The organism is Halopseudomonas sabulinigri, from assembly GCF_900105255.1.
GTDB classification, from domain to species: Bacteria; Pseudomonadota; Gammaproteobacteria; order Pseudomonadales; family Pseudomonadaceae; genus Halopseudomonas; species Halopseudomonas sabulinigri.
Window position 1 is genome coordinate 3,240,343 of sequence record NZ_LT629763.1, and the last position, 57,671, is coordinate 3,298,013.

Annotated in this window: 49 protein-coding genes (1 of these 49 running past the window's edge); 27 read left to right on the forward strand and 22 right to left on the reverse strand. The window is 54.6% G+C overall.

All coding sequences use genetic code 11. The features are described from left to right. A protein-coding gene (locus tag BLU26_RS14665) for an FdhF/YdeP family oxidoreductase (RefSeq protein WP_092287614.1) crosses the window boundary here: on the forward strand, nt 1–1,200 show its 3' portion. 1,137 nt of this gene lie to the left of the window's left edge; only the last 1,200 of its 2,337 coding nucleotides appear in the window; its start codon lies off the left edge, out of view; its stop codon occupies nt 1,198–1,200. Between the two features lie 12 nt (nt 1,201–1,212). On the opposite strand, the gene BLU26_RS14670 is transcribed toward BLU26_RS14665, so the two are convergent. From BLU26_RS14670 to BLU26_RS14710, 9 genes are all read right to left on the reverse strand, one after another. Then, the gene (locus BLU26_RS14670) at nt 1,213–2,394 is read right to left on the reverse strand and encodes an acetyl-CoA C-acetyltransferase (protein ID WP_092287615.1); all 1,182 of its coding nucleotides are present in this window, start codon (nt 2,392–2,394) and stop codon (nt 1,213–1,215) included. A gap of 124 nt (nt 2,395–2,518) precedes the next feature. After that, nucleotides 2,519–3,169 (reverse strand): CoA transferase subunit B, encoded by a 651-nt coding sequence (locus BLU26_RS14675; protein WP_092287616.1) that lies wholly within the window; start codon nt 3,167–3,169, stop codon nt 2,519–2,521. Nucleotides 3,170–3,171: 2 nt separating this feature from the next. After that, the gene (locus tag BLU26_RS14680) at nt 3,172–3,870 is read right to left on the reverse strand and encodes a CoA transferase subunit A (protein ID WP_092287617.1); all 699 of its coding nucleotides are present in this window, start codon (nt 3,868–3,870) and stop codon (nt 3,172–3,174) included. A gap of 41 nt (nt 3,871–3,911) precedes the next feature. Then, nucleotides 3,912–4,817 (reverse strand): hydroxymethylglutaryl-CoA lyase, encoded by a 906-nt coding sequence (locus tag BLU26_RS14685; protein ID WP_092287618.1) that lies wholly within the window; start codon nt 4,815–4,817, stop codon nt 3,912–3,914. Next, nucleotides 4,814–6,760: an acetyl/propionyl/methylcrotonyl-CoA carboxylase subunit alpha gene (locus tag BLU26_RS14690; RefSeq protein ID WP_092287619.1), complete on the reverse strand. Its 1,947-nt coding sequence runs from the start codon at nt 6,758–6,760 to the stop codon at nt 4,814–4,816. The genes BLU26_RS14685 and BLU26_RS14690 overlap by 4 nt, the downstream gene beginning before the upstream one ends. A 46-nt stretch (nt 6,761–6,806) precedes the next feature. Beyond that, nucleotides 6,807–7,601 carry a gamma-carboxygeranoyl-CoA hydratase gene (locus BLU26_RS14695; RefSeq protein ID WP_092287620.1) on the reverse strand — a complete coding sequence of 265 codons (795 nt, stop codon included), beginning with the start codon at nt 7,599–7,601 and terminating at the stop codon, nt 6,807–6,809. 32 nt (nt 7,602–7,633) lie between these two features. Beyond that, nucleotides 7,634–9,241, reverse strand: a complete 1,608-nt coding sequence (locus tag BLU26_RS14700; protein WP_092287621.1) for a carboxyl transferase domain-containing protein — start codon at nt 9,239–9,241, stop codon at nt 7,634–7,636. 54 nt (nt 9,242–9,295) lie between these two features. Further along, nucleotides 9,296–10,477, reverse strand: a complete 1,182-nt coding sequence (locus BLU26_RS14705) for an isovaleryl-CoA dehydrogenase (RefSeq protein WP_092287622.1) — start codon at nt 10,475–10,477, stop codon at nt 9,296–9,298. 26 nt (nt 10,478–10,503) lie between these two features. Further along, complete coding sequence (locus BLU26_RS14710; RefSeq protein WP_092287623.1) at nt 10,504–14,070, reverse strand: indolepyruvate ferredoxin oxidoreductase family protein; 3,567 nt, start codon at nt 14,068–14,070, stop codon at nt 10,504–10,506. A 149-nt stretch (nt 14,071–14,219) separates the two neighbouring features. On the opposite strand from BLU26_RS14710, the gene BLU26_RS14715 reads away from it, so the two are divergent. After that, a complete protein-coding gene (locus tag BLU26_RS14715) occupies nt 14,220–15,107 on the forward strand; it encodes a LysR family transcriptional regulator (protein ID WP_092287624.1) in 888 nt (295 codons plus the stop codon). A 50-nt stretch (nt 15,108–15,157) separates the two neighbouring features. Here BLU26_RS14715 and BLU26_RS14720 read toward each other — a convergent pair whose 3' ends face one another. Continuing rightward, on the reverse strand, nt 15,158–16,009 hold the full coding sequence (locus tag BLU26_RS14720) for an SDR family oxidoreductase (RefSeq protein ID WP_092287625.1): 852 nt from the start codon (nt 16,007–16,009) through the stop codon (nt 15,158–15,160). A gap of 433 nt (nt 16,010–16,442) precedes the next feature. On the opposite strand from BLU26_RS14720, the gene BLU26_RS14725 reads away from it, so the two are divergent. The 7 genes from BLU26_RS14725 to BLU26_RS14755 all read left to right on the forward strand — a co-directional run bounded on the left by BLU26_RS14725 (nt 16,443) and on the right by BLU26_RS14755 (nt 26,165). Beyond that, nucleotides 16,443–18,107: a DUF1302 domain-containing protein gene (locus tag BLU26_RS14725; RefSeq protein WP_092287626.1), complete on the forward strand. Its 1,665-nt coding sequence runs from the start codon at nt 16,443–16,445 to the stop codon at nt 18,105–18,107. 48 nt (nt 18,108–18,155) lie between these two features. Beyond that, nucleotides 18,156–19,520: a DUF1329 domain-containing protein gene (locus BLU26_RS14730; protein WP_092287627.1), complete on the forward strand. Its 1,365-nt coding sequence runs from the start codon at nt 18,156–18,158 to the stop codon at nt 19,518–19,520. Between the two features lie 112 nt (nt 19,521–19,632). Further along, entirely contained in the window at nt 19,633–20,793 is a 1,161-nt protein-coding gene (locus tag BLU26_RS14735; protein WP_231701957.1) for a WD40/YVTN/BNR-like repeat-containing protein, read from the forward strand. A gap of 121 nt (nt 20,794–20,914) precedes the next feature. Continuing rightward, complete coding sequence (locus BLU26_RS14740) at nt 20,915–23,434, forward strand: efflux RND transporter permease subunit (protein WP_092287628.1); 2,520 nt, start codon at nt 20,915–20,917, stop codon at nt 23,432–23,434. 89 nt (nt 23,435–23,523) lie between these two features. Then, on the forward strand, nt 23,524–24,489 hold the full coding sequence (locus tag BLU26_RS14745) for a VOC family protein (RefSeq protein WP_092287629.1): 966 nt from the start codon (nt 23,524–23,526) through the stop codon (nt 24,487–24,489). 1 nt (nt 24,490) lies between these two features. After that, nucleotides 24,491–25,306: an enoyl-CoA hydratase/isomerase family protein gene (locus BLU26_RS14750; RefSeq protein ID WP_092287630.1), complete on the forward strand. Its 816-nt coding sequence runs from the start codon at nt 24,491–24,493 to the stop codon at nt 25,304–25,306. Nucleotides 25,307–25,334: 28 nt separating this feature from the next. Then, nucleotides 25,335–26,165, forward strand: coding sequence for an SDR family NAD(P)-dependent oxidoreductase (locus BLU26_RS14755; RefSeq protein WP_092287631.1), 831 nt, complete (start codon nt 25,335–25,337; stop codon nt 26,163–26,165). Between the two features lie 19 nt (nt 26,166–26,184). On the opposite strand, the gene BLU26_RS14760 is transcribed toward BLU26_RS14755, so the two are convergent. Continuing rightward, nucleotides 26,185–26,844: a TetR/AcrR family transcriptional regulator gene (locus BLU26_RS14760; RefSeq protein WP_092287632.1), complete on the reverse strand. Its 660-nt coding sequence runs from the start codon at nt 26,842–26,844 to the stop codon at nt 26,185–26,187. A gap of 114 nt (nt 26,845–26,958) precedes the next feature. Between BLU26_RS14760 and BLU26_RS14765 the strand changes: the two genes are divergently transcribed. Further along, nucleotides 26,959–27,738: an SDR family oxidoreductase gene (locus BLU26_RS14765; RefSeq protein WP_092287633.1), complete on the forward strand. Its 780-nt coding sequence runs from the start codon at nt 26,959–26,961 to the stop codon at nt 27,736–27,738. 4 nt (nt 27,739–27,742) lie between these two features. Here the strand turns inward: BLU26_RS14765 and BLU26_RS14770 are convergent, their stop codons facing one another. The 3 genes from BLU26_RS14770 to BLU26_RS14780 are packed head-to-tail and all read right to left on the reverse strand — an operon-like array spanning nt 27,743 to nt 30,577. Beyond that, nucleotides 27,743–28,135: a VOC family protein gene (locus tag BLU26_RS14770; protein WP_231701958.1), complete on the reverse strand. Its 393-nt coding sequence runs from the start codon at nt 28,133–28,135 to the stop codon at nt 27,743–27,745. A 58-nt stretch (nt 28,136–28,193) separates the two neighbouring features. Further along, nucleotides 28,194–29,159 carry an alpha/beta hydrolase gene (locus BLU26_RS14775; RefSeq protein WP_092287635.1) on the reverse strand — a complete coding sequence of 322 codons (966 nt, stop codon included), beginning with the start codon at nt 29,157–29,159 and terminating at the stop codon, nt 28,194–28,196. Nucleotides 29,160–29,218: 59 nt separating this feature from the next. Next, nucleotides 29,219–30,577, reverse strand: a complete 1,359-nt coding sequence (locus BLU26_RS14780; RefSeq protein ID WP_092287636.1) for a DUF1329 domain-containing protein — start codon at nt 30,575–30,577, stop codon at nt 29,219–29,221. A 636-nt stretch (nt 30,578–31,213) separates the two neighbouring features. Here BLU26_RS14780 and BLU26_RS14785 point away from each other — a divergent pair. The 4 genes from BLU26_RS14785 (at nt 31,214) to BLU26_RS14800 (ending at nt 35,617) form a co-directional block, all read left to right on the forward strand. Then, nucleotides 31,214–32,803, forward strand: coding sequence for a phytoene desaturase family protein (locus tag BLU26_RS14785; protein ID WP_092287637.1), 1,590 nt, complete (start codon nt 31,214–31,216; stop codon nt 32,801–32,803). Between the two features lie 75 nt (nt 32,804–32,878). Then, nucleotides 32,879–34,156, forward strand: a complete 1,278-nt coding sequence (locus BLU26_RS14790) for a cytochrome P450 (RefSeq protein WP_092287638.1) — start codon at nt 32,879–32,881, stop codon at nt 34,154–34,156. A 26-nt stretch (nt 34,157–34,182) separates the two neighbouring features. Then, the gene (locus BLU26_RS14795; protein ID WP_092287639.1) at nt 34,183–35,214 is read left to right on the forward strand and encodes a hypothetical protein; all 1,032 of its coding nucleotides are present in this window, start codon (nt 34,183–34,185) and stop codon (nt 35,212–35,214) included. Between the two features lie 49 nt (nt 35,215–35,263). Continuing rightward, entirely contained in the window at nt 35,264–35,617 is a 354-nt protein-coding gene (locus BLU26_RS14800; protein ID WP_092287640.1) for a hypothetical protein, read from the forward strand. 79 nt (nt 35,618–35,696) lie between these two features. On the opposite strand, the gene BLU26_RS14805 is transcribed toward BLU26_RS14800, so the two are convergent. The 4 genes from BLU26_RS14805 to BLU26_RS14820 all read right to left on the reverse strand — a co-directional run bounded on the left by BLU26_RS14805 (nt 35,697) and on the right by BLU26_RS14820 (nt 39,959). Further along, nucleotides 35,697–36,926, reverse strand: coding sequence for a multidrug effflux MFS transporter (locus BLU26_RS14805; protein ID WP_092287641.1), 1,230 nt, complete (start codon nt 36,924–36,926; stop codon nt 35,697–35,699). Nucleotides 36,927–37,088: 162 nt separating this feature from the next. Further along, nucleotides 37,089–38,324 (reverse strand): NAD(P)/FAD-dependent oxidoreductase, encoded by a 1,236-nt coding sequence (locus tag BLU26_RS14810; RefSeq protein WP_092287642.1) that lies wholly within the window; start codon nt 38,322–38,324, stop codon nt 37,089–37,091. 15 nt (nt 38,325–38,339) lie between these two features. Beyond that, nucleotides 38,340–38,660: a 2Fe-2S iron-sulfur cluster-binding protein gene (locus tag BLU26_RS14815; RefSeq protein WP_092287643.1), complete on the reverse strand. Its 321-nt coding sequence runs from the start codon at nt 38,658–38,660 to the stop codon at nt 38,340–38,342. A gap of 27 nt (nt 38,661–38,687) precedes the next feature. Then, nucleotides 38,688–39,959, reverse strand: a complete 1,272-nt coding sequence (locus BLU26_RS14820; RefSeq protein WP_092287644.1) for an MFS transporter — start codon at nt 39,957–39,959, stop codon at nt 38,688–38,690. A 170-nt stretch (nt 39,960–40,129) separates the two neighbouring features. Between BLU26_RS14820 and BLU26_RS14825 the strand changes: the two genes are divergently transcribed. From BLU26_RS14825 to BLU26_RS14855, 7 genes are all read left to right on the forward strand, one after another. Further along, complete coding sequence (locus BLU26_RS14825; protein ID WP_092287645.1) at nt 40,130–41,779, forward strand: methyl-accepting chemotaxis protein; 1,650 nt, start codon at nt 40,130–40,132, stop codon at nt 41,777–41,779. Nucleotides 41,780–42,025: 246 nt separating this feature from the next. Continuing rightward, nucleotides 42,026–42,247 (forward strand): ferredoxin, encoded by a 222-nt coding sequence (locus BLU26_RS14830; RefSeq protein WP_092287646.1) that lies wholly within the window; start codon nt 42,026–42,028, stop codon nt 42,245–42,247. 35 nt (nt 42,248–42,282) lie between these two features. Next, nucleotides 42,283–43,041, forward strand: coding sequence for an SDR family NAD(P)-dependent oxidoreductase (locus BLU26_RS14835; RefSeq protein WP_092287647.1), 759 nt, complete (start codon nt 42,283–42,285; stop codon nt 43,039–43,041). Nucleotides 43,042–43,106: 65 nt separating this feature from the next. Next, nucleotides 43,107–44,048, forward strand: a complete 942-nt coding sequence (locus BLU26_RS14840) for a VOC family protein (RefSeq protein WP_092287648.1) — start codon at nt 43,107–43,109, stop codon at nt 44,046–44,048. A 5-nt stretch (nt 44,049–44,053) separates the two neighbouring features. Then, nucleotides 44,054–44,944 (forward strand): fumarylacetoacetate hydrolase family protein, encoded by an 891-nt coding sequence (locus tag BLU26_RS14845; protein ID WP_092287649.1) that lies wholly within the window; start codon nt 44,054–44,056, stop codon nt 44,942–44,944. A gap of 48 nt (nt 44,945–44,992) precedes the next feature. Next, nucleotides 44,993–46,588 (forward strand): MFS transporter, encoded by a 1,596-nt coding sequence (locus BLU26_RS14850; RefSeq protein ID WP_231701959.1) that lies wholly within the window; start codon nt 44,993–44,995, stop codon nt 46,586–46,588. Nucleotides 46,589–46,717: 129 nt separating this feature from the next. Then, complete coding sequence (locus BLU26_RS14855; protein WP_092287650.1) at nt 46,718–47,491, forward strand: IclR family transcriptional regulator; 774 nt, start codon at nt 46,718–46,720, stop codon at nt 47,489–47,491. An 11-nt stretch (nt 47,492–47,502) separates the two neighbouring features. On the opposite strand, the gene BLU26_RS14860 is transcribed toward BLU26_RS14855, so the two are convergent. Further along, complete coding sequence (locus BLU26_RS14860; protein ID WP_092287651.1) at nt 47,503–48,693, reverse strand: thiolase family protein; 1,191 nt, start codon at nt 48,691–48,693, stop codon at nt 47,503–47,505. Nucleotides 48,694–48,695: 2 nt separating this feature from the next. Next, nucleotides 48,696–49,208 carry a Zn-ribbon domain-containing OB-fold protein gene (locus BLU26_RS14865; protein WP_231701960.1) on the reverse strand — a complete coding sequence of 171 codons (513 nt, stop codon included), beginning with the start codon at nt 49,206–49,208 and terminating at the stop codon, nt 48,696–48,698. A 15-nt stretch (nt 49,209–49,223) separates the two neighbouring features. Here BLU26_RS14865 and BLU26_RS14870 point away from each other — a divergent pair, with 15 nt between their 5' ends. The 4 genes from BLU26_RS14870 to BLU26_RS14885 all read left to right on the forward strand — a co-directional run bounded on the left by BLU26_RS14870 (nt 49,224) and on the right by BLU26_RS14885 (nt 53,069). Then, entirely contained in the window at nt 49,224–49,925 is a 702-nt protein-coding gene (locus BLU26_RS14870) for an SDR family NAD(P)-dependent oxidoreductase (RefSeq protein ID WP_092287653.1), read from the forward strand. A 30-nt stretch (nt 49,926–49,955) separates the two neighbouring features. Continuing rightward, the gene (locus tag BLU26_RS14875) at nt 49,956–50,942 is read left to right on the forward strand and encodes a fumarylacetoacetate hydrolase family protein (RefSeq protein WP_092287654.1); all 987 of its coding nucleotides are present in this window, start codon (nt 49,956–49,958) and stop codon (nt 50,940–50,942) included. A 135-nt stretch (nt 50,943–51,077) separates the two neighbouring features. Beyond that, entirely contained in the window at nt 51,078–52,475 is a 1,398-nt protein-coding gene (locus BLU26_RS14880) for an aromatic ring-hydroxylating dioxygenase subunit alpha (protein WP_092287655.1), read from the forward strand. 33 nt (nt 52,476–52,508) lie between these two features. Then, a complete protein-coding gene (locus tag BLU26_RS14885) occupies nt 52,509–53,069 on the forward strand; it encodes an aromatic-ring-hydroxylating dioxygenase subunit beta (RefSeq protein WP_092287656.1) in 561 nt (186 codons plus the stop codon). Nucleotides 53,070–53,248: 179 nt separating this feature from the next. On the opposite strand, the gene BLU26_RS14890 is transcribed toward BLU26_RS14885, so the two are convergent. Continuing rightward, entirely contained in the window at nt 53,249–53,983 is a 735-nt protein-coding gene (locus BLU26_RS14890) for a DUF2889 domain-containing protein (protein WP_092287657.1), read from the reverse strand. Between the two features lie 105 nt (nt 53,984–54,088). Between BLU26_RS14890 and BLU26_RS14895 the strand changes: the two genes are divergently transcribed. Next, nucleotides 54,089–54,889 (forward strand): SDR family NAD(P)-dependent oxidoreductase, encoded by an 801-nt coding sequence (locus tag BLU26_RS14895; RefSeq protein WP_092287658.1) that lies wholly within the window; start codon nt 54,089–54,091, stop codon nt 54,887–54,889. Nucleotides 54,890–54,951: 62 nt separating this feature from the next. Here the strand turns inward: BLU26_RS14895 and BLU26_RS14900 are convergent, their stop codons facing one another. Continuing rightward, nucleotides 54,952–56,583: an ATP-dependent acyl-CoA ligase gene (locus BLU26_RS14900; protein WP_092287659.1), complete on the reverse strand. Its 1,632-nt coding sequence runs from the start codon at nt 56,581–56,583 to the stop codon at nt 54,952–54,954. Between the two features lie 250 nt (nt 56,584–56,833). Between BLU26_RS14900 and BLU26_RS14905 the strand changes: the two genes are divergently transcribed. After that, complete coding sequence (locus BLU26_RS14905; protein ID WP_228247557.1) at nt 56,834–57,466, forward strand: TetR/AcrR family transcriptional regulator; 633 nt, start codon at nt 56,834–56,836, stop codon at nt 57,464–57,466. Nucleotides 57,467–57,671 lie beyond the last annotated feature (205 nt).

Below are 57,671 nucleotides of genomic sequence, written 5' to 3' on the forward strand. Positions count from 1 at the left end.
CACGGTGTAGCGACAATTCAGGAAATTGTGAACCTGCAGCTGTTGCGAGGAAACATTGGCCGCGCTGGTTCCGGCGTGTGTCCGGTTCGGGGCCACAGTAACGTGCAAGGCGATAGAACAATGGGCATCGATGAGCGACCTAGCCCTGCGTTTCTGGATCGCTTGCAGGAATACTTTGGTTTCAGCCCTCCGCGCAAGCCAGGCCATAACACAGTAGAAGCAATCAAGGCATTGCTGGAGGGGAGGGCAAAAGTCTTCATCGGGTTGGGTGGGAATTTTGCCCAGGCAACACCGGACAGCAAGGTGACTCATGCCGCTTTGTCCCGCTGCGCGCTAAATGTGCAGATCAGTACCAAGCTGAACCGCAGCCATTTAATGGTGAGCAATGATGCGCTGATCTTGCCGTGCCTGGGCCGAACGGATATTGACCGTCAAGCCTCCGGCCACCAATGCGTTACCGTGGAAGACTCGTTCAGCATGGTGCATGCATCTTTCGGCCAGCTAGAGCCGCTCTCTGAGGAAATGAGGTCTGAGCCCTGGATTATTGCTGGAATGGCGAGAGCGACAGTAGGTGATCACATTGTTGATTGGCAAGCAATGCGGGACGACTATCGGACTATCCGTGCCGCGATTAGCGCCTGTGTTCCAGGCTTCGAGCATTTTGAGCAGCGACTGCAAAACCCGGGTGGGTTCCACCTTGCTAATACGGCGGCTACACGTTGTTGGCGCACGGATAGCGGTATGGCGAGGTTCATTGCCAGTGACTTGCCAGCAGATTTGCTACCGGAAGCGGTAAGGTCGTCCGGTGAGAAGCATGACCTGGTCCTGCAGAGCCTGCGCTCGCACGACCAATACAACACCACCATTTATGGGCTGGATGATCGCTACCGCGGCGTGACGGGACAGCGAGAGATTGTTTTCATCAACCAACACGACATCGATAGACTAGGTTTGATTGCTGGTGCCAAAGTCGACATGGTGTCGATCTGGAATGATGGCGTCGAAAGACGCGTGCGAGGTTTTCGAGTACTGCCCTACGATATTCCTCCAGGACAGGCAGCGGCCTACTACCCGGAAGTGAACCCCTTGGTGCCGTTGGATAGTTGCGGTGTTGGGAGCAGTACTCCGGTTTCGAAGTACATCCCCATCAGGGTGGAGCCGTCCCAAGGTGATGCTCCGCTGGCCTCCAGCGGAGCATAGCGCGACTTTTATCTAGTCGCGCTCTACGGCTAGTGCCACTCCCTGGCCACCACCTATGCACAAGGTGGCCAGTCCTTTCTTGGCATCCCTTAGCGCCATTTCATGCAGCAGTGTTACTAGCACTCGACAGCCCGATGCGCCGATCGGGTGCCCCAAGGCGATAGCGCCTCCGTTCACATTGACCTTGTCGATATCCCACTGCAGCTCCTTGCCTACCGAGAGGCACTGGGCGGCGAAAGCCTCGTTGGCTTCAATCAGGTCCAGTTGGTCAAGGGTCCAGCCGGCTTTCGCCAAACAACGTTTGCTGGCCGGTACCGGCCCAATGCCCATGATCGCCGGATCCACGCCGGCACTCGCATAGCCCTTGATTCGGGCCAGAACAGGCAGGCCCAATGCTTCTGCGCGCTTGGCCGACATCAGTAGCACAGCTGCCGCACCGTCATTGAGGGTCGAGGCATTGCCCGCCGTTACGCTGCCGTCTTTTTTGAAGGCAGGACGCAACCCGGCAAGGCTATCCGCGGTGGTTGCTGAGCGGGGCTGCTCATCGATTTCAAAGAGAACAGGGTCGCCTTTGCGTTGAGGGATTGGTACGGGGGCAATTTCACTCTTGAAGCGCCCCGCCTTGATAGCCGCAGCAGCGCGCTGCTGGGATATCAGTGCGTAGGCATCCTGGTCCGCGCGGCTCAGTTGGTACTGGTCAGCTAGATTTTCCGCAGTGATGCCCATGTGGTAGTCATTAAAGGCATCAATCAAACCGTCTTTGAGTAGGCTGTCTTGTAGTTCGGCATGGCCCATCCGCAAGCCGGTGCGGGCCTTGGGTAGCACATAGGGCGCCAGGCTCATGCTTTCCATGCCGCCTGCAATGACGGCTTCTGCATCGCCGCAGCGAATCGCTTGCACCGCCATATGCACCGCTTTCAAGCCGGAGCCGCATAGTTTATTCAGCGTCATTGCTGGCGTTGAAAACGGCAGCCCTGCGTTAATGGCCGACTGACGAGCGGGATTCTGTCCGCATCCGGCACTGAGCACTTGTCCCATGATGACCTCGTCAATATCGGCAGCATCAACGCCACTTGTGCTGAGCAAGGCGCGAATGACAGTGCTGCCCAGTTCCACTGCGGAGATATTCGCCAGTGATCCTTGAAAGCTGCCAATAGCGGTACGTTTGGCAGCAACGATTACAACCTCATGCATATTGATTCTCCAAAAAAAACGTGGCCTCCCGAAGGTTGAGCCACGTAAATGTTCCAACGGGCAGCATTTGCCTCGCAGCAAGGGGGCAGCAGCAAGGCAAATCCGGGTTACCTGTCAGTGCAGGTCAGTATTTGCTTTGGAAACGGTCTACCTGAAGAGCGCAGCCGGTAACGTTTTGTAGATGCTCTATTGATATATCCGGCGCAAGCTCTACAAGCTCCACTCCCGTCTCTGTGATGTCCAAGACAGCAAGGTCGGTAATAATCCGATTGACTACGCCTAACCCGGTAAGGGGAAGGTCACAGTTCTCGAGGATCTTAGGGCTCCCGTCTTTTGCGCAATGTTCCATGAGCACCACAACACGTTTGACGCCAGCGACCAGGTCCATGGCGCCGCCCATGCCCTTGACCATCTTGCCGGGAATCATCCAGTTGGCGAGATCGCCTTGCTGCGATACCTGCATCGCGCCAAGGATGGCTAGGTTGATGTGCCCGCCCCGAATCATTGCAAAGGATTCTGCGTTGTCGAAAAAGCTGCTGCCCGGCAAGCTGGTGACCGTTTGCTTGCCAGCGTTGATCAGGTCCGGATCTACCTCGTTTTCCAGAGGGAAGGGGCCAATGCCGAGTAGACCATTTTCACTTTGTAGCCAAACGTCCATACCTGTGGGAATGTAGTTGGCGACCAGCGTTGGCAAGCCAATACCCAGGTTGACATAGAAGCCATCTGACAGTTCTTGCGCAGCGCGCTGTGCCATTTGTTCACGTGTCCAAGCCATGATCAGGCGCTCCGTGTAGTGCGTTTTTCGATGCGTTTTTCGGGTGAGGTATTCAGTACCATGCGCTGGACATAGATGCCTGGCAGGTGAATTTGGTCGGCGTCCAGTTCGCCAATTTCAACAATTTCTTCTACCTCAACGATGCACACTTTGCCGGCAGTCGCGGCAAGTGGGTTGAAATTGCGAGCGGTTTTTCTAAATACAAGGTTGCCCGACTTATCGGCTTTCCAGGCCTTGATCAGTGCAACGTCTGCGGTCAGTGAGGTCTCCATGACATACCACTCGCCGTTGAACTGACGAGTTTCCTTACCTTCAGCGATGAGCGTGCCGTAGCCAGTCTTTGTGTAAAAGGCTGGTATGCCAGCACCTCCGGCGCGCAACTTTTCAGCCAAGGTACCTTGTGGTGTGAACTCAAGCTCAAGTTCCTTAGAAAGGTACTGGCGCTCAAACTCCTTGTTCTCGCCAACGTAGGACGAAACCATTTTGCGAATCTGGCGCGTTTCAAGTAGCAGGCCTAAACCAAAGCCGTCTACACCAGCGTTGTTACTAATGACGGTAAGGTCTTTCTTGCCAGAATCGCGCAAGGCTTCAATGAGTGCCTCCGGTATGCCGCAGAGGCCAAACCCGCCAACTGCCAAGGTCATTCCATCGTCTATCAGCCCCTCTAGGGCGTGATGGGCATTGGGATAAATTTTGTTCATTGTTGTCGCTACTCCTCGTGCCGTTGAAACTTGAAATTGCGCTATGCGTGTTGCTTGTTTTTCGCCCTGGCAACCCTTGATCCATTGGGGCGTTCCAGAGTCTCGCTAATCCGATTGCCAGCTTCTATCAAGGAGCCGAGATCAACACCTGTTTCAATCCCAAGGCCATTCAAGAGGTACAAGACGTCTTCACTGGCAACATTTCCGGTCGCACCCTTGGCATAGGGGCAACCGCCTAGGCCCGCTACCGAACTGTCGAATACCTGCACACCCTCAAGCAGGCTGGCGTAGATATTCGCCAGAGCTTGGCCGTAGGTGTCGTGGAAATGCCCAGCGAGCGCCGAATTGGGCACCGCCTTGGATACGCTGGCAATCAGCTTGCGGGTAGCGCCAGGGGTGCCGGTGCCAATGGTGTCGCCCAGGGAAACTTCATAGCAGCCCATGGTATAAAGCTCACGCGCCACTGCTGCCACTTGTGAAGCTGGCACGTCTCCGTCGTAAGGACAGCCGAGCACACAGGAAACATATCCACGCACGCGAATGCCGGCTTGCGCTGCTGCGGCAAGAACAGGCTCGAATCGTTGGAGACTTTCGCTGATTGAGCAGTTGATGTTTTTCTGTGAGAAGCCCTCGGATGCAGCAGCAAACACTGCTACCTCTTGAGCGCCAGCAGCCAGCGCCTGTTCGAAGCCTTTCATATTGGGTGTTAACGCGGTGTAGGTACTGCCTGCATAACGGTTGATTCCGGCGAAAACCTGCTCTGATCCCGCCATCTGGGGTACCCACTTTGGCGATACAAAACTGCCGACTTCGATCACGGGTAGGCCGGCAGCACCAAGGTCGTTGATCAGCCGGATGCGGTCAGCGCTGCTGACCGGGTGAGACTCATTCTGCAGACCATCGCGGGGGCCTACCTCCACCAGCTTGACCTTAGCAGGTAGGCTCATTCCGACTCCTCCATCTCCACCAGCATGGTGCCTTCCGAGATCAGATCGCCCTCACCGCAAAACACAGCTTTTACCCGCCCGTTAGTTGGGGCACGGATACTGTGCTCCATCTTCATTGCTTCAAGAACTAGCAACGGCGCGCCTGCTTCCACTTGCTGCCCCACTGTCGCCATTACTCGAACCACGCTGCCGTTCATAGGCGCTTGCAGGCCGCCCGCACTTTGCTGAGCGTGACCGGCTTCTTCGATCGGGTCATAGGTGTTGATCTGTTGCCAAGCGCCGTGCCAGTTGAGGTAAAGGTCTGCACCTTTGCGCACCGCACGGTAGCGAACCTTCTGCGCTCCTTCATCAATCGTCAGCAGCTCACTGTTGGGGCAATAGCTGGCGTTGTTGAGGCTAATGCTAGAGAAAACCTGATCTAACTCGGCGCAGCGCAAATGTAGCCGACTTTGCGTTGGCAAGCCTGCGCGCCAGCCAGGCAGTTGTTGCCAAAGGGCGGGAGGTGTCGGGCAGTCGTCACCCGCTGGGCGGGTAAGCAACCAAGCTTTGGCTGCTAGGTTCCAGAAGCTACTGTCCAACTCTGCAGGCTTGGGCAGTAGCTGCGCAGTGTGTTTTGCAATGAATCCGGTATCCAGCTCCTGCGCGGCGAAGGCCGGATGGGCTAAGATTTTTTCCAGAAAGCGCAGGTTGGTTTTTACCCCGGCTACTGAGGTATTGCGCAACATATCCAGCAACTCGAGACGCGCCTGCTCACGGGTCTCGCCCCAAGCAACCAACTTCGCGAGCATTGGGTCATAAAAAGGAGAGATGCTATCGCCTTCACTGACGCCGCTATCGACTCTGCGGCCCCGGCCGGTACTCGGTTCACGATAAAGGGTGAGGGTGCCGCTGGCAGGTAGAAAATCCTGATCAGGGTCTTCGGCGTACAGCCGAACTTCAATGGCGTGGCCGTGTAGTGGAATTTGCTCTTGAGTCATTGGCAGTGGCTCGCCTTGAGCGACGCGCAGTTGCCAAGCTACAAGATCCTGACCGGTAATGGCTTCGGTAACCGGGTGCTCTACCTGCAGGCGGGTGTTCATCTCCATAAAGAAAAACTCGCCACGTGCATCCAGCAAAAACTCCACGGTACCAGCGCCGACGTAGCCGATAGCCTGTGCGGCCTTGACTGCTGCTTCGCCCATCGCTTTACGCAGTTGTTCCGACAGGCCTGGTGCGGGCGCCTCTTCAACCACCTTCTGATGCCGTCTTTGAATGGAACAATCGCGTTCATGCAGGTAAACGGCATTACCGTGCTGGTCTGCGAAAACCTGAATTTCGACGTGGCGGGGTTGCAGTACATACTTTTCCACCAGCATGCGGGCGTCGCCGAAGGAAGACTGGGCTTCGCGCTGAGCGGACGCCAGCGCATCTGCCAGCTCTCGTTCGCTTTCAACGACCTTCATACCTTTGCCACCCCCGCCGGCGGTGGCTTTCAGTAGTACCGGGTAGCCAATTTCCTGAGATGCAGCCCGGAAAGTATCGAGTTGCTGATCGTCGCCATGGTAACCGGGTACCAGTGGTACTCCGGCTTTTTCCATCAAGGCCTTGGCGGCGGACTTGCTGCCCATAGCATCAATCGCCGAGGCGGGTGGGCCGACAAAAATCAGGCCGCTAGCTTCAATAGAGCGAGCGAAGTCAGCGTTCTCAGAAAGAAAACCGTAGCCTGGGTGGATTGCTTGCGCGCCACTGGCCTTGGCGGCCTGAATGATGCGGTCGGCACGCAGATAGCTGTCTGCGGGTTTGGTTCCGCCCAGGTTGACTGCGATGTCGGCGAGCTTGGCGTGTGATGCGTGCTGGTCGATGTCGCTGTGTACGGCAACCGTTTTGATGCCCAGCCGCTGAGCTGTCCGCATGATGCGACAAGCGATTTCTCCTCGGTTGGCGATTAGCAGAGTATTGATCATTGTTCTTCTATCCACATGATTGCTTGGTTTGCCTCAGGCAGCGCTGTCAGGTCCGCAGCCACTGTGGCTTGCGTTTGTCGAGGAAGGCGGAAAGTCCCTCCTGACCCTCTTTGCTGACGCGAATACTGGCTATTGCCGACTCGGTGTAGTTGCGCAGATCGGGCGTTAGATCGCCGTGCTTTACCTGCTGCATTAGCGCCTTGGTGGCGCGCATCGCTTGCGGGCTGTTGAGTAGCAGGTTGGCCACCCACCCATGCAACTCGCTTTCCAGATCAGCTGCGGGATAGGTCTCTGCCAACAAGCCCAGCTGCTGAGCGCGCTTGCCGTCAAAGCGCTCAGCCGTAAGGGCGTAACGCCTGGCGGCGCGTGGCCCAATGGCTTGGGCAACATAGGGGCTTATGACGGCCGGTAATAAACCTATGCGCACTTCAGACAAACTGAACAGGCTGTCTTCGGTGCCAATGGCGATATCGCAACAACTGATCAGGCCCAGCGCGCCCCCGAAGGCTGCACCCTGCACCACGGCCAAGGTTGGAACTTTAAGCTGGGCCAGACTGGCCATCAGTTGGCCCAGCTCGCGGGCGTCATTGAGGTTAGCGTCGTAGTCCAATTGCGCGCAGGCCTGCATCCATGAAAGGTCTGCACCTGCAGAGAAATGTTTGCCACGTCCGCGCAAAATCAAGAAGCGCAGTTCGTCATTCATCTGAATCTCGCTGAGTGCCATCAGAAGCTCGGCGATCATTTCAGCGTTGAACGCGTTGTTCTTTTCGGGGCGGTTTAGCCACAAGGTAGCTATGCCGCCTGCGTTGATCTCAAGTTCTAGGGTGTTAAATGCACTCACGCTTATTGGCTCCTCCGTTGGCATGGCTGGTCTCACATCCGGAACACGCCGAAGCGTGTCTGGTTGATTGGCGCATTCAATGCTGCGGAAATTGCCAAGCCGAGAATGTCGCGCGTTTGCGCTGGGTCGATGACTCCGTCATCCCATAGGCGGGCACTTGAGTAGTAGGGGTGGCCCTGCTCTTCGTACTGCTCGAGGATGGGTTTGCGCAGGTGATTGGCTTGCTCGGCGCTGAACGTTTCGCCGCTGCGCTCCGCCTGCTCTTGCTTGACTTGGACCAGAACGCCTGCAGCTTGCTCGCCGCCCATGACCGAAATACGCGCGTTTGGCCACATCCAAAGGAAGCGGGGGTCGTACGCACGGCCGCACATGCCGTAGTTGCCGGCGCCGAAGCTTCCACCGATGATCACCGTGAACTTTGGAACCTGCGCACAGGCCACAGCGGTAACCAGTTTGGCGCCGTGCTTGGCAATGCCTCCAGCTTCATATTTTTGGCCTACCATGAAGCCAGTTATATTCTGCAGAAACAGCAGAGGAATACCTCGCTGACAGGCAAGTTCAATGAAGTGCGCGCCTTTTTGCGCAGACTCGGCAAACAGGATGCCGTTGTTGGCCAGAACCGCGACAGGATGCCCATGCAAGTGGGCGAAGCCGCACACCAGGGTTGTTCCGTAGAGGGCTTTGAATTCATCGAAAGCGCTGTCGTCAACTAGTCGCGCGATGATTTCGCGCACATCAAACGGCTGCTTCGGGTCGGCAGGAATGATGCCGTACAGGTCACTCGGGGCATAACGTGGCGCCACCGGTTCGCGGAGGTTTAGTTGGCCCTGTTTGCGCCAGTTAAGGTTGGCGATACTGCGCCGGGCCAGTGCTAGCGCATGTTCGTCATTTTCCGCGTAGTGGTCGGCCACTCCCGAGGTTTTGCAATGGACATCGGCTCCGCCAAGGTCTTCGGCACTGACCACTTCGCCAGTGGCTGCCCTGACCAGAGGCGGGCCGGCAAGAAAGATGGTTGCTTGTTCTCTCACCATGATGGCCTCATCTGCCATCGCTGGTACGTATGCTCCACCTGCCGTGCATGACCCCATGACCACAGCGATCTGGGGAATGCCTTGGGCACTCATGTTGGCTTGGTTGAAAAAGATGCGGCCGAAGTGCTCACGATCAGGAAATACCTCATCCTGGCGCGGGAGGTTGGCGCCGCCCGAGTCGACCAGATAAATGCAGGGGAGGCGGTTTTGTTGTGCTATGGCCTGTGCTCTTAGGTGTTTCTTTACGCTAAGGGGATAGTAGGAGCCGCCTTTCACGGTCGCGTCGTTGGCGACGATCATGCACTCAACCCCTTCAACCCGACCAATGCCCGCAATTATCCCTGCTGCCGGCACCTGTTCCCCGTAGACCTCATGGGCGGCGAGCTGACCGATTTCGAGAAATGGTGAGCCTTGGTCCAGTAGGGCGTCAACGCGCTGCCTAGGTAGCAGCTTGCCGCGAGAAAGATGCCGAGCTTGAGCCGCTGGGCCACCGCCTTCTGCTACTTTTCCTAGCAACTCCCGCAGATTACCCACGAGCTCCTGCATCGCTGCCACATTGGTGCTGAACTCCGGCGAGCGAGTGTTGACCTGGCTTTTAAGTGAACTCATGCCGGCGCTCCTTGGGTTGCAAGCCGGCTTCTGAAGGTCGGGACGCGTACCTGTTTAACGTGTTTCATTGAACAGCTCCCGGCCAATCAACATACGGCGGACCTCGCTGGTACCGGCACCGATTTCATAGAGTTTGGCGTCACGCCACAGGCGACCTGCCGGGTATTCGTTGATATAGCCGTTACCGCCAAGAATCTGGATTGCCTCGCCAGCCATCCAGGTCGCTTTTTCGGCGGTATACAGGATCACCCCGGCACAGTCCTTGCGCACCTGCCGTACATGTCCACTGCCCATGGCGTCTAGGTGCTTGCCGACGCTGTACTGATAGGCGCGGCAGGCTTGCAGGGTGGTATACATATCTGCAACTTTGCCCTGAATGAGCTGAAATTCGCCGATGCTTTGTCCGAACTGTTTTCGGTCGTGGATGTAAGGCGTGACGATGTCCATCGCTGCTTGCATCAGGCCCAGTGGGCCACCGCTGAGCACCGCGCGCTCGTAGTCAAGGCCACTCATGAGTACGCGGGCACCTTCACCAACGCCGCCCAGAATGTTCTCTTCCGGAACTTCAACATTGTCGAAAACCAGTTCGCCGGTGTGTGATCCGCGCATGCCAAGCTTGTCCAGCTTCTGCGCAACGGAGAAACCGGGAGTGTCCGTTTCGAGGATGAAGGCCGTCATGCCCTTGGCGCCGGCAGCAACATCAGTTTTGGCGTAGACCACCAGAACGTCGCAGTCTGGACCGTTGGTGATCCACATCTTGGTGCCGTTGAGGATGTAGCGGTCGCCCTGCTTGTCGGCACGCAGCTTCATACTGACGACGTCAGAACCGGCGTTTGGTTCGCTCATTGCCAAAGCGCCGATATGCTCCCCCGATACCAGCTTGGGTAGAAACTTGGCTTTTTGTGCTTGGCTACCATTGCGGTGGATCTGGTTTACGCAGAGGTTTGAATGAGCACCATAGGACAGTCCGATACCACCAGCTGCCCGGGAAATTTCTTCCATGGCAATCATGTGTGCGAGGTAGCCCATTCCGGAGCCACCGTACTCTTCGGCCACGGTTAGACCTAGCAGACCCATGTCGCCGAACTTGCGCCACAAGTCCATGGGGAACTCATCAGTGCGGTCTGCCTCGGCCGCACGGGGCGCGATTTCCTTGCCAGCAAAACCAGCGACTGATTCGCGCAGCATGTCTATTTCTTCGCCGAGGAAAAAGTCCAATCCAGGTATTGCACTCATACGTTTATCTCCTTTTGTTATTGGCGTTACAGCTGAGTGACGTTGATGCGCTCTGCTGGCTCTTGTGTCGTGGCGTCACGGAATAGCGCTTGGTGCTCTCCTCGCCATTGTTTTAGAAGGTTCTCGCGTTGTTTTTCGGCCTGCGCTAGGAAGCGTTCTTTCACAGGGCCGTAGCCGCGTACGATGTCGGGAAGGCTCGCGAGCTGGATGGCAATCGGCAACTTGTCGCTGTCGAGTGATTCCAGGATTTGATCGAGAAGCTGTTCGTAGCTTTCCAGCCATTGCCGCTCGAGCTTGCGTTCTGCGGTGTAGCCAAATGGATCCAGAACCGAATTGCGGAGGAACTTCATCCGAGCGAGGAGTTTAAAACCAGTTAGCATCCATGGGCCGTAGCTGCGCTTTTTAGGCTCTTTCCCGGGCTTGGCACTATTGAGCACAGGTGGCGCCAGGTGAAACTTGAGTTTGTAGTCACCCTCAAAACTGTCCTGTACTTTTTTGATGAAGTCGCCATTGGTATAAAGACGAGCTACTTCATACTCATCCTTGATTGCCAATACTTTGTAGTAGTTGCGGGCGACGGCGTCAGCCAAGGCACCGGTATTACCAGAAATGGCCGATTCAGCGCTCTGGAATTGTTGCACTCGGGCGCGATAGCGTGCTGCAAGATTGGCATCCTGATACTCGGTGAGGGCAGCGACGCGTTTATGAATAACCTCTTCAGTAGTCTGTGACAACGCTTCGGCTGGGCGCTTGCCCTGGCTGTCGATCATTCCTTGAACGCGCACGGGATCCACCGCAGTACGGCGCCCCCAGGTGAAGGCCTTGAGGTTGAACTCGACGGCCGTGCCATTCAGTTCAATAGCGGCTATCAGCGCTTCAGCGCCAACCGGCAACCAGCCTTTCTGATAGGCAAAACCGAGCATGAAGGTGTTGGTCGCGATGGAGTCGCCCATCAGCGCCGTGGCTATTTTGCTGGCATCCACGAAAATGGCGTGGTCGTTGCCGACAGCTTCTGCAATTTGTGCAGACATACCTTGTGTGCGAAATTTGGGGTCAGGGTGCGCCTGCAGATCGCCACTCTCCGCTTGCATTGCGAAAGTACGAACAAACTCGCTGGTGATGCTTTCTTCCGAGTTGACCAACGCATGAGTGTGCCCATGCCGCAACTTGGCCAGGGTCTCGTGATTGGCACTTACCACCAGGTCGCAGCCGAGCAGCAAGCTGGTTTCTCCTTCGGCTATACGCGGTGCATGCAGTTGGGACTGGTCAGCTGCGATGCGGATATGCGACCAGACCGCACCACCTTTTTGGGCCATGCCGGCCATGTCCAGGTTGAGCGTACCTTTGTTCTCCATGAAGGCGGCCATGCCGAGCAGGGCACCAATTGTTACAACACCGGTACCACCTACGCCGGTCACTAGAATGCTGTAAGGCTGATCGAGCGCCACTGTGTTAGGCGTGGTCAGATTCCAGTCGTCAACCGCTTGGTCGGTAAGCGCTTTGGCTTTACGTAGCGAGCCACCTTCGATGGTGACGAAGCTTGGGCAGAAGCCGGAGAGGCATGAAAAATCCTTGTTGCATGATGACTGGTCAATGCTGCGTTTCTGACCAAACTCGGTATTCACCGTCACCACGGACATGCAGTTCGACTTACTGCTGCAGTCGCCACAGCCTTCGCAAACTGCCTGGTTGATCATTACCCGCCGTGCCGGATCGGGAAACTGGCCCCGCTTGCGGCGTCTGCGCTTTTCGGCCGCGCAGGTCTGATCGTAAATGATGGCTGAGACGCCGGGATACTCTCGAAGTTGAGTCTGCAGCTCCTCCATTTTCTCTCGGTGCAACACCGGTACGCCGGGAGCGAGTCCTTGAATTGCCTTGTACTTCTCGGGCTCGTCAGTCACCACAGCAATGCGCTTGACGCCCTCCGCAGCGAGCTGCTGAGAGATTTGCGGTACTGTCAGAGTGCCGTCCACGGGCTGGCCGCCGGTCATGGCAACAGCATCGTTGTAAAGAATCTTGTAGGTAATCGGCACATTCGCTGCAACTGCAGCGCGAATCGCTAAGGTACCGGAGTGAAAATAGGTGCCATCCCCAAGGTTGGCAAACACGTGTTTGGTCTTGGTGAAGGGGGCCTGCCCAATCCACGCGACACCCTCGCCACCCATCTGGCTGAAAGTCTGGGTTTGGGGGTAGATCCAAGCAGCCATGTAGTGGCAGCCAATACCGGCAAGGGCGCGACTGCCTTCGGGCACCTTGGTCGAAATATTGTGCGGGCAGCCGGAGCAGTAATGCGGCACTCGGTCCATCAACGAGCCCAGTACGCTCTTGGTGGTGAGCTGCGCCTCTAGATCATCTAGATGCAGTTGCAGGGAGGTGTCTGCATGCAGACGAAGAATTCGTTTAGCCAGCGCGCGCGCAATGTGCGCTGGTGTCAGGTCGTTGATCGCCGGCAGTAGCCAATCGGTGTGCGGCATAGTCCACTCACCTTTGTCGTCAAACTTGCCGACGATGCGCGGACGTACGTCCTCCCGCCAGTTGTAGAGTTCCTCCTTCATTTGGTACTCGATCATGTGGCGCTTTTCTTCAACCACCACAATTTCTTCAAGACCTTCGGCAAAGTGCCTGACGCCGTCAGCTTCAAGCGGCCAGACCATGCCGACCTTGTAAACGCGCAAGCCAATCTCCTGCGCTTTGGCATCGTCAATACCAAGCATGTTCAGAGCCTGACAAACGTCCAGGTAGGATTTGCCCGCCGTGATAATGCCGATACGCGCCTTGGGCGAGTCCATGACCACGCGGTCAATGCGGTTGGCCTTGGCATAAGCGAGCGCGGCGTAAAGTTTGTGTTCGAGCAGTCGCTGCTCTTGAGCAAGCGGTGGGTCTGGCCAACGGATGTTCAGGCCGCCCTCGGGGATGTCGAAATCAGGAATTACGCTTTCCACACGAAAGGGGTCAATATCGACAATGGCAGCGCTTTCTACAGTGTCCGCTACTGCCTTAAGTGCTACCCAGCAACCGGAATAGCGTGACATGGCCCAGCCATGGATACCGTAGTCCAGATACTCCTGCACCCCCGACGGTGCCAGTACGGGCATCATCACTGCCTTGAAAATGTGCTCGGTCTGGTGCGGGAGTGATGAAGAGCGGGCACCGTGATCATCGCCGGCAACTGCAAGCACTCCACCGAATTGCGAGGTACCGGCAGCGTTTGCATGTCGGAATACATCACCGGAGCGATCAACACCGGGACCTTTCCCGTACCACATGCCGAAAACGCCGTCGTAGGTTGCCCCTTCAAAGATGTTTACCTGCTGCGTTCCCCAGATGGCGGTAGCAGCTAGCTCCTCGTTGACGCCAGGTTGAAAGTGAGTGCTGCCTTTTTCCAGATACTTACGTGCGCGCCATAAAGCTTGGTCCAGACCGCCGAGAGGGGAGCCGCGGTAGCCGGAAATAAAGCCAGCGGTGTTCAACCCGCTGGCCTGATCGCGCTGCTTCTGCATTAGCGGAAGCCGAACCAGCGCTTGAATACCAGTCATCAACTGCAGACCGCTATTCTCTGTGTACTTGTCATCCAGCGAGATAGATTTGCCCATGGCTACTCACACCTTTTTATTCTGATATTGGGTATCGCAGCGCGCGCAATACACGATGGGCTGGAGTATATGAATCGGGTTTGGTATCGTAAATTATTAAAAATTGCTGTCAGGTATCTGAAAAATTTATGTCTAGGTCCGATATTTCCATGCGCCAATTGCGCTATTTCGTGGCGGCGTCTGAGACCGGTCAGTTCTCGCAGGCCGCGGCTGCAGTTCATGTTTCGCAGTCCGCCGTGACCACTGCAGTGATGCAGCTGGAGCAGCGACTGGGCGTGAAACTTTTCGAGCGCTTGCCGAACGGAGTAAGCCTGACGGCGGAAGGAAACAAGTTCTTTCAGCATGCTCGCCACATTCTGGATACGCTGCAGGATGCGATCAGCGAGCCATTTTTCATGAGTCACTCGGTATCCGGTGTTGTTCGCGTTGGCGCCTCCTACACGGTGCTTGGTTACTTCCTGCCCAACCTGCTTGCGCGCTTCAAGCGCAGTTACCCCGATGTGGAAATCGATTTGATCGACATGGACAGGGTCAGTATCGAGAGCTCGGTCAGACAAGGAGAGCTTGATGTAGGTTTGACGGTTGTTTCGAACGCGACCGACTTGTCCGGTCTGGATGCCAGCGTGCTGATACGCTCGCGTCGTCAGTTGTGGCTGGCGTCCGGCCATCCGCTCATGGGGCTGGCGTCGATCACCTTGAAGGACGTTGCTGAGCATGCCTACATCCTGCCCACCGTCGATGAGGGGGAGGAGTCGGTTCAGCGCTATTGGCAAGCGCAGGGGCTGGAGCCGAAGATCGCATTTCGAACCTCCTCCGTGGAGTCCTTGCGTGGTCTGGTGGCGCACGGGTTTGGTGTGACCGTGTTGTCGGACATGCTGTACCGAGCCTGGTCGCTTGAGGGCCGCAAAATTGAGGTGCGTCCTTTGAATGACGCTGTGCCCTCGATGGAGTTGGGCTTGATTTGGGCGCAAGGCCGAGAAATGAGCGAGCCAGGCAGCGCTTTTCAACAGTTCATGATTCATGCCTGTGGCTCGTGAGTGAGCCTGGCATAGGAACAGACGCTGTCGCAGGGAGCCTGGCGAATTCATTAAATGCTGCTCTGCATCTCGCGCCGTTGGCGAATGCTCTCTGCAAAGTCGCGCTTGAGTGTGGGGTAGTAGGCTATTTGACCGCCCATCCCTCCCGCGATGTCGATCGATGCACCGCTGATGAAACTGGCGTATTCGCTTGCCAGAAACAGAACCATCCCCGTTACGTCCTCGGGCTTGCCGTAACGGCCCGCCGGGACCACTTTCATTACCATGGCATCGAATTCCTGCCGAGTAACGCCGTCACCCATTTCTTTGAAGTGGCGGTCCCATTGACCAGTGTCGATCCAGCCCATATTCAATGTGTTAACCAGAATATTGTCTTTCGGTAGCGACATGCCTAGGGAGCGTGAAAGGGCGATACAGGAGGCTCTATTGATGACCGATGGGATGCCTTCGGGAGTAGGTATGGTTCCGGCCAAAGCGTTGATTTCTATAATGCGCCCCCAGCGCTGCTTGCGCATGTGAGGCACAACCGCCTGGGTAAATCTAAAGTGGCCCATTTGCAGCACGTTAGCGTGTTCAAGAATGTCCTCGGGTGTGAGGGTGTCCAGGTTGCCGCCTTTCCCTTGGCCGGCGTTGTTGACCAGTACGTCAACGCCGCCCCAGGCTTCGGCTACCTCAGCAACAAAGGTACGCACGTTATGACTGTCAGTAACATCAACGGCGCGTGCTATGACTGCGTCCGCGCGCTCGGCTAGAGCTTCTCCTACCTTTGCGATGTCTGCGAAATTTCGCGAGCAGATGGCTACCTTCGCCCCATCGTTGGCGAAGGCGGTAGCTATCGCTCTGCCAATGCCGCGTGACGCACCAGTCACGATGACACGCTTGCCCTTTAAGTCGATATTCATACATTTTCCTCGGTTATTGTTTTTTCAGGATGTTTCATCTGTAACTAGCGCTATAGCCCGTTCTACAAGGCATAAACGCCTTTTTTGCCGATTTTGCTGATAAGGGTATTGCAAAAAGTAAAACATAAATTGAACAAAGTATAAATTTATGTTTAATTTTGGTTGTATAAGGTTCGCAGCCAGAAGGACGGGCACGCGGCGGTGCCGGTAACAGCTCTGAGCAAAGTGACAATGCATTGGATTTAAAATCTATATACAGAATTTAAATCTTGATATGGAATTATCTGAAGCGCTCCGCTAGGATAGCGAGACGCTGGTTTAGAGGCACTAGGCGAATGTCACTGTTTTTAGGCGGCTTTGTCAGAGTGTTACGTCAGGCCAGTAATCGGATGATTTCTATAAGTCACTGAAAATAAAAACAAAAGGAATAATGATGAACACTATCGACAATACTGGTCACATGAATGCGGCGCGCAGCGCCTTGGCTATTGCCGTTCTGATCGCCAGTGGCGGCGCCTCTGCGATGCAGATAGATCTGGGTAACCCAGATATTCGGATGCGTTGGGATAACACTGTTCGCTACAACCTCGGCATCCGGGCGGAAAGCCAGGACAGCGCGATCATGAACAACCCTAATTTCGACGAGTCTGATGGCAAGTTTGACCGTGGTGATATCGTCACCAATCGTCTTGACCTGCTGACAGAGGTTGACTTGGCCTACAAGTGGCACTTTGGTGCGAGGGTCAGTGCCGCCGGCTGGTATGACGATGCCTACAGTGACCGGTCGGTCGATAGCAATGTGCCTGGTTATTCCACCAGCTATAACAATGATAAATACAGCTCCGAAGTAGAGCGTTACGTCTATGGTCCTTCTGGCGAAATTCTCGATGCCTTCGTGTGGGCTAACTTTGATGTCGGCCAGGTACCGGTGAACGTGAAGGTCGGTCGGCACACCCAGTATTGGGGGGAGGGCCTGCTGTTTGGTGCTCACGCGATTTCCTATTCGCAGGCTCCTACTGACGCGGTTAAGGCGGTAACCAGTCCAGGGATTGAGACCAAGGAGGTCTTTTTGCCGATTGGTCAGGTATCTGCTAAAGCTCAGTTGACCAATGCACTCTCCGTTTCTGCACAGTATTTCTATGAGTGGGATCACACTCGCTTCCCCTATGGTGGTACCTATTTTGGTGCTGCTGACCCCTTCTTCGAGGGGCCCGACCGTTTGCCTGCGGCGCCGGGGTTCAACCTACAACACGCCGATTCGAAATTTGGTCGCGACTCTGCTAACTGGGGTGTGATGGCCCGCTACGACCTGCAAAGCGTAGGCGCCACGCTGGGTGCCTATTACCGCGAATTCGACGACTATCAGGCTTGGCTGTCGCCGCAAATCGATATGGCAACCGGCCAGTATCGGTTGGTTTATCCGCGAGGCGTGAAGTTGGTTGGCTTGAGCTATGCGGGTAACGTTGGCTCGGCCTCCATTGGCGCAGAGGTGTCTTACCGCAAAGGCGGCGCACTTAACGCGACTGGCGTCAGCAACGTGGATGATGAAGGTCCTCGCGGTAACACCTACCATGCATTGGTAAACGCTGTTTACGGTGTGCCTCGTTTTTGGCTAGCCGAAAGTTCGACGCTGGTTGCCGAGCTGGTATACAGCCACCTGGATAAGGTGACCGAACATGAAGAGTTGTATAAGGGTGAAGGCACCGCCGCCTGTAGAGATCTGCGCAGTGGTGGCGAGGGCGATAAGTCCGACGGCTGCTCTACTCGTAATTACATGGCGGCGGCAGTGAACTATACCCCCCAGTATTTGGCGATTTTGCCGTCGTGGGATCTGTCTGTGCCTTTGACCGTGAACTACGGTATTTCTGGTAACGCGGCTAACGCCGGCGGTGGGTCGGAGGGTGCAGTGTCATGGTCGGTCGGCGCCAAGATGACCTACCAGCAACAGCACGAATTCAGCTTGCGTTATGCAGATACGATGGCTCAGGAGAAAAACACTATCAACCCGGTCAACGGCCAGACCATGGTAAATGGTAACGGTGCTGTTGGTGGTACTGACCGTGGTTGGTTGTCGCTCACCTATAAGACATCGTTTTAATAGAGCAGTACTGGCTCCCAGTTAATAAACACAAGAACGGAGATTATTATGAGATATGCACTCGCTTTCAGCCTGGCTTTAAGTGGTATTTCAGCCAATGCGGTAGCAGCAGTTCCTTCCGAGGAGGCTGCCCAGCTCGGTAAAACACTTACCTTGTTTGGAGCTGAACAAGCCGGCAATGAGGCGGGTACTATCCCTCCCTATGAAGGGGGGCTCCGGACCGCCCCTGCCGGTTTTGAACCCGGCAGCGGCTACTGGGTGAATCCGTACAAGGATGAAGAGCCGCTGTTCCGCATCGACAGCAGTAACTATCAGGAGCATGCAGATAAGCTGAGTGCCGGTCAGTTGGAGCTGTTGAAGCGTAACCCCGATTATTATCTGGATATCTTTCCAAGTCATCGTACCGCCGCGCTACCACAGGATGTGCTGGATGCTACGGTCCGTAATGCAACTACCTGTGAAACGCTGAACAACGGCCTGACGTTGTCGCCTGAATGCCGTGGTGGCGTTCCATTCCCGATCCCTAAGACCGGCCATGAGGTCATGTGGAACCAACAGGTTCGTTACAACGACGGTAAATACGGCACTACCACCAGTTCATCCAACAGCTGGTTGGTGGCGTCGAACGGGTCTGTAACCAAGGCATCAGAACAGGCTACTTTTGTTGAGCGTCCCTATTATCAGGATGATGTAGAGGGTCGCGATCCGCAAATGTATTCCCGCGTTTACTCGGTCACCAAGGAACCGGCGCGCCGAGCAGGCGAGCTTACCGGGTATATGGACTACCTTGACCCTACCCAGCAGCCCCGACGCGCCTGGAGCTACACGCCTGGTCAGCGCCGCGTCAAGTTGGCCCCTGAGTTTGCCTACGACACGCCAGTTGCCAGTATGGGCGGTCTGGAATTGTTCGATGAGCTTTTCATGTTCTCAGGTATGCAGGACCGCTTCGAGTTCAAGCTGGTCGGCAAAAAAGAGATGTACATCCCGTATAACAGCTATGAGCTGTATTTCGACTGTGATCCAAAAACTCAACTGATGGAAAACCACGTTAATCCCGAGTGCGAGCGTTGGGAGCTGCACCGTGTATGGGTCGTTGAGGCCACCCTCAAGGAAGACCGTCGGCATGTTTACAGCAAACGCACCTACTATCTTGATGAGGATACCTTTGGTGCGGGGCTTTACGATGCCTGGGATCAAAGCGGCCAACTCTATCGTTCGATGATGCTGGGCGGCGTACAGTTTTACGACCACGACATTCCCTACATCGTAAAACACTCTATCTACGACTTTAACAAGGGTATGTACGGGCTGATCAATGATGCGCTCAGCGGCGGTTACAAAGTGCTGGACGCACCGCGCTCCGAACGTGATTTGAACCCAGAAGCAGTGGTGGCACGCGAAACCACCCGGTAATTACACCAGTTTGGCGCCACCGACGATGGGTGGCGCTTGCGTGTTGGACCGTGACAGGCGATGTAATCGCAGTACTCGGCGTTTTGAGCGAGCTGCGTAGAGGATAAAAACAATGACTTTGATCGACCTGATGAGAGGGTGCCTGCCATGCAGGTTCCCGCGGCTGCTGATGTGCCTGTTTTATGCTGGCTCCATTGCTTCCTATTCAGTTGCCATCTCAGCGATGGCGGCGGAATCGGAGGCGGTTGAGTCGGACAAGACGGTGTTGTTCGATCCGCTCAGCAATGCCGGTGCCAACCAGTTGATACCACAATCCCAACCGACGCTGAGTGTTGCCCGAGCGGGTAGCCGGCTTGTCGGTGTAGGACTGCGCGGGTTGATCATGCTGTCCAATGATGAGGGTGAATCCTGGCAGCAAGTTGTTAGCCCGGTGGGTAGTGATCTTGTGCAGGTTCGCTTTCGTGATGACCAACATGGATGGATCGTTGGCCATGACTCGGTTTTTCTGGCCACGGAGGATGGCGGACAAACGTGGTCCGTAGTGCTGGATGGCCGTAGTCTCCTGACTTTGCTGAAAAACTACTACTCCAGTGCTAATGAGCTGGAAGAGTTCGAATCTGAAAGCATGCTACGTGAATTCGAGCTGGCGATGAGTACCTCGTCCGACCCCTACGTGATGGCTACACCTTTCCTGGATGCCTACATCAATGCACAAGGTGAAGGTTATGTCGTAGGCGCTTTCGGGATGATCCTTCGTACGACCGATAACGGTCTTCACTGGGTGCCCTGGATAGAGCGGACAGATAACGACCGGCGGATGCATCTATATTCCGTGAGCATGTCGGGCGCGGAAACCTTTATCAGTGGTGAGCAGGGGCTGGTAATGCGTCTGGACGATGAGGCGCAGCGCTTTATTAGAACGCCTACGCCTTATACAGGGACCTTTTTTGGCGTTCAGGCTTCGGCTGACGCGGTTCTGGTCTATGGGCTGCGGGGCAACCTCTACGCGAGTAAGGACCAGGGTGAAACCTGGACCAAGGTGGAGACTGGCCAGGAATCTTCCATTGTGCAAAGCCTGCCTCTGAGCAAGGGCAGGTCCCTGCTGATCAGTCAACGGGGCGGAGTCATGCAGATAGACACCAAGACACTGGAGCTCACGCAACTGGCTGGTGATTACCGAGGCACGGTTTTCTCCGCTGCGCTACTTAACTCACCGGATCAGTTGCTGCTGGCTCAGTTTTCCGGCGTGCGTACCACGCAACTCAAGCCTTAATTTAACGTGCGATCGACGCTGGTTAGCTGCTTGCGTGGCTGACCCGGATAGCAATAGTCAGGTTGGCGAGGTGGAAGGGCATGCATAGCGTGTCGCTACGCGTCGATCCTCGGAGATAGAGATGGTCAATCAGAATAATACTAATGGGATGCCAGTCGTCCAAAATGTTGAGGATTTCGACAAGAAGTCTGGCGGTCTGTTTGAGCGCTTAATTTTCAGTCACCGAGTCCTGGTTATTCTGTGCTGTCTGGCTGCTACGCTGGTGCTTGGTTTTTTTGCATCGCGCATTGAGGTGAATGCCAGCTTTGAGCGGATGATTCCGGTCAATAATCCCTATATTCAAAATTATCTGGATCACAAGACCGAGCTGCCAGGGCTGGGCAACAGCATTCGCGTTGTCGTTGAGAACAAGAACGGAGATATCTACGACCCTGAATACCTGGAGGTGCTTCGCCAAGTGAACGACACCCTGTACTTGATACCGGGTGTCGACCGCTCCTGGATGAGGTCGCTCTGGATGCCCATTGTGCGCTGGCGGGAAGTGACCGAGGATGGCATCAGCGGCGGGGCCGTGATGCCGGCCAACTATGATGGCAGCGAAAGCAGTATACAGGCGCTGCGCCGGAATATTTCGCGCGCCGCTATATCCGGCAGTCTGGTTGCCAACGACGGTCAGTCCAGCATGATTGTTGCGCCACTGCAGGATACCAATCCGCAAACGGGGGAGCCGCTGCATTACGGCGATTTTTCCGATCAGCTGGAACAGAAAATCCGTGCCTACGAAAGTGACTCCATTGGCATCCACATTGTTGGCTTCAGCAAGCTTGTTGGGGATCTGATCGATGGATTGAAAGTAGTGATGCTGTTCTTCGCCATATCGGTGGTGATCGCATCAATATTTGTCTACCTGTACACCCACTGCTTACGCAGCACGCTGTTGCTGGTGGGAATTGCGGTAACCGGTGTGATCTGGCTTTTGGGGTTAATGCAGATACTCGGTTACGAACTCGACCCTTACTCGATATTGGTACCCTTCCTGATTTTTGCGATTGGCCTATCGCACGGCACGCAAAAAATGAATGGCATCCTGCAGGACATCGGCCGCGGCACTCACAAGTATGTCGCTGCGCGCTACACCTTCCGACGTCTTTTTCTGACCGGGCTCACCGCGTTGCTGACTAATATTGTCGGTTTTGCAGTACTGGCAATTATCGACATTCCGGTAATCCGCGACCTGGCGTTGACCACCAGTATTGGTGTCGCGGTCCTGATCTTTACCAAGCTTATTCTTATTCCGGTTGCGCTCTCTTACATTGGAGTGAGTAAGAAAGCGGCGCAAATTGCCATCGATAAAGACCAGGCTGGACAGGCCAACAAGAACTGGTTGGGCAGAGTATGGCAAAGGCTGGATTACTTTACCGAGCGAAAATGGGCTCTGATGGCAATCAGTGCTTCTGTTCTCGTCACGGCAATCAGCACAGTCTTGATGATGGATTTACAGATTGGGGATCTCGACCCGGGCGCACCGGAGTTGCGCCCGGACTCGCGCTATAACCAAGACAATGCCTATATAACCTCTCACTATGGACTTTCCAGTGATCAGTTTGCGGTGATCATGAAAACTGGCGTGGACGGCTGCCGCTTTTACCGGCCGTTGCAGACTATGGATCAGTTGGCATGGAAGCTTAGACAGACCGAGGGTGTGCAGACCACAAGTTCATTGGCAGACACTGTTCGTGTTGTGTCCTCAGGCATGGCTGAAGGCAGCGCAAAGTGGCTGACCATCAGTCGTGACCAGGCGATCACCAATGCCTCGGTCGATGCAGCCATGATTTCATCACCTGGCATCACCAATCAGAACTGCTCAGTAACGCCGTTGGTAGCTTACTTGGCAGACCACAAGGCCGAGACGCTTAACCGTGTGATGGGTGTGGTAGAAGACTTTGCTGCACAGTACAACACTGCGCCGGATGCCGAGCGTCCGGTAGAGTTTTTGCTTGCAGCCGGCAATGCGGGTATCGAGGCGGCAACCAACATCGAAGTAGAGAAGGGCATTATTACCATGTACTTCGCGGTATATGGAGCAACTGCGCTGCTTTGCCTGCTCACTTTCAGAAGTATCCGTGCCACCATCGTTGCACTTATTCCCCTGATCATGACGACGATTATCTGCAAGGCGCTGATGGTCGTGCTTGGTATTGGGCTGAAGGTGGCGACCCTGCCAGTGATAGCCGTTGGTGTTGGGGTCGGGGTGGATTACGCGCTTTATTTATTGAGTGTGCAGGTGGCTGTGCAGGAGCGGGGTGAAAGCCTGGCGGTAGCTTATCGCAGGTCACTCGACTTTACCGGGCGTGTAGTTGCGCTTATTGGCCTGACCATGGCTGCCGGCGTAATAACCTGGGCTTGGTCTCCTATCAAGTTTCAGGCTGACATGGGCATCCTGCTGACCTTTATGTTCCTCTGGAACATGCTCGGTGCGTTGATTTTGATTCCAGCCCTATCGCACTTTCTGCTCAACCCAAAGCAAAGCTCAGATGGCCAAGGCGATAACTCAGAGGAGGCAAACGTCTCGCTATCCTCTGGTCAAGTGCGCCATGCGACCGCGTCATCTTACAAGCGTGAAGAGGTAGCAAGTTTTTGAAGTACCAGCTGGGTGGCGTTTGAAGTCACCGCCTTGAATTGAATGGCCGCCGTTGTTTCGGCTGGCAAGAACGACAGACGGAGAAGAGTATGTTTGAGCTTTTGATGAGTGCCGACATGATGGTGCCGGACCCCGATGGTATGACCGAGTTGCTGGTCGACAAGTTGGGCATATATAAACACGAGCGCTGGCGCCAGGCTTTTGATGATCACCCATACATTGCTCATTTTCTCCGGGTGCACAAGTCTCTTGCGGTGTCCCCGACGCGGGTTGAGCCGCAATGGCATCTTGATCGCCCGAACCCAGGCGATCCGATGTTTCATGATTTCCTGGAAAGTCTGAAAGCGTTTCAAGGCAAACACAGACCGATGCTGACGCACTCTATCGTGCTTGCGTTGCATGGTGACAAGTTTGATGCGCTGGTCAGCAAGCTCATGCGTCGAGGCTTGCCATTTCGCATGGCTCAGCGCACGCCTGACATGCCCTTTGACCGGCTATGGTTGGGAGCGACCCCGGAAAAGCCCATTTATGATCCTATAGTAGATGGCGGGTTGTGTATCGAGATAATGCCGGTGGAGCCGCTTCAAATGCCGCCAGAGACTTTCGCACAGCCGCCGGTACAACCGCGTGATGTAAAGCCGGGTGACATGGTCCGGGTTTCAGCAAGAGGGTACTTGGTACGCGATCTGAACGAGACGCTGCGCCGTGTCTCAACAAATCTTGATTGGGAGCCGAGTGGCCCTGTCGAGACCATTCAGAGCGAGGGTTACCGTCGCGCTCGTATGGGCTTTACCCTGCCCAATAGCGCCACTTTGGACTTGATCGAGGCAACCCGGTGGGACAGCGAAGCAGGCTTGTACCTGAACAGCTGGGGGCCAGGACCTTACTACATTCGTATTGCAGTCAACGATCTAGCAGCTAAGGCAGAGGATCTGCGAGCTCGCGGTACCAAGTTCACCTGGATTGAGGCCAGCGACGCCGTAGCCGGCAAGGCACTCATTCGCGTCGATCCAAACGATCTAAATGGTCAGCTGTTTGAGTTTGAGGAGTGCTGATATGAGTGTTGACGTAGAAGCCACGGCGGTCGCGATCAACGGCGCGGTCAAGGTTGTTCGTGATGGCGCGGTTGGCTGGGTCATCCTGACCAGGCCTGGCCAGATCAATGCGATTAACGATGATATCCGTCAGGGAGTACCTGCCGCGCTGGCTTTGCTGGAAGGTGACTGCGCGGTGCGTGCTATCGCCATTCGCGGTGAAGGTGAACGGGGTTTTTGCGCTGGAGCGGACATCAAAGAGAAGCGCGGCTTTGAGACATCGCTTGATGTGCGCAAACGCATTGAGTTATCGAGCTGGATCGACTCTCTCGATCGAGTCAGCAAACCGGTGATAGTGGCCATTCACGGCTATTGTATGGGCGGCGGCCTGGAGTTCGCCTTGGCTGCGGATATCCGCGTTGCTGCACCCGACGCCATCCTCGCGTTGCCCGAAACCGGCCTCGGTCTGATTCCAGGTGGTGGGGGAACACAGCGGCTTAGCCGGGTTGTTTCACCAGGCCATGCAGTGGACATGCTTTTGACTGGCGACCGCCTGGACGCCGCAAAGGCCTTGAGTATCGGGTTGGTATCCAGAGTCTCCTTGAGCAGCGACAGCTTGCTTGATGAGGTGAGTGCACTAGCGCATAAGATCGCCGCAAAGCCGCCAATGGCATCGGCCTTTGTCAAGCGAGCTGCTCGCGCATCCCTGGAAATGGAGCTTGGTGCCGGGCTTAGCCTGGAGCGCGACCTGTTTTCTTTGTTGGCGACCACAAAAGACGCTAAGGAGGCTGCGCTTGCATTTAGCGAGCGGCGTCAGCCTGTTTTTACCGGTGAGTGATACTGACCTTAAAGTACGGAGTTACAAGATGACGACGGGAAAACTTGATGGGCGCGTAGCGATAGTCACCGGTGCTGGCGGTGGTCTGGGCGCGGAATGTGCGCGAGTGCTGGCGGCGCATGGTGCCAGTCTGGCGATTGTGGATATCAATGAAGCCGCTGCCGCGCGCGTGGCAACGGAGATTGAGGCGTCTGGCGGCTCGGCGATGAGCGTCGCGACCGATGTCTCATCCGAGGAAAGTGTTGAGGCGATGGTCAGCGCGGTCATGGAGCGATTCGGCCGTATCGATGTACTGCACAACAATGCTGCAGTGCTTGACGTCGCCCAGCGTCAGAATGATCGAGACATCTGCAACCTGGACATTGCTGCGTGGGATCGTGCCATTGCTGTCAACCTGCGCGGTTCGGTGCTATGTACCAAGCACGTCGTACCAGTGATGCTGAAACAGGGAAAGGGCTCGGTGATTTTTGCGACCTCTGGTCTGGGCGCTCAGGGTGACCTTTCGCTAACGGGTTATGCCTGTTCCAAGGCGGCGTTGAACATGATGCCCAAACTGGTCGCGGCGCAGTATGGGAAGCAGGGGGTTCGGGGCAACGCGGTACAGATCGGGCTCGCGCCGGCAGAAAACGCACATTCGTCCATGCCGAAAGAGCTGCTGGATATTCTGCGGGATAATCACATGACTCCTGAACTCGGCACGCCAAGACAAATTGCCGACGTGGTTGCCTTTCTTGCCAGTGATGAATCGTCTTTTGTTACGGGCACAACGTTAGTCGCTGATGGCGGCTTTTCTAGCCATACGCCGTCGCTGGTGGCGATGCAGGCGTTTTTCAGTCAGTCCGACCGTAAGGGCATGTAAACCTTGTAAAGGGTTTGTTTTAGCAAGGTTTGATAATTGCGGCGAGAATGAAATTCGCCGCATGCTCTCGCCAAATTTTCATACCCTCTACGGACCTGGTATCGAAACCCACCAGAACCGAGAGGGTGTAGTGGTTGGTAAAGCCGCCAGACATCAATAGCGCTGATGTGGCTAGCAGAAAACGGGCATCTACATCCGCACGGAAAATTCCGTCAGATATCCCACGCTGCAGTAGCGAGGCAAACTTGGCTTTTAGCGCCGGCGATTGACCGGAGAAACTGTTGACCTGATCGTCGTGAGCTGACTCATGATAGCGGATACCTTCCAGCGCCAATGAGCCAAGTAGTGGGTCGTTCATGTACTGCTCAAAGGTGCAGTCGAGCAGCGTCAAGAGGGCCTGTTGTGGCGGTAGGTGTTCTACATTCAGTGCGACGAGCTCATCCATTATTTGCCGTGACGAGTCATCCAGCACTGTTGTAAATAGGGATTCCTTGGAGCCGTAGTAATGGTAAACCAGCTGCTTGGTTACTCCTGCCTGCCGCGCTATATCCTCCATTCGCGCCCCGGCCAGACCTTTTTGGGCAAAGATCTTCTTGGCCGCTGAAAGCAGACGCTCAAGGGTATCCCGCTTGCTGGGTTCGGCGCGAGTCGAGAAAGACTGGAGGTCATCAGTAGGCATGTCACACTCTTGATACATGACGCTTTTGGGTAATCAGGATAAAGCATTGCACGCGCACTGGGCACCCTGAAATCTAGCGCTTTGCTGGTCGAGAAAAGCAACGGGAGTATAACGATGGAAACAGGGCTTCAAGGGCGCAAAGCGCTAATTTGTGCTTCCTCCCGCGGGCTTGGTTTTGCCTGTGCGCAGGCGCTCGCACTTGAAGGTTGCGCCATAGTGATCAATGGTCGTGATGAGGCATCCCTAGCGTGCGCTGCCAGGCAAATTGCGCAGATCACAGGCGTAAGGCCGTTGCAGGTGGTGGCTGACATTGCCACCGAAGAGGGGCGAGAAAAACTCGCCGAACCGCTGGCCAGTGCGGATATCCTGGTGACCAACAATGGTGGTCCCCCACCGGGCGACATGGCTGATTGGGACAACGCACGCTGGCATGCTGCCCTCGAAGCAAACATGTTGTCTGCGGTGTCGCTTATTCAAGACGTTGTTCCGGGCATGCGCTCGCGCAAGTTTGGTCGGATTATCAATATCACCTCCGCAATGGTGAAGACTCCACGCTTGGCCATGGGACTGTCAACGGCTGCCCGTGCCGGGCTTACCGCGTTCTCCAAGGCGCTCGCTGCGGAGGTAGTCCGGGACAATGTGACGATCAACAACCTGCTGCCGGAAAGGATTGAGACAGACCGTCTGCGCTACATGACAGACAAATTGGCGAAGCATAAGGGGATTAGTTTGGCGCAGGCGCGTGAGGAGATGCTTCGCCCCATTCCTGCGGGTCGTTTTGGTCGGCCCGAAGAGCTTGCCGCGGCCTGCATTTTTCTTTGCTCGCAGCAGGCAGGCTATATAACAGGACAGAACTTGCAACTAGATGGTGGCGCCTATTCGGGGCTGATCTGATAGGTCATCGAGACGACAGCGTCTTCCAGTTAGCAGGGGGGACTTCGTGCGGTGCAAAGTCCAACTCGACTTCTACTCCATTCGGGTCGTAAAAGAAAATCTGCCATGTAAGGGTGCCGGGGCTACGTATGATGCGAAAGGTTACTTGGTGCTTTTGGAGGGACCCCAAGGTCCTGATCAAATCAATGGCGGAAAAAGCCATGTGATCTAGAACGCCACGGCGTGGAACGGGCATTTCTTTAACCTCGATAACATGCAGCACCGGCTCATCCTTTAAATATAGCCAAATCCCGGGGACCGGGAAATCCGGTCGTTGCCCTACCCGGAGTCCAAGCAGGTCAGTATAAAAACGACGCGTTAACTCAAGCTGATCGGTTACGATCGTGAAATGATCCATGCTAGTGATCATGCCAGAAGCTCTCTCTGTGTTCTGCAGGTGGGGGGGAGTCGGAGCCCTAGACTTTATCGCTGGATCTGGAGTTTATTTTGGAGCTTAAAGACAGGGGAAGCTGGCCTGTTTTAGTCCATTCGGCGATCCCTTCCCAGAGATCAGACCGTGCGTTTGCAAAGTTGTGCAAGTGAGCATTACCGGCAACACATAAGAGTGTCTTGTCGCACGCATTGGAAAAAAATTCAGGTTCCTTCTCTGGTGAAGGACTGACATCAACTTCACCGTATGCCAGCAATACCGGACAGAAAATGTTGGCGGCACTGGCGACAACCACGTTTGGAGTGAGTGCTGCGGTGGCCAGAGTGACGGGTGTCAGGCTCGAGTGCTGGTTATCGACAGTTATTACAGCGTCAGCAACATCTGGCAGGTGGAAAAGAGCGCGCATCTGCGATCGATCCGTGGGTATGTAGCCGCTGGGGGGTAGTGCCGCCTTCATCGCTTCTACTTCGGCACCGGCCAGTTCTAGAGGCAGGTTGCTCCAGCCAGCGACGATAAGGCGATCAAAGCTCTTGTAATGAGCTTGCTGATAGGTGACCAGCATACCGCCCATGGAGTGGCCCAAGCCGGCGACTGTCAGGCTTGTTGATTCTGCCAACGTGCCCCACTGGTTCGACCTTAAGGCTTGAACACACTGTTGAGTGGCAAGGTGATTGGCTTCTGCAATCATATTCAATGTCAGCTTGGATTCGGGCTCAGGCCTGCTGCTTTCACCCATGCCTAGATTGTCGAGCGCTAGAACTAGGTAGCCTCTATCGGTCATAAACTCGGCAAAGCTGTAACTCGGGTCAAGGTATGGCGGATGGAAGTAGCTGCGTGAGCAGCTGCCGCCATGCAGGCAAACAACAAGGGTCAGTGTCGCTGGTAGGTTGTCGCCAAACTTGTCCGGCAGGAACAGAGAGCCGCATAGGTCAACTTTGGATATGAAGGGGGTAAGGTGAGTTACGTCCCAGGATAGATTGATCGTTCGCATCCGTTACACCTTAGCAATTCCCCTTGGCCGCGAAGCTCAAGGGGATTGGTGAGTTGGTTTTAGCGTTGAGATTCGCGCATCACGATGGCTTCGGGGTTTAGCTCACGTTCAGTGCGAGCTTCGGTGAGAACCTGATAGCCGCCATCCATCCCGTCGTTGACGATGCCGTACATGCCTTTATTAAAGTCGTACATGGCGTGCTTCACGACGTAGGGGATGTCGTGGTCATAGAACTGGACACCTCCAAGCATCATCGAGCGATACAGCTGGCCGTTCTGATCCCAGGCATCGTACAGGCCGGCACCATAGGTATCTTCATCGAGATAGTAGGTGCGCTTGCTGTAAACGTGACGCATACCTGGTTTCAAGGTTGCTTCAACCTCCCATACACGGTGCAGCTCCCAGCGCTCGCATTCGGGGTTTACATGAGAGGTGCGGAACTGGTCCTCACAATCGAAGTAGAACTTGTAGGTGTTGTATGGAATCAGCATCTCTTTGCGCCCAACAAGCTTGAAATCAAACCTATCCTGCACGCCTGAGAACATGAATAGTTCGTCGAACAGCTCCAAGCCGCCCATGCTTCCCACCGGAGTGTCGTAATTGAACTCGGGGGCGAGTTTGATGCGCCGCTGTCCAGGGGTGTAGCTCCAGGCGCGGCGCGGCTTGTCGGTCGGATCGATAAAGTCCATCAGGCCAGTGAGCTCTCCCGCTTTGCGTGCGGGTTGCTTGGTCAGCGAGTAAACACGGTAAAAAAGATCCTCCGGCCGGCCTGGTACGTCTGTCTGGTAGTAAGGGCGCTCAACGAACGTAGCTTGGTTGGCAGACTGGGTTACTGACCCGTTTCTATCAACGACCCAGGTGTTGGACGAAGAGGTGGTGGTACCAAACTTGCCGTCGTTATAACGCACGAGCAGGTTCCAGATTACTTCATTGCCTGTCTGGGGGATCGGAAAGGGTAAACCGCCACGACAATTTGGCTCAATCGCCAAGCCGTCCTTCAGGGTATTGCAGGTAGTTGCGTTACGCACCGTTGCGTCCAGCACTTCCTGCGGGTAGGCAGCAGATCTGTGGCTGGGGTAAATGTCCATGTAGTAATCGGGGTTGCGCTTCAATACCTCTATCTGCCCCGCGCTAAGCAGGTGCTCGTGCTCGCTTAGATTGGCCGCAGTTATTCGATACAGGGGTTTGTCCGCAGCATAGGGGTCTTTCCAAAACCCTGTACCTGGCTCGAATCCCGGGGGGGAGGTTCGCAGCCCCCCCTCATAGGCCGGAATGCTGCCATCGGCGTTCGCGGCCTGAATAGCGCCCAATGGTGTGAGGGTATCGCCGATAGCGCTGGCTTCATCCGGGCTCACTGCGGCCAGAGATGTGGCGGACAGGCCGCCAACTAGCAATCCAATAGCAATTTTCAGTTTCATGATCTTTCTCCGTTTTTGTTTTTATAAAGAGAGCGCGAAAAATCGCTGTCCGGCACTGCTGCCAGGCAACGAGTTCGAGGTTAGGTAGTAGAACAATGAAGGCGCGGGACGTGCATCCCGATTTCCCTGCGCAGGAACGCCTTCCGGCAGGCAGAGCTGACCGGAACCGGCTTCACCCTGGATGTAAACCAGAGATGCTTTCACTTTATTTCCTTTTATTTTTATTTTTCAAAGGCTTTCATCGTGCTCCCAGCCCAGCCTGGATGGGCTGTACAGCCGAATCTGATTGCCTGCCTAAGACCCTAGCAGAGCATTGAAAATAATTCCACATGTAGATTGAAATTCTACAATTGGAATTATTCTGTCAGGATGCTTGAAGCGAGAGGAAGGGTTGTTTTGCTCTTTGCTCGCACGTCAGGGCGCTGGTTATCCGTTTTACGCTCGGTAAAACGGATAACCAGCGCCTCCGGTTCTTTCTTGTTACGTTCCCGATTGCCGTATACAGCGGACGGCGAATATTCATGCGTGGTGATGCCAGTGGGTATCGGACGCATTTTTTATTGGGCGTAGCAAGGACTCTGTCGGCAGGTGTTTGGTAGAGGAAAATCTGAGTCAGCCCAGTAGGGAGATACTTTAATGAATAACAAAAATACCGATTTCGACGTGATTGTCGTGGGCGGGGGAAGCAATGGCCTTTCAGCGGGTTGCTATCTCGGCCTTGAGGGCAAGCGTGTTCTTGTTCTAGAGGCGTTGGACAAGGTGGGTGGGATGGCGTCGTCCGGCTATCTCATCCCTGAGGCGCCGGAGCACCTGGTGCATCCTTGTGCGCTCGACATGATGTCGATGCGCGTGCACTCCCATGTACCGGAGGAGCTAGGCTTGGCCGACCACGGCTTTGACTCTATCGAGTTGTCGCCGGGTTATGTCTATTTACACCCCGATGGAAGCTCGTTGATCTTTTGGCGAGATCGGCAAAAAACAGCAGATGAAATTCGTCGGTATAGCCACAAGGATGCTGCTGCATTTCTTGAGTTCATGGATGTTATCGACATGTTCATGGATATAGCCCTGCCTATGATGCGGGTAGATCCCGCGCGGTTCAACTTGACAAGTAAGCTTAAAGTTCTAGGCGTGGCGCTGAAGAACCGGCGCCTTAAGCCTGAACTCATGGCGCTGATGACAGGGTCCGCTCATCAGGCTGCCAAGGAACGTTTCGAGCACCCGGTGACCATTTCCGCGATGTGCGCGCTGACGGGACTGGCAGGTGATATTCGGGCTGATGGCGGCGGTATCTACTATGCGCTACTTGGGTTTCTGCACCGCTTTGGCGTGGGACGGGTCAGGGGAGGTATGCAGCAATTGAGTAACGCAATGTGCTCGCGTCTCGAGGAGCTGGGTGGCAAGGTGATTACGTCTGCCACTGTGACTGAAATCATCTCTTCGCAGGGCAAAATCGAAGGCGTTCGACTTGCTGATGGGCGCACTTTCACTGCGCCCGCGGTGATAGCAGGTTGTCACCCCAAGGTAGCGCTGGAAATGGTAACCCCGGGCGAAATGCCTGCTCACCTGCTCACGCGGGTAGCCATGGCTCCTGCCAACGCGAAGGGCTCGGGCCCACTGAAAGTGGATGTCGCGCTTGACGGTTTGTTGTCGGTTCCACGCTATGAGGCCATCCGCGGCGACGGAATTGATTTACGCAAGACGGTCCTGTTGATCGGTACGGAAGACGCAGTACTTGAAAGCTTCGCCGCCTGTGAGCGTGGCGAAGTCCCCAGGTACCCCTACATTACGCTTGCGGTCCCTAGTGCGGCGGATCCGACTCAAGCGCCCGCCGGCCAGGACATCGTATATGTCTATCCGCCAGTCATGCCTGTCAACCCCAGTGCAGGCTGGGATGCGCTAAGGGAGACTGTGGCGGACCAGGTGTTGCGCCAATTGGCTGACTACGTGGATGGCATCGATGGTCATGTCATTGGCCGCCGTATCGAGGCAGCACCGGACTTCACAGAACGGCTAAATACAGTGAATGGCTGTGTAGTCCATATCGACACCACCACCATGCGTTCGAGCACTATGCGGCCTGCCTATGGGCTGGGTGGCGATACTCTCCCGGTTTCCGGGCTGTATCTGGGTAGCGCAGGCAGCCACCCGGGCGGCGGAGTCAATGGTATGGCCGGCAAGCTTGCAGCCAAGCGGGTGTCCACGTTTTTGTCGAAGAATTCCTAAGTCGCCTGTATCGCTTACCCGCGATTACAAGCGTGACTATAACAAAAGACCTGAAGGTCACAGGGAGAACCATTAATGTCAGCGGAAATGAACGAGCTTGATATCGAGCAGGCTTATCACGCGGTTTCAGATACCTATCTTGGCTCAGCAGTCGATATCCACGGGCTGTGCAGGGATAAGCGGATTAACGACCCAGTTATGCGTGGCGACTTCGTAGATAGTTACCTGGGGGTGCCAACCAATGCTGGTGCCAAGGCGGCCAAGTGCGTTGTCACGCTGTTCAAGCACAAAGACGTGATGGCGGTGCTGCGCGACGCAGAAACCTTCACCAGCGGTTTTATTGCCGAAGGGCTGGGCGCGTTCTTCGACGGTTTGATTGTGTTAGCCATGGACGGTGAACAGCATCGTCGTACACGGGCCCTGTTGCAGCCAGTGTTCATGCCGGAAACGGTCAACAAGTGGCGACCGGAAATCGACAGGGTCATTCGGGAAGAGTTTCTGCTGCCAATGCAGGCAGACAAGAAAGCCAACCTGATGGATTTCGGGTTGTATTTCCCCATCCGTGAGATGTACGCGCTGATGGGCTTTCCAAGCGACGACCCAGATAAATTCAAACAATACGCTACTTGGGCTCTCGCGCTGGTGGCCGCCAACCAGATCGATCCGGAGAAAGCGCGTATCTATGGTGCCTTTGCCGGTAAAGCGGTTAAGAACCTGTATGACGCGATAATGCAAATTGTGGTGACAAAACGGGCTGCTGGCGCAAAGGGCGATGACTTGATCAGTCGAATGATCAACGCTGAATATGAAGGCCGTGCGCTGGATAACCATGAGGTAACTACTTTCGTGCGCTCTTTGTTACCCGCCGCTGGAGAAACAACCACGCGCACCTTCAGTTCGATCATGACACTGTTGCTTGAGCGGCCAGAGCTGCTGGAACGAGTGAAAAGAGATCGGGGTTTGATTGGCAAGTTGATCGACGAAACTGTGCGTTATGAGCCTGTAGCAACTTTCAAGGTTCGCCAGGCTTCGAGAGACGTCGAGGTGGGTGGCGTTCTGGTTCCCAAGGGGGGCTTGGTTCAGTGCATGGTGATATCCGCCAACCGAGACGAAGATGTCTTCGACAACGCAGATCAGTTTGATATTGATCGAAAGGTGAAGCCTTCCTTCGGCTTCGGCTGGGGGGCGCACATGTGCATCGGTCAGTTTGTTGCCAAGGTCGAAATCAATTGCGCGATCAACGCAATTCTGGATCTGTTTCCAAACATCCGATTGGACCCAAGTATGCCTGCGCCTGTCATCGCAGGGGCTCAACTGCGAGGTGCGAAATCCATTCATGTGATTTGGGATTGATGCAACCTTAGCGGAGGAATACCAGTATGAAATCTTACAAAAACATCCCCGAGCGTGGCGACTTTGTTTACCAGCAGCTAGTTGGCCCATGCAAAACCACTGGGCCGGCGTTGAATGAAACACGCTCATTCTTCGGCCTGTTGCTGAGCAAGAGCATGCCTTTTGGCTCTGTACGTGATGATGAGGGGCACATCTACTCATTTGTTCGCTCGGTAATGGCCCCTACAGGTACGCCCAACCCGACGCGGTTTTTTTATCAGTCTACGCGGATTGACGGCCAGCATATTCGTATGGATACCGAGCGAATGGCAAAGCAGGCGTTGACGCCAATGCCAACGCAGACACTGGATGGGGATACGGTGCGCTGGACCAGCCTACCCGGAGAAGAGGGCAACCCCTGGTTACTGGAAGCCTCTGCTGAGCATATCAAGTGGGTGGAAGAGGGGCTGTATGAGCTGCAGGGGAAGCCGGTTGGCTGCGGTATGCAATGGTATTTGCCTGGCGTTGAGTGGGGCACATTTTATGTCTCGCAACTGTGGAGCCTTTCCGGCGTGTGCGAAGGACGGGAAGTGAAAGGCCTGATGGCACTGGACCAAGTGTATATGGCAGAAGGTGGAGCCATTCATTTCAAGAAAGACTTGGTGGTAAACAACAAAATGCACGTCATCTGGTGGTCTTTTGCCACGGTATACAAGGACGGTACATTCGACTCGGGATCATTCATGGTCGGCCATGACAACCTTGGTTACGCCATCTTCAACAATGAGAAAGGCGAGGTGCGTACTACCACCGATATCGAGGGCGTGGCAGTGCATAAGGACGGCAGTTACTTTCTGGACCATGCGCGAATTGTTTTGGACGGCAGTGAAGAGTGGGAGTTTCTGCCGGACGAAAAGGGTGAAATGGCGGACTTTGTTGGCGGCTTTCCAATTACAGCCCAGCAGGAAGGTCGCTGGCGCAGAGTAGGGGATACACGCGAACCGGACCACTGGCTGGCGTGGGGAGAGTCCGATCGCCGTAATGGGTCAGCGCGTAACGTGCGCGGTGCGGATCTATGACAGTCTCAATCGCCCGACTGTTCGAGGGCATAAACAGGAGCGGAATGTGATGCCAGGCTTAAACCAAAAAGACATAGACGCCTTTTTACACGGCCAAATCGCCTGTTGGAACTCAGGTAACCGTGAAGGCTTCTTCGAGCATTATCGGCAGGTTGCCCCAAAGGGCTTGAGCATTGAGTACGTTGGGCGCCCGGAGACGGATGGCTGGCCTGTACTTGAAGCTATGTGGGACCAGCAAAATAGCCGCTTTTCGGTGGAGGTAGAAGTGAGTATTCTCGGCCCGAATGAAGCAGCCTGTCACCATCGCAATGTGATGCGGGACGGCAGTGGCTCAATTGAGACGATCGAGCTGTACCGGTTCGAGGCAGATACAATGAGCGTGCGTTATTTTATCAAACAATAGTGTTTGCTCTACTGAGCCACAAAAAACCGCTGCCTTGGCAGCGGTTTTTTGTGGGCCATACTCACGCTAGGGCGAAGCTTCAACTTTCGCCAAATTGCTCGGTGATTTGACCGGGCGCGTTTGGCTGGCTGATACGATGCAATAGCAAACTGGCGGCGCTGAGGCCAAGCATTACAGTGATAACCGGCAATGCAGTTGGGCTCATCCACAGGCTGACGATGCCCACGGCCAAAGTGCCGAACAAGAACTGTATGAACCCAATGACTGATGAGGCAGAGCCGGCGCGGTGGCCCTGACTTGCCATTGCCAAGGCTACCGCGTTGGGTGTCAACAGGCCCATGGAGGTCATGTAGATAAAAAAGCACAGCATAAGCTGCGACAGGTTGATAGTGCCTGCCCAAATGGACAGCGTCGCCATTAGGGTTGCGATTGCTGGCGCAAGAAGCACATATTTGAGCAAAGTGGCAGGGCCATAGCGAGCGACCAGTTTCGCGTTCAGTTGTGAACCAAAAATCATGCCAAAAGCGTTGAGGCCGAAGAACCAGCCAAAGTGGTTAGGTTCGATACCATAGAGGTCGATGATGATCTTGGGGGATCCGGATACATACGCGAACATCCCGCCAAAAGGTAACGCACCTACCAGGACAAACCGCATAAACTTCCAGTCACAGGCCAGGCTCAGGTATTGATTGAATGCGGAACGTAGTTTCGGCTTGCTGCCGTTGCCGAGACTCGGTGAGGTTTCCCGCATGCAAAAATGGACACCCAGCAGCAGCGCCAGTCCACAGGCAGCCAGGGTCATGAAAATACCGCGCCAGCCGACTACCAGCAGCAAAGCTCCGCCTGCAAGCGGTGCCAGAATAGGCCCGAGGCCCAACATCAACATTAGCATCGAAAAGGCTCTCGCGGCCTGTACAGTGGAGGTTCGGTCGCGGATGACTGCCCTGCTGATGACTACGCCAGCTCCCCCGCCCAGCGCCTGGCAAAAGCGTGCGGCGGTCAGCGTTGTCAGATCCGTTGCGAAGGCACAGCCAATTGATGCGATGAAGAATAAGGTTAACCCTGCATAGAGCGGTGGCTTGCGGCCGTAGAGGTCGCTGAGCGGGCCGTAGAGCAACTGCCCAAATGCCATTCCCAGAAGAAATACGGCCAAGGTGATTTGCACCTCTGACGAGCTGACTTGCAGTTGGCTCGCAATTACCGGAAAGGCTGGCAAGTAAAGGTCGACGGAGAGCGGCGAAAGGGCCGTCAGCATGGCGAGTAAAAATAGCCAGCCGGGAAGCAGCGGTATCTTCTCAGGAAGCGTCATAGCGGAGAGTCCTATCGAATGACACGTGCAAGCGGCGTTCAGTCAGGCGCCGTGTCGGTTTCAAGAGTGGGTATTGTTTTTTGCTAGCGAGACAGCTGGTGGGTGACGCTAAAAAAGCCCCCTCAAGCCCAGCAGGCTATCGGGGGCTACACGATCAACTTGTTATGTACGGTGTGCTATTTCCCAGGCTTTGAGATCGAAGCCCGGGGTGCGAGCCTCACTGATGGTGAGTTCGGCTGGACGAGAAAGCAGTTTCTTCCCGGCCATGTGATCACTTGGCCGGTTGCAGGACTCAACCGCAACCAGGTGATCCTTGCGGAAGCAGAGCACGGAAAACTGTTGCGAACTCGGGTCGCCTAACGTGACGGTGGTGTCGAAGCCGGTAGACAAACCAACGATCTGCAGCTTGAGATTCCCCTGATCGGTCCAGAACCAAGGCGTGGCGATGAACGGCGACGGTTTCCCGAGCAGCCTTGCTGCAACGCTACGGGCCTGATCCATAGCGTTGGGCACGGATTCTATGCGGGTGTGTTCGCCGTTGTTGTGTATGCACGGGAAGCATGCCACATCGCCAATAGCGGAAATATGAGGGTCGTTGGTTAAGAGGTTGGCATCGACCTTAATACCATTGTCAATCTCAAGGCCAGCCTCGGCTGCCAAGGTGATGTTCGGGATGATGCCGATGCCATACACCACCAGGTCGGCCGGTAACTCTTCGCCGTTCTCTTTCACCACGCCGGTTACTTTTCCGTTGGCATGGGTTATTCGGCTGACGCCTTGATTGAAGTGAAATTTTACCCCCCAGCCTTGGTGCGCATCGAGGAACAATGCCGACATTTCATGGGAGATTGCGCGCGCCATGAGGCGGTCGCCGCGGTCAACCAGTTGGACTGATTTTCCCAGTGCCGCAGCGACAGCGGCAAACTCCAGTCCGATAAATCCGCAGCCCACTACAACTACGTTACTCGCCGCGCTCATTCGGGGGGAGAGCGCATCGGCATCAGCCAGGGTTTTTATTCCATACACCCCTTCAACATCATCCCCGGGGATGGATAACAACCTGTTGTGACCGCCCGTGGCAAGAACCAAATGATCGTAATCAACGCTGTTGCCATTGGCCAGCACCACATTTTGGTTCTGGCGGTCTATCTCGACCGCACGCGTATGCAGCAGCTGGATATTCTGTTCACTGAGAAAGGTGGCCGGGCGAAATGCCAAATTGTCCGCCTTTATCTTGCCCAGCAGGTAGGCTTTTGATAGTGGCGGGCGCTGGTAAGGCAGGCCGGGCTCATCGCCTATAAGAGTGAGGGCTCCGGTGTACCCGCCTTGTCGCAGAGAAGCTGCGACCTGAAAGCCGGCCTGGCCTGCGCCGACAATCACTACTGAAGAAATCGACATGTTTGCTCTCGCTGCTCAGTATTGGGATTCTGGGAGCCGCAGGATCATCCCTTCCATATTGGCGCTCACCGTCAGTTGGCAGGTGAGCCGGCTATTTGCCTGACGCTCGCTTGCATACTCAAGCATGTCCGACTCTGACTCCTGTAGCTCTGGCATGCCCGATAGCCAAGCATCATCCACAAACGCATGGCAGGTAGCGCAACTGCAGGCACCGCCGCAGTCGCCTTGAATACCGGGAACCATGGCAGCCAGCGCCGCCTGCATAACAGACTGTCCTATCTCAGCGTTTACTTGATGCTCTGTGCCATTGTGTTCAATGAGCGTGATGGTGGGCATGAGTGCTCTCCTGTTATTTTTTTGCAGTTATCGGGAAACAGCCCCGGTAGTCCTGAAGTTGGGTGCGCGACCCAGTGTGAGAATTAATAAGGGGCCGAGGACAGTACAGACTACGCTGTAAATCAGCATCGATGAGTAGGAGCCTGTTGCGCTCAGAAATGCTGCAAATAGCAAGGGCGCTAGTGCTGCGGCGACGGTATTCAGCCCTTGATGAACGCCAAACAGGCGCCCGTACTCTTTCATGCCGAAATAACGGGCGACTAGAAAAGCGGCAATATCAAACTCGGCACCTGCACCGAAACCCACTAGTACAGCGGCAAATGCCATCAGCCAAAAGTCAGTGCTTTCGCCGAGAAACAGTAGGCAGCCAACGGCCGGCAAGGATAGGCTGATGGCGGACACCAGCGGCGGCCATACACGGTCCAGCAGATACCCGATAAGTATCCGGCCGGCCGTCAGTGATACACCAAAGCAGCCAAATATCAGGCCTGCGTTCTCTGCCGAAATACCCTTGTCACGAAGCATGGGAACAGTGCTGGTAACCAATCCGACGATGGCAGAGATCACTAGGCTCAACGCGAGATTGCAGATCCAGAACTTTCTGGATGCCAAACCCTCAGCAAATGTAAGGCCCGGCAATTGATTCGTATCCAGACGGCCCGCCTTTTCTTCTGCGCTTACCTTCAAGCCTTGCGGCAGAGAAAACCAAAAAAGCGTTATCGGTAACAGCACCGCCAAGTTCAGCAGGGCGAGAATGACGAAGGCTGCGCGCCAGTCCCATAAGCCGATACCCCAGGACATTAGAGGTGGAACCACAGCAGCAGTGAGGCCGGTACCTGAAAGTCCGATGGCGAGCGCGAGACCGCGATTCTTGTCAAACCACATGTTCAAGAGCTGGGTCCAGGTGACCGCGAGACAGCCCATGCCCAACAAGGGGAGTAGTGCGAAGGCTAGATAGAGAGTCCAAATAGAGCCGCCGATCTGTGTGGTCGCCAGGTACCCGAAAGCAATGGCTACAAGCGAGATGATAGTAACGCGCTTCATGCCGAAACGGAGGTTGAACCAGCCGACCAATTGCAGCGATATAACCGCGCTGCCGAACAAGAACGTAATAGCCGCTTGCAGTGCTCCACGCTCCCAGCCAAAGGCTTCTTGAAGAGGGATGACCAGGGTGCCGAAGCCATATAGAAGAGACGCATTGATACTGATGGCGATGCCGATTAACGAAAGAATCAAGACTCGCCATCCGCTGCGGAACTCCGCTAGATCAATCGCTGCTTCGCTGTTGGGTGCATGCATGGGACGGCCTTTCATTGTTTTTATGAGTGCTGCTTAAGAAAATTCTGAGTTTTTGTTCTGTATACAGAAGATGTTGCTGATGTCAGAATATTTGATCTGGTCTGCGATGTCTATCCGATCATTGTGAGATTTGAACACAAAAACAATAAGTGACTAAAGGAAAACGTTGTATGCGATGGCTCAGTAGCTTTTCCATGGGTGCCAAGCTCCTTTTTGCTCCTGCCCTCATTGTGGTTTTACTCATTGCTGTCTCTGCGATTGCGTACGACGGTCTCGCCCGTCAGCAGGGTGTGCTGCGTGAGGTCGAAGAGGTTCGCTTCCACCAGTACCAGCGCGCACTAGAAATCGCGGCGGCTTCTCAGGCGGCTATGGTGGGTTCCTACGCGGCGGTGGTTCAGTTGATCCAGACCGAAGGCAACGCGTCGCAGGAGGAAATGCAGTTTTATGTAGAGGATATGCGCGCCAGTGTTCATGACATGAGTACTGGAATCGAGCGTGGTATGGCTGACAGTGGGGCGTTTAGTGAAGAAGAGCAGACGCTTTACCAAACCATGGGCGAGCAGGCCAAGGTCTTTGCGCAAGGAGTCGACGATCTGGCTGAAGCGGCGTTGACCTCACCTTACCAGGCGCCCTCATTGTTGGGTTATGTGCGTGCGGATTATACCCGTCTGCAAGGCCTGCTTTCTCGCATGCTTGTACTCCAGGAAGAGTTGTCTGCGCAGGCTTTTGCTACAGCAAACATGACAGCTGCATCGGTGACCAGGGCGCTTGCGATCGCCGTTGTTATTGCCATTGTCTTGGCTCTGCTGGTTGGGTTGTTGATGCGCTATCAGGTGCTGCGCTCCATCAAAGCCATCGAGCGAGCGGCGGTGAAGCTCAAGGATGGCGACCTGACTCATAGAGTGGAAGTGATAGGACGTGATGAAATCGCACAGACAGCGGTGGCTTTCAATGCGCTGATTACCAGTTTGCAGACGGCTGTAGAGCAGGTTAAGCGTGTTGCCGACTCTGTGGGAGCCTCGGCAGAGGAGTTGGTGGTTACTTCCAACCATGTCGCCGTTGGTGCAAATGAACAGGCCAGTGCCGCCGTTCAAGCATCGTCCACTGTCGAGCAGATGAGCCAGGGCATCGAATCTATTTCCTCCCACGCGGAAGGTTTGCGCAATTCGGCAGCGGATAGTTTGAAAGGCGCGGAAGAGGGGCGGTTCGCACTCAATCGGTTGCTTGATGAGATTCTGCGAGTCAGGCAAGCATTCCATGCGATTACGGCCTCGGTAGGGGACTTTGTCGCCAGCACCACCGCCATTACTGACAGTATCAACCGGGTCAAGGAGCTTTCGGCACAAACGAATTTGCTGGCGCTCAATGCGGCGATAGAGGCAGCGCGTGCAGGGGAGAGCGGTCGTGGATTCAGCGTGGTGGCTGATGAAGTAAGGAATCTAGCCCAGCGCTCTGCGGTCGCGGCCAACTCGATTAATGAGCTGACGGGGGCACTGGAAGGGCAGTCTGCCAGCGTTAGTGTGGTTCTGGGCGAGGGTGCTTCTGCCCTTGATAGCAGTCAGGAGTTACTAGAAGAGCTGGAAAAGGTGCTGCTGGAAGCCGCGCGACTGGTGGGTGCCTCGAGCACCGGCGTCAGTGAGATTGCCGCTGCGGTGCAGGTCCAGAATGAGGGTAGCAAGGAAATTTCCCTGGGTATTGAGCGTATCGCGAAGATGGCTGAGGAGGGGGACCAGATTTCGCACCAGGTCTCCGCTTCTGTTGCTTCACTGCGCGTGATCGCAGAAGAACTTGCTCTATCAGTGAGGCACTTCAGAACCTGACGGCCGAAAAAACCAGTTGTTTGGTCTGGGTAGTGAGTGCGCGGCAAAAGTTGCACATTAATTTCATGGTTCGTCTATTCAATGTATTTAACTGTATTTGTTTGAAAATAAAGGATTAATTTTACGTATTTTGCGGAGGTTAAGCGATTTTTTAGGCTTTTTTACTAATGGTAAAACTCAAAAATTTACAAAAAAGAAAAAATTGTTCATTATTTGTCTTCGCTGAGCCTGACAAGAGGAAAAAATATGAGTTCAGATAAGGTTATTTTTCGCGCTGTGGCGGATCGTGGCCGCTGCTGTGGCTATGGTTTGTGTGCTTCCATTTGCCCAGAAGTATACAAATTGGACGGTGATGGGTTGGTTTACTTCGACGACGACAAAGTCCCGCCGGAGTTGGAAGAAGCGGCCCGAGAAGGCGCAGAAGCTTGTCCTGCCGAGGCAATCTGGTTGGAAGAAATCCAGAGCTAACAACCGCTCACCTGAATACCAAGGAGCCAAGCATTATGAAACGCCTTGAAGGGAAGGTCGTATTGATCAGCGGTACTGGCGGCGGGCAGGGCCGGGTAGCTGCGCTGAGGTTTGCACGTGAAGGCGCTATCGTCGTTGGTTGTGACACAAACAGTGAGGAGCACGCAAAGACCGCTCAATTGATGGAAGCGGAGGGTTATTCACTGCATGGCAGTGCGCCAATCGATCTGGGCGACCACGAGCAAGTGCGCGGTTGGGTGGAAAGTGCGGTTGCCGCTCACGGCAAGATCGACGTCCTTTACAACAACGCTTCGGCAGCGCGTTTCGCTCCAGTGCAGGACATGAGTATAGAAGACTGGCATTTCACCATCCGCAACGAGGTCGACCTTATTTTCTATGCAACCAAGTATGCATGGAACCACTTGGCCAAGCAGAAAGGCGTGATTATCAACGTGTCTTCAACCGCGGCCTGGGGCGGATCTAAAGTGGCGGGTATCTCCGCCCATTCTGCGGCTAAGGGTGCAGTGGTGTCTTTCACTCGTCAGATCGCTGTGGAAGGTGCGCCCTTGGGCATTCGAGCCGTCAGTCTCAGCCCTGGATTTATTGCCACCCCGGGAACGGCGGCTTTCATGGAAAACCCTCAGGCCAGAGCTGCACTGCTTGATGGTGTGCTGATGGATCGCCCTGGTGAGCCGGAAGAGGTTGTCGCAATGGCTCTGTTTATTGCCTCGGAAGAAGCATCCTTCATCACCGGGTCAGATATCGTTATTGACGGTGGTTTGCTGGCAATCTGATCAGTCAATCGCGCTATGCGATAACCATTACGATCGCTGTCGACACAAAACATGAGGTAAAGAGCATGGATATTATTGGCATTGGCTATCTGGGCTTTGAAGCTACGGACTTGGATGCATGGCGTGACTATGGTCCGTCAGTGATGGGTTTCGGGATGGGCAAAAATCCTGATAGCGATCCCGATTCGGTTTATTTTCGTATAGATGACCGGCGTCATCGCTTTGCCTTTCACCCAGGTGATGTGGACCGTCTGGCCTATATTGGCTGGGAAGCGAAAGGTCGTATGGAGTACAAGCAAGCCTTGGCGCGTTTCCGTGAGGAAGGGGTCGATTTTGAAGTTGGCGATCAGGCGCTGTGTGAAATGCGCGGCGTCAAAGAGTTAATTCGATTTTTTGATCCAGTCGGGTTTCAGCACGAATTATTCTATGGACAAAAGTGGACGCCGGACTCCTTTGTGGCTGGTCGGCGACATGGTGGGTTCCTCGCCAACCACCGGGGGTTGGGTCATGTCGTGTTAATGGCCCCTGAGTACTCTGATGAGTTGGAGCACTTTCTTATCAATATCATGGGCTTTCATTGGTACGGATCTGGCGCAGGCAAGGGGCGCACGGGCTTTTTCCGTTCCAAACTGAACACTTACACCAGCCATGACATTGCGTATGGTCACGCGCCGGGCCGTATGGGAATACAGCACATTGGTTTATTCGTAAGCAGTATTAGGGATGTAGGTGAAACCTACGATCTCGTCAAAAAGCGTGAGCTGCCAATGATGATGACGCTGGGGCAACATGCGCAAGATCCCCATGTATCTTTCTACCACTTCACGCCGTCAGGTTTTGCTTTTGAGTGCATAGGCGAGATTGAGCCGTGGCACGATGATGGCTTTGAGCTAAATCCTGAGGTGATGAGTGTTTGGGGGCATGAAATTGTAGGCCCGATACTTGGGCCAAGTGTCAAAACACCTGAAGAGGTTCGTGATCCGGCTTTTAGCCAGAAGAAAGGCTAAGCCGCTTGCATCTCGCTCGTATTCAAGACCTGTACGGGCGTACCGGCTGGGCCTCACTCGACCTTGAGACAGGACAGGCTTGGTGGATACTTGGATGTTTTACCGATTGGGCTGAGAAGCTGACGCGGTGCCAAGCCAGAGCGCCCGCGGTCGATGAGATGCCTGTTCAACCAGGAGGCTATACGCTTTTGGCGCCTGCTGAATCAGGAGCTCGCGTTTTTGGCGTAGGCCTGAATTACCGGACGCATCTTGAGCGACTTGGTAGTTCTGAACCACCTCATCCGCTGTCTTATATCAAACCCGAGTCCGCACTGGTGCCGCATCTGGGTGAAATTCTTTATCCCGCGGTGACACAAGAGCTTGACTACGAAATAGAACTGGTCGCGGTAGTGGGTAGGCCGCTTGAGGATGAAGCAAGCGCGGTGTCATGTCTATTGGGTTACACCATTGGCAATGATGTGAGTGCGCGAGACGCAGGCAGGGCGCTGGGGAGACTGGATCTTTTTACTCAAAAAGCGCTGGATCAGACAACACCTCTCGGCCCCTGGTTAACCTTGAGAGCCGAGGCTGGTGGGGATAGGCAGCCGGAACTGGACATGCAGCTCTCAGTAAATGGTGAAGTCCGGCAGCGGGACAACACAAGAGAGATGATTTTTCCCCTGGCCGAGGTGCTGAATTACCTGGATGCCCGTGTGAAGCTGCGTGCGGGAGATGTTGTTTTTACCGGCTCTACCCATGGGGTAGGTCTGGAATCCGGTAGTTTTCTTCAACCGGGAGACCGAATCGAGGCAACGATTCAGGGTATAGGCACGCTAATAAACCAGGTCGGTCCACGCAGGCAATTAGCCTCGCCCAGGCGTCAGGGTCGCTTGGGGTTGCCCTCAGATCGTGGGTGAAAAAAATCGCGTGTTTGTAAATGTCGTGCTGCGTCCTGAGGGGTTGGTGTGATCAATCGGAAGTCTCCCTGGTACCCGCTGACGCTAGCAAGGTTTCGGCCCTTCTGGACTGCAGGAGCGGTAACCAATCTCGCAATCTGGATGCAGACGGTGGGGGCTGCCTGGATCATGGCGGGCTTATCGGATAGCGCCTGGATGGTCTCTCTAGTGCAGACCGCAATTACCTTGCCGGTATTCTTGTGCGGCTTGCCAGGAGGGGTGATTGCAGATCTTGTAGATCGGCGTCGATGGCTCCTTTTTACTCAATCATTGATGCTATTTGCGGCTTTCAGTCTATTTGCTCTTATGGTGTCAGGGTATTTGACGCCTTGGGCGCTACTTGGTTTGACCTTTTTGCTCGGCATTGGCAGCGCCCTTAATATGCCGGCTTGGATGGCTGCGACTTTAACTCTGATTCCCCGCGATGTGGTTCCCTCTGCGGTCGCCTTGAATGCGGTGTCAACCAATGTGGCCAGGGCGGTAGGGCCTGCGATTGCAGGGCTGTTGATTGCGGCGGTTGGGCAGTCGGCTGTGTTTTTCGTTATTGCCTTGTGCTTCTTTGGTGTAACGCTCTTTTTGCTGCGTTGGCAGGAGCAGCAACCGGTTGTCACCTTGCCTCCGGAGACCTTGTTCGGCGGAATGCGCAGTGGCCTGCGATATATACGCCACTCGCGAGAGTTGACCAGCTCGCTCACCCAGGTATTCGTATTCACCAGTTGTGCTAGTTCGCTTTGGGCTCTCTTGCCTTTAATAGCGAAGGAGCGTCTCTCAATGGCGGCCGATGGATACGGTTTGTTGATGGGCGCGTTGGGTTTGGGCGCTGTTTTGGCTGCGCTCAATTTGCCGCGGCTTTATCGTGATTTTGCGCTGCGTAAACTGATAGCTGGCGGGGTGGCGTTTTTTGCGTTAGCTACGGCTGGAGCAGCACTGCTGGAATCGGTTTGGACGGTATGGCCAGTTTTGGTGGCGGCAGGTATGGCCTGGATGGCAGTGAATGCCACAGCCTCAACGATCGTCCAGACTTGTGCTGCCGATTGGGTGCGCGCGCGGGTGGCCTCCGTTTACCTGTTGATGTATATGGGGGCGATGGCACTTGGTGGCTTCTTGTGGGGTGTTGTCGCGGAGGTTGCCGGCCTGCAGATGAGCCTACTGGTTTCCTCCGTCGCGATGCTAGCAGGGCTGTGGGTAACCCGACGGGGTGTCTTCGTGTTGGGCAGTGAAGCAGACTATCGAGTCATTGCGCAGGCGGACAAGGTGATGGTCGCAACCGCGGTGGCGCATTCGGATGGTCCGGTTTCAGTAGAGACTGTCTATCGTGCGATCCCTTCGGTGCGTGCTGACTTCCTCCGTATCGCCTACGCGGTTGGTAAGTCACGTCGCCGTAACGGTGCCAGAAACTGGCGCCTGTATCGCGATTTGGCTGATCCGGATCGCTATGTGGAGCGTTTCATTGTCGAATCCTGGTTGGACTATCTTCGTCAACGCGAACGAGTGACGCGGGCAGATCGGCAGATAGAGCTCGGGCTGAGCGGTTATATTGACCCTGGAGTGGTGTCGACCCGGCGCTATATCTCCCAGAGTGCGCAGGACACTTCGGATAAGTGACTTGGCTTGATTCTGGGCAAAGTTTTCCAGTTAAAGGCGTATTCAAAAATCATATTCTTGATATAGAATAAATTGTTGGGCTGCATAGAGTGCGGCTCATAATTTAGTTAGCTCAGGGAATATGATCAGATGCCAGCAGACGTCGCCCAGGGAAATGCCCCGGTAACCGTTAAACCCGTTGTTAATGCCATACGTATATTGCGGCTCTTGAGTCAGGCGGGTGGGCCTGAGCGCGCGGTGGACATTGCGCGGCAGCTGGATATCAACCCTAGCACCTGTTTCAATATTCTGCGCACGCTGGCGGCGGAAGACATGGTTGAGTTCAATGCTATGTCCAAGCGATATTCTGCTGGGCTGGGTTTGGCTAGGCTCGTGGAGCAGTTTGTTACTCAAGGTCAGAAGATTCAGTTGGCCAAGCCGTTGCTCGAGAGCTTTGCTGCCAAGGTCCGCGTAACGGTAACGCTCTGGCGACGTATCGGTAATGATCGCATCGTTATTGTCAGCTCCGCGGCCTGCCCGACGGACGTGCGAATCGATATGAGTGAGGGGCAGCGCCTGCCCATAATGATGGGCGCGAGCGGAAGACTTTTCGCCTCGCAGCTAGATTTGGAGTCCGAGAGCTCGCGGGAGATTTTCGAGAAAATACGCTGGGGAGCACCGTTGTCTTACGACGATTACAAAAAGCAGGTCAGCGATGCCTCGCAACGCGGCTGGGCGCTGGATGATGGCTATTTCTCTATAGGTATCCTTGCAGTCGCAGCTCCAGTATTTTCGCCGAGTAATAGTATCGAGTTTACTGTTTCGGCGGTGATGTTCCGTGGGCAGCGTGATGAGGCCGGTATTGCCGAACTTGGCAGCATGTTGGGAGGCCTGTGTAGTGAGCTGGAGTCTGTCCTTTTCTAGGCTTTCATGAGTCACTCTTTTACCAGTAGTAGGCTGCCACCGAGCGGGCCACCGCCGGCGGCAGTGACAGCGACCTGATGGTCTGCAATCTGTCGCTCTCCCGCCTTTCCCCATAATTGCAGACAGGCCTCATGCAAGTAGCCGAGCCCGTGGGTACGCCCTCCTGAGAGTTGTCCGCCGTTAGTATTGAGCGGCAGCTGGCCGGTAAGCGAAATCCGTTGCCCCCCCTCGATGAAGTTACCACTTTCTCCTCGTGGGCATAGTCCAAGAGCTTCAAGCCAGATCATGGTCAAAATGGAGAAGCCGTCATATAGCTGTGCAGACTTCACGTCCTTGGGTTTTAGGTCTGTGCGGCTCCACATCATTTTACTCACATCGAATGCTGCGCCCTCAGTGAGTGATATTTGGTCCCATGACCAAGGCTGGTTCAGCGCGGCACCTATTGCCTCGATACGAATGGGAGGGTTTTTTGTATCCCGGGCAGCGTCCTTGTGAGAAAGAATAATTGCAGTGGAGGCGTCACAGTGTACGTCGCAGTCAAACATGCGTAAGGGCGATGAAATCATCCTTGATTGCATGTAGTCGTCCATGCTCATGGGCGAGCGATAAACCGCTTTTGGATTCAGCTGCGCATGCTTGCGACAGGTCAATGCTATCTGTGCAAGCTGCTCCGGCTTAGTTCCGTACTCATGGAAATGGCGCTGGGCATATATCGCCATCAAGTTCACTGCAGATAGGACGTTGAAGGGGGTATACCACTGCCAGGCAAAGCTGCTGTCGCGTCCAGCAGTCTTGTTGGTGAGCGCCGAAGCCTGCTTATTTATGAGGCGCGAGGATGACTCGGTGATAGTTCGAAATACCAACACGTGTTTGCATAGGCCGCTCGCAATGGCCATCGCCCCGTTGATGACGCCGGCAAGTGGCCCGGGTCCTTCGTAGCCGCCACCAAACCAGTTTACTTCCAAACCTAACGCGTTCTTTAGGGCGTTGGGGCCGACGGGTGAGAAGCTGTCGCCATTGTTGTTGTCACCCGGCCAGCAGGCGATACCGTCGATATCGCTGCGCTCAAGGCCTGCATCAGCTATTGCCTGCAGGCAAGCATCCACTGTCAGGCGCATTCCCGACAGTTGGGAAGGGCGCCCCACCTCCGATTGGCCGATCCCGGTGATCGCGACCTCTTTCTCATAGAGTCTGGTCGACATACTTAGTCCTTAATAAAGAGCGGAATCCAGACATCTTCTTGCTGCTCGAAAACAACTCTCAGCGGCATGCCGATATAGACCTGCTCAACAGGCTCTTCAACGTTGCTGAGAAAACGCAGCCCGGTTTGTTCTGGCAGTTCGACAATCGCTATCGCAAAGGGCGCGGCTAGGTTTGGAGTCCAGGGTTGGTAATTGATCGTAAAACTTACGACTGTCGCCTTCCCGGACACCTCTTTAGGGCGGACTGAAAGGCTTGCGCATTTTGGACAGACAGGCCCGGGAGGGTGAAAGTATCTGGTGCAGTCTTCGCACCAATGCATAAACAGGCGGCCCTGCTCCCCTCCTTGCCAGAAAGCGCGATTGTCTGCGGTCAGTGCGGGCAGCTTCCTGTGCATCTCGGTTGGTTCCTGAGTAATTACGGCGATGTAGCAAAGCGTATCATTTGTACATATATAAAAAAAGTGTTCTAATTTTTCTATGTGGCTGCCAATTAGGCCACCAATAACAATTAACAAGAGGAGAGCTGGAGCATGGCGCACCTATTAAAAGGCCGCTCGGTCGTGGTTACCGGGGGGTTCGGCATATTGGGCAGGGCTCTTGCAGTCTACCTTCTAGAGCAGGGTGCCCGAGTGGCTGCCTTAGACTTGAGCGCTGTCCCCGTAGATCTTCAGGCGAGTGAAGACTTTCTTCCGCTGGGAGGTGTAGACCTGACCGACCCGGTGTCCGCGGGGGATGCTATGACCCAGGTGTCGAGTGCGTTTGGCCATATAGACTCGCTGGTCAACGTCGCTGGTGGTTTTGCTTGGGAACCCTTTGAAACCGGCGCTCTGGAAACCTGGGATCGGATGTATCAGATGAATGTCCGAACGACCGTTACTGCCACGCATGCAGCTCTTCCCCATTTGCTTACATCGGCTGATGGTCGGGTGGTCAGCATCAGCGCGGTCGCTGCCGGTAAGGCAGGTTTGGGGGTTTCAGCATACGCTGCTGCCAAGGCTGGTGTGTCTCGATTCACCGAGTCTCTAGCTGAAGAGTTGAAGACGCGTAGCGTTACGGTGAACGCGGTTATGCCGAGCATTATTGATACCCCCACTAATAGAGCTGATATGCCTGATGAGGATTTCTCAAGTTGGGTGGCTCCAAGTTCTCTAGCCGCAGTTATCGGGTTTCTCCTATCGGATCAGGCGGCAGTCATTACCGGTGCCTGCCTCCCTGTGACCGGCAAGGTCTAGTTTCCAGACAACAATAAAAGGAAAGCTCCCATGAGATTGGTTACCTTCGTGAATAGTGCGGGCCTGGAACTGCCAGGTGCATTGCTCGACAGCGATCAGGTGGTACTTGATCTTCAAGCGGCGCATCGTGAATGCAAAGGTGGTGCCTCGCCAGCGTTGCAGAGTGTCTTGAGTTTGGCCGAGTCGGGTGACGCCGGCTTTGAGTTGGCACGCAGTGTAGTGGCTAAAGCGCCTGCTTCTGCGGTTGTTGCGCGGGATCAAGTACGTCTGCGAGCGCCAATCCAGCCCCCTCCACAGATGCGCGACTTTTCCTGCTTTGAGCTGCACCTGCAGCAATGTTTTGCCGCTGCCAGAAAGGGCCGTGCGATGCGGGCAGCTGACCCGGAAGCGGCACTGCGTGAGATGGATACCAGCGCAGATGACTCCGTCCTTAAAACCTTCAACCGTCAACCTATTTACTACAAGTGCAACCGCTTTGCGGTAGCGGGTATGGACGATGAGTTTCAGTGGCCATCGTACAGCAAGCTTTTGGATTTTGAGCTGGAGTTCGGTTGCTACATGGGCAAGCGAGGCAAAGACATAACGCGTGATCAGGCGCGGAGCTTCATCTTCGGTTACACCATTTTTAACGACATCAGCGCGCGCGACGCCCAAGGTCGCGAGATGGGCGGGATGTTGGGGCCGGCGAAGGGCAAGGATTTCGATACTGCGAATGTGATGGGTCCGTGCCTGGTGACGGCCGATGAGCTTGGTGATCCCTACGATCTGAATATGATTGCCAGGGTGAATGGCGAGGAGTGGGGGCGAGGTAACACGAGAGATATGCGCTGGCAGTTCGAAGATGTAATTGCTCATGTGTCGCAGTCGGAAACCTTGTATCCAGGGGAATTCCTGGGATCAGGGACTGTGGGTAATGGTTGTGGTTTGGAACAGCTGCGCTATCTCAAGCGAGGGGATGTGGTGGAGCTTGAGGTGGACGGTATTGGTGTATTACGTACACAGGTCGGACAAAAGTGATCACTCAGGGCGTATGGGAGTGGCTGAAAACCCGAGATACATAATTATCCTTACATTTTATGTACATTTATTAAAAATTTGTTTATATTTTTCCCGACTGCAGCCGGCATCATTTCAAATACCCTGGAGGCGAGCATGCTAACAAAAACAAGCGCAGTGCTTTCTGATGGCACTAAGATATCCGACCTGATTTATCCTGATACTCGTGAAGTTCAGATGCGCGTACTGTCCGATCCCGAGATCTATGAGCTGGAGATGGAGAAGATCTTCGGCAAGACGTGGGTCATGCTGGGCCACGAATCCGAGATTCCTAACTCTGGTGACTTTATCGTTCGAGATATGGGATCCGACTCAGTTATCGTTGCGCGTGACAAGGCTGGTGAGGTTCACGTGACGTTGAACGTTTGCCCTCACCGCGGCATGCGTGTAGCTCTGACTGACTGCGGTAATACCCAAATCCACAAGTGCATTTATCACGGCTGGGCCTTCCGTACCAATGGTGACTTTGTCGGCTCACCAGTAGAGCGTGAGTGCATGCACGGGAAGCTACTTGAGAAGTCTGAACTAGGCCTGAAAAAGGCGCGTTCGGTTCTGTACGGCGGCTTGATATTTGCGACTTGGAACATCGAGGGCCCTTCTTTTGAAGAGTTTCTTGGTGATGCCAAGTGGTATTACGACATGCTCTTCCTGAGAAGCGACAAAGGTATGGAAGTGCTCGGGCCACCGCAACGGTTCATTGTCAATGCAAACTGGAAGACCGCAGGCGAGCAGTCAGCGGCAGATGGTTTTCATACGCTGACATTGCATCGTTGGCTGGGTGAGGTGGGTAACTACTCAAAGAAAGGTGAGGATGAGGGTGAGGGCGCAGACCTGAGCCCGGAAATGATCGGGGTTGAAGTAAGTTCGCCCCATGGTCACGCATTGCGTTGTATTGATCTCGCTCGCAAGATCCGCCGTCTAACAGGTCTTAATCCGGATGAGCTTAGTGTTCAGGAGAAGCTTAAAGCGCTGCCTCCGGCAGGCATGACTCAGGATATGATTGATCAGCTTGCCAATAATTTGTCCGAAGATCAGCTGAAGGTTCTGACCTCTATGCCGCCCCAGGTCGGCGGTATGTTCCCTAACATTCTGTTCGGTTTCGTCTACATCCCGCAGCCTGATGGTTCTGTAGTGGGATCCATGACGATGCATACCTACATTCCGCGCGGACCAAATAAGCTTGAATTCTGCAACTGGATTTTTGCCGAGAAGGATGCACCGGCAGAGCTGCGGGAAAAAATGTTGAAACAGACAATTCAGCTGTTTGGCACTTCCGGCATGGTAGAGCAAGACGACTCTGACACCTGGCCGCACATGACGCTTTCCGCGAAAGGTGCAATGGGCAAGCATATGACGCTGAAGTATCAGGCGATGTTTGAAACAGGGGCCCCGGAAGGCTGGCCAGGGCCGGGCATTGTGAACGAAGGTTTCACCAAAGACGACACCCAGTGGCATTGGTGGTTGTATTGGAACGAATTGATGAACGCGGAATAACCTTCTCCATATCAATAAAAATAGGAGTCTCTTATGCAGCATGCTGAAGAAAAGAGCCTAGATATCAGTCAGGGACCATACGTGCCCGTTGGTTCAGCTGAGTACAGTGCCGTTGTAACTTTCTTGTATGAGGAGGCCGCACTTCTGGATCAGTTACGCTTGAACGAGTGGGGGGATCGGCTGGCGACTGACCTCGTGTATACCGCGCCCCTGCGTCACACTCGACTGGGTGTTGATCACGCACAGAGTTTTGTACGCAGCGTTCAGCATTTTCACGATGACTACCGCTCTGTGATGGGGCGTATCTTGCGCCTGTCCGGCAAGAGTGCATGGGCCGAAGACCCGCCGTCGCGCACTCGACGCCTAGTCACCAACGTTCTGGTTCGTGAAACTGAAAATCCCGACGAGCTGGACGTGACGAGCTACGTGCTGATGACACGCAGTCGCTTTAGTGAGCACCATGTTGACATCATCAGCTTCGAACGGAGAGATGTTCTGCGTAAGCAGGCGGATGGCGGATTCAAGCTCGCAAAACGAGAGGCGATCCTGGACCAATCAGTACTGGGTACAGCAAACCTCGCAGTGTTTTTGTAGTAAGAGTTGGGCTTTGGTTGTGGTCAGCAATCAAATGCCATGCGGGAAAAAGCCTGCCATTTGGCGGGCTTTTTTTTGCCTAGTTGCTCGATGTTGGTGGGGTTTTCAGTGCGGTACTTCGGCTTGTCGGCCTAATGTTCAGCCTATTCTTGACCGGATTGATGGTTAGTTGGCAGGGGTTAGCTGGCATGATCACCGTTAAGCCAAGCCTGATCTGTTGCGCATAAGAGCTCTTGTTGAGAACCAAAGTCGAGCGTTGAGCCAACCATCCTTCGCGCATGTTTAGCCCTTATCGGTTGCTGCGCGTAACATAAGCCGGTTTCTGCTGCGTGTTCATTGGCATCAAGATCGTACTCTCTTCCGCGAGAGATGGTGGTACAGCGACGGAGGATCAGCGCCGCTTCGGCTTCTTCAGTTGACAGCGTTCGAATAGCCCAGCCAGCCATGCCGTGGTTGAGGTCTATTCCGGCATATGGAGGGGGAGCGGTTATCTGAGTGCCTTGGGTCTTCCAGGCAAGATAAAGCTCGCCATTGCGCCATAGGCTGGGGCTGGTTGCGCCCAATAATCGTTGGGGAACTGCAATCTCATAGTGTCGATGCTCTATGTTGGCCGCTGCAGCAGCGATTGCAAGGCCAGCTAAGTCCAGCAAATGCGTGCATTGAAGTTTGGCGTCAGTTTGCCGGTTCACGCTGTGTGCGATGTCAGATAGTGGCATCCCTAGTAGCCCACGCAGCTGGTTGGCCGCAGATGGGCAAGCGTCGTAGGGGAAGCGAACCGCCCAGCCATTAATATCAGTCAGAATCTCGGAATTATGTCTGATGCTTACCCTGAAGTGATGAAAATCATCCTCAAGAGCGGCCCTGACTTCATGGTCGTTTTGAGCCTGGATTACTATGCGCCGCCTGAAAAGCATATTGATCTCACATTCTAGGTAGCAGGGAAATTGAGTGGAACTCTAGGTTATCGTGTAATAATATGAACATTAACAAAAAAAGTGTTTATTAAAAAGGCTGACGATATGGAACTGCTCAAGAATAAAGTTGCCCTGATCACCGGTTCTGGTGGCGGTATCGGCGAAGGTGTCGCACGTTACTTCGTTAAGCAGGGCGCTAGTGTTGTAGTCTCTGAGCTAAATGAAGAGCTCGGAGAGCGGGTGGCTGCAGACCTGCGCGCGCTTGGCGGTAATGCTGTTTTTGTTAAAACGGACGTGTCCAGCAAGGCCAGCATAGGAAACGCTATCGAAGCTGCGGCCAGGGAGTTTGGCGGCTTGGATGTGTTGGTAAATAATGCCTTTGCTCCCACGCCAAATGTCCTGTTTGAAGAAAAAACAGATGAAATGCTCGAGCAGACCCTGGGTACCACCGTCTGGGCTGCTTGGTGGGCAATGCGCGAAGCAATGCCTCTGATGAAAAAGCGTGGCGGCGGGTCAATTATCAACTTTTATTCAATTGATACTGAAATAGGTGCATGGCTGCATGCGGATTACAATACAGCCAAATCCGCCATTTTGGGCCTGACTCGCAGCGCTGCGTCTGAGTGGGGGCGATTCAACATCCGGGTAAATGCAATAGCTCCTACCGCTATGGGGGCAACCTTTCACAAGTTGGCCGCTGAACGCCCCGGTTTTGCCGAGATGTCGGCCTCGATGCGACCTTTGGGGCGCTGCGGTGAACCGGAGGATGATATTGGGCCTGTGGTTGCTTTCCTCGCGTCAGAGATGGCCCGGTTCGTTACCGGAGAGGCGCTGCACGTTGATGGTGGCCTGCACTTGCCGGGATATAATTCGCGCCCGGCCAATGTACTGCCGAGAGAATATTAACGCCTAACAGCTTCAGGTTTAACCCGCATGCCTGCTTGGCAGGATGCGGGTTAAACCACCTCTTAACGTTTCTTGACTGTTATGTCGGTGTCTTCCAAATCCCAGGTTGCAGCTGTTTTCCCTTCGTCCCGCAGTTGATATTTGAGTACCCTGCCTTGGGGGTTTTTTGGCAAGTCTGTACGGAACTCGATGTAGCGAGGTAGTGCGTAGTAGGGAACGGAATCCGTAGCCCACTGGAAAAGGTCTTCCTCTTTGAGGGAGGCATTTTCATGCAGGATTGCAGTTACTTTAACGTCATCCTCGCCTTTGTCTGACAGCACAGCATGTACTGCTACTTCAGCGATGGCAGGGTGCACGGCGAAGGCAGACTCCATTTCAAAACTGGAAATGTTTTCCCCTCTGCGGCGCAGGTAGTCTTTCTTGCGATCAACAAAAAAGAAAAAACCATCCTCGTCGAACTTGCCGATATCGCCAGTGTGATACCACATGTTCTTCATGACTTTCAGCGTTTCTTCGGGACGGCGCCAGTACCCCTGGAACATGATGTCTGGCCGCAGAGGGCGGACTACGATCTCTCCGGCCTGGTTGGCTGGCAGCTCGAAATCATTTTCATCAACAATGCGCACGTCAAAGTCGGGGATGCGCTTGCCGGAGGAGCCTGGTTTTGCGTACTCCCCGGCGGCCAGCGTAGTCACTACGCAGGCTTCGGTCAGGCCGTAGCCGTTACCCCCGACCAGAGGAGTGCCGAAACGAGATCGCCAGATCGATTTAGTTTCCTCCGTGTAGGGATTCCCGCGTGCTGTATGGATTTGTCCAAAACAGCGCTTCATTGCTTCATTGTCTGGAGCCTGGGCGAGCAACCCACCCATGCCGCCAAGAATGGATGCGATGGTGGCGCCGCTGCGCTCCACTTCCGGCCAGAAATTGGAGACCGAAAAGCGCGGAAGAATTGCCGCTCTCGCGCCCACCAGCATCGTGGCTATGATAGTCACGCAGAGCGCATTCATGTGAAATAAGGGTAGGGGCGTGATTGTTACGTCGGTTTCTGAAACAGGGCCCGCGCGCAGCTGTAGTCGAGCAAGGTTGCACATGAAGTTATAGCTGATCATGCAGCCCTTTGAAGGCCCTGTGGTCCCTGAAGTGTAGATGAGGCAGGCAAGGTCGGAAGCGGCTGGTCTAAACTCAATTGGGCTGTCGTTCTCGCCACGGTGCTGGTCGAGAGGGGCAACGGGAACGGCGCACTCGCCGCTGGTGTTGAGTGCTCCTCTAACCAGGATTTGCTTAAGTGAAGTAAGCTGACTGCTGATAGCAGACACGCGCTCCAGATAAGCCTGCTCGCAGATGAGTAGAGGAGTGTCAGCATCGGCAATTTGATGTCGCAGAAACTCACCGCGTAGTGCGGTATTAATCGGCACGCTAACAGCACCAAGTTTGTTTACCGCAAGCCAGCAGACGACGGCGTCTACGTTGTTATCCAGCATGCTGACGACGGTCTCACCTGGCTTAACACCTAGGGTGGCGAAAGAGTGAGCTAGCTTGGTAGAAAGTAAATCAATATCTCTATAAGTGTGCAATTCTCCGCTGAAATCGAGAAATACCCGGTCTGGATGGCTTGCTACTGCCCGGTCTAGTGCAGCGATGACAGTGTCTTGATCTCCGACATACCATGTATCAGGATTGCCAGTACCGCTCATGACTCATCTCCTTTCAGTGCGGCTCAACATGCGAGCCTGACGCTATTATTTTTGATAGAGAATTGAATTCTACATTGTATTTTTTGACCTGTCTCTACTGAGAGTTGAACAGAAAGTACTGAATGTGACTATATGTCGTGGTAGTATTGCTCTAATGAATGTTTTAAAGGGAGCTTGAGTGATGTTGGAAGAGTTTGAGGGAGGTAAGGCTGTAGAGGCTAAGGTGAGCGCCGTGAAAGGTAAGGCCGCTATGGGAGGCCGCAACGCACCAGCCGGCTCGAAGGCTCGGGCGGTTAAACCTAATCGACGCTCTGAAGAAACCATCAACGAAATACTTCAGGCTACTGAAGAGGTGGTTTTGAGCTCGGGTGCTGACCGTATTTCCATTTTGGACGTATGCAAAATTGCGGGCGTTTCGCGCGGAACCTTCTATCGCTATTTTTCATCCCAAGAAGATCTTCTGGATACTTTTTCAAGGCACAAGCGAGATAGTTTCCATCAGGTTCTGGTTAGCACCATAAGCGTAGTGGAGGATCCAGAGGCACGTTTGAACGCGCTGATCGCTTTTATCGACGACTATCTTGAGGAGAGTCGTGCTCAGCGTCTGCTGCGCGTTGCGCCCGAATACGCACTGGGCTTCTTTCGGCGTATTTTTCATGACTCCATATTGCGGTTTCAGGACACCTTGGACGTGGTGTTTGATGACTGGGATGCGAAGTTGGGTGTGAAGCTGGATCGAGAACTGATCTGCGAGATGATTATCAGATACGTTCTGAGTGAAATCCTGGTTCCGGAAACCTCCGGGCGCAGGTTGTTGCCGGCGCGTGTGCGGCGCCTGGTGGCGTCGTTGACTATGGGGTCAACCTCAAGAACGCGACGTTAGGGTCGAGTTCATCTATTTCTTGCATGGTGCCGGGACGCTTTGTGTCTTGGCATGCTCCCTCAGCCGCTTCCTGTGGGCTCTGTGTGGTCCTTAATTGACCTACCCTGAAGCCAGGGTTCCAGTAGTTCCTTCCGCATAAGTTCTTATTGCTATTTTGCGTGTTCGCCTGATCGAGTGTGGCGCTCTGGAAGACCTGTGCGCGGAA

Excerpts from the sequence above, each read along its gene's own strand:
- BLU26_RS14670 (WP_092287615.1), bottom strand. The coding sequence starts at position 2,394 with ATGCATGAGGTTGTAATCGTTGCTGCCAAACGTACCGCTATTGGCAGC.
- BLU26_RS14675 (WP_092287616.1), bottom strand. The coding sequence starts at position 3,169 with ATGGCTTGGACACGTGAACAAATGGCACAGCGCGCTGCGCAAGAACTG.
- BLU26_RS14680 (WP_092287617.1), bottom strand. The coding sequence starts at position 3,870 with ATGAACAAAATTTATCCCAATGCCCATCACGCCCTAGAGGGGCTGATA.
- BLU26_RS14685 (WP_092287618.1), bottom strand. The coding sequence starts at position 4,817 with ATGAGCCTACCTGCTAAGGTCAAGCTGGTGGAGGTAGGCCCCCGCGAT.
- BLU26_RS14690 (WP_092287619.1), bottom strand. The coding sequence starts at position 6,760 with ATGATCAATACTCTGCTAATCGCCAACCGAGGAGAAATCGCTTGTCGC.
- BLU26_RS14700 (WP_092287621.1), bottom strand. The coding sequence starts at position 9,241 with ATGAGTTCACTTAAAAGCCAGGTCAACACTCGCTCGCCGGAGTTCAGC.
- BLU26_RS14705 (WP_092287622.1), bottom strand. The coding sequence starts at position 10,477 with ATGAGTGCAATACCTGGATTGGACTTTTTCCTCGGCGAAGAAATAGAC.
- BLU26_RS14710 (WP_092287623.1), bottom strand. The coding sequence starts at position 14,070 with ATGGGCAAATCTATCTCGCTGGATGACAAGTACACAGAGAATAGCGGT.
- BLU26_RS14715 (WP_092287624.1), top strand. The coding sequence starts at position 14,220 with ATGCGCCAATTGCGCTATTTCGTGGCGGCGTCTGAGACCGGTCAGTTC.
- BLU26_RS14720 (WP_092287625.1), bottom strand. The coding sequence starts at position 16,009 with ATGAATATCGACTTAAAGGGCAAGCGTGTCATCGTGACTGGTGCGTCA.
- BLU26_RS14725 (WP_092287626.1), top strand. The coding sequence starts at position 16,443 with ATGAACACTATCGACAATACTGGTCACATGAATGCGGCGCGCAGCGCC.
- BLU26_RS14730 (WP_092287627.1), top strand. The coding sequence starts at position 18,156 with ATGAGATATGCACTCGCTTTCAGCCTGGCTTTAAGTGGTATTTCAGCC.
- BLU26_RS14735 (WP_231701957.1), top strand. The coding sequence starts at position 19,633 with ATGACTTTGATCGACCTGATGAGAGGGTGCCTGCCATGCAGGTTCCCG.
- BLU26_RS14740 (WP_092287628.1), top strand. The coding sequence starts at position 20,915 with ATGGTCAATCAGAATAATACTAATGGGATGCCAGTCGTCCAAAATGTT.
- BLU26_RS14745 (WP_092287629.1), top strand. The coding sequence starts at position 23,524 with ATGTTTGAGCTTTTGATGAGTGCCGACATGATGGTGCCGGACCCCGAT.
- BLU26_RS14750 (WP_092287630.1), top strand. The coding sequence starts at position 24,491 with ATGAGTGTTGACGTAGAAGCCACGGCGGTCGCGATCAACGGCGCGGTC.
- BLU26_RS14755 (WP_092287631.1), top strand. The coding sequence starts at position 25,335 with ATGACGACGGGAAAACTTGATGGGCGCGTAGCGATAGTCACCGGTGCT.
- BLU26_RS14760 (WP_092287632.1), bottom strand. The coding sequence starts at position 26,844 with ATGCCTACTGATGACCTCCAGTCTTTCTCGACTCGCGCCGAACCCAGC.
- BLU26_RS14765 (WP_092287633.1), top strand. The coding sequence starts at position 26,959 with ATGGAAACAGGGCTTCAAGGGCGCAAAGCGCTAATTTGTGCTTCCTCC.
- BLU26_RS14770 (WP_231701958.1), bottom strand. The coding sequence starts at position 28,135 with ATGGATCATTTCACGATCGTAACCGATCAGCTTGAGTTAACGCGTCGT.
- BLU26_RS14775 (WP_092287635.1), bottom strand. The coding sequence starts at position 29,159 with ATGCGAACGATCAATCTATCCTGGGACGTAACTCACCTTACCCCCTTC.
- BLU26_RS14780 (WP_092287636.1), bottom strand. The coding sequence starts at position 30,577 with ATGAAACTGAAAATTGCTATTGGATTGCTAGTTGGCGGCCTGTCCGCC.
- BLU26_RS14785 (WP_092287637.1), top strand. The coding sequence starts at position 31,214 with ATGAATAACAAAAATACCGATTTCGACGTGATTGTCGTGGGCGGGGGA.
- BLU26_RS14790 (WP_092287638.1), top strand. The coding sequence starts at position 32,879 with ATGTCAGCGGAAATGAACGAGCTTGATATCGAGCAGGCTTATCACGCG.
- BLU26_RS14795 (WP_092287639.1), top strand. The coding sequence starts at position 34,183 with ATGAAATCTTACAAAAACATCCCCGAGCGTGGCGACTTTGTTTACCAG.
- BLU26_RS14800 (WP_092287640.1), top strand. The coding sequence starts at position 35,264 with ATGCCAGGCTTAAACCAAAAAGACATAGACGCCTTTTTACACGGCCAA.
- BLU26_RS14805 (WP_092287641.1), bottom strand. The coding sequence starts at position 36,926 with ATGACGCTTCCTGAGAAGATACCGCTGCTTCCCGGCTGGCTATTTTTA.
- BLU26_RS14810 (WP_092287642.1), bottom strand. The coding sequence starts at position 38,324 with ATGTCGATTTCTTCAGTAGTGATTGTCGGCGCAGGCCAGGCCGGCTTT.
- BLU26_RS14815 (WP_092287643.1), bottom strand. The coding sequence starts at position 38,660 with ATGCCCACCATCACGCTCATTGAACACAATGGCACAGAGCATCAAGTA.
- BLU26_RS14820 (WP_092287644.1), bottom strand. The coding sequence starts at position 39,959 with ATGCATGCACCCAACAGCGAAGCAGCGATTGATCTAGCGGAGTTCCGC.
- BLU26_RS14825 (WP_092287645.1), top strand. The coding sequence starts at position 40,130 with ATGCGATGGCTCAGTAGCTTTTCCATGGGTGCCAAGCTCCTTTTTGCT.
- BLU26_RS14830 (WP_092287646.1), top strand. The coding sequence starts at position 42,026 with ATGAGTTCAGATAAGGTTATTTTTCGCGCTGTGGCGGATCGTGGCCGC.
- BLU26_RS14835 (WP_092287647.1), top strand. The coding sequence starts at position 42,283 with ATGAAACGCCTTGAAGGGAAGGTCGTATTGATCAGCGGTACTGGCGGC.
- BLU26_RS14840 (WP_092287648.1), top strand. The coding sequence starts at position 43,107 with ATGGATATTATTGGCATTGGCTATCTGGGCTTTGAAGCTACGGACTTG.
- BLU26_RS14855 (WP_092287650.1), top strand. The coding sequence starts at position 46,718 with ATGCCAGCAGACGTCGCCCAGGGAAATGCCCCGGTAACCGTTAAACCC.
- BLU26_RS14860 (WP_092287651.1), bottom strand. The coding sequence starts at position 48,693 with ATGTCGACCAGACTCTATGAGAAAGAGGTCGCGATCACCGGGATCGGC.
- BLU26_RS14870 (WP_092287653.1), top strand. The coding sequence starts at position 49,224 with ATGGCGCACCTATTAAAAGGCCGCTCGGTCGTGGTTACCGGGGGGTTC.
- BLU26_RS14875 (WP_092287654.1), top strand. The coding sequence starts at position 49,956 with ATGAGATTGGTTACCTTCGTGAATAGTGCGGGCCTGGAACTGCCAGGT.
- BLU26_RS14880 (WP_092287655.1), top strand. The coding sequence starts at position 51,078 with ATGCTAACAAAAACAAGCGCAGTGCTTTCTGATGGCACTAAGATATCC.
- BLU26_RS14885 (WP_092287656.1), top strand. The coding sequence starts at position 52,509 with ATGCAGCATGCTGAAGAAAAGAGCCTAGATATCAGTCAGGGACCATAC.
- BLU26_RS14890 (WP_092287657.1), bottom strand. The coding sequence starts at position 53,983 with ATGCTTTTCAGGCGGCGCATAGTAATCCAGGCTCAAAACGACCATGAA.
- BLU26_RS14895 (WP_092287658.1), top strand. The coding sequence starts at position 54,089 with ATGGAACTGCTCAAGAATAAAGTTGCCCTGATCACCGGTTCTGGTGGC.
- BLU26_RS14900 (WP_092287659.1), bottom strand. The coding sequence starts at position 56,583 with ATGAGCGGTACTGGCAATCCTGATACATGGTATGTCGGAGATCAAGAC.
- BLU26_RS14905 (WP_228247557.1), top strand. The coding sequence starts at position 56,834 with ATGGGAGGCCGCAACGCACCAGCCGGCTCGAAGGCTCGGGCGGTTAAA.